We start from the raw sequence: 56,248 nt of genomic DNA on the forward strand, positions 1-56,248 counted from the left end.
GCGCGTCCTGGGTGTTGCGCAAGGCCGTCGCGGCATGGCGCATCTCGGAGGCGAACATCCGGGCGGAGCCGCCGCCCTCCTGCTTGGCCCGGTACAGCGCGAAATCGGCGCTGGCCAGCAGCTCCTCGCCGTCGCGGCCGTGCTCGGGGGCGAGGGCGAAGCCGATGCTCGCGCCGGCCCGCAGCACGTGCGTCTCGACCACGACCGGGTCGGCCAGCGCGGCCAGGACCGCGGTGGCGCAGGCGCGCGCCGCCAGGGGGTCGCCGGTGCCGGGCAGCAGCACCACGAACTCGTCGCCGCCCAGGCGCGCCATCACGGCCCGGCGCGGCAGCACCGCCGGGATCCGCACCGCGAGCGCCTGCAGGAGCGCATCGCCGACCGCGTGGCCGAGGCTGTCGTTGATCGCCTTGAACCCGTCGAGATCGACCAGCAGCACCGCGGCCGGCTGGCCGCGCCGGTAGAGGTCGTTCAGCAGGGTTTCGAACCGGCGGCGGTTGGTCAGGCCGGTCAGGGCATCCTGGTGGGCGAGGCGGAGCAGGCCGGCCTCACGCCGGCGCCGCTCCGAGATGTCCCGGATGATGGCGCCGAGATTCGGCCCGCCCTCGTCGTGCCAGACCGACAGGGCGATCTCGGCCGGGCATTCCGCACCGTCCTTGCGCCGGACCATCACCTCGATGGTGCGGCCGGCGACCTTGGCCGCGTCGCCCGCGAAGATCCGTTTCAATCCGGCCGTGTGGGCCGCACGCATGCGCTCGGGCACGATCAGATCGAAGGGCTCCCCCAGCATCTCGTCGTGGGTGTAGCCGAACAGCGCGGCGGCGGCCTGGTTGGCGAACCGGATCCGGCCCTCGCGGCTGATCGCCAGCAGCGCCAGCTCGGTGGCGTTGGCGAAGCCCATCATGGACACCCGGGCCAGCTCGCTGCGCCGCAGGGTCATCTGCTGGACCACCAGGGCGGCGAGGTCGGCGAGCGCCCGGCGGTCCCGGGCCGGGAAGTGGCGGCGCGGCACCGTATCGGCCACGCACAGCGCCCCCAGCCGGAAGCCGTCCGCGGTGATCAGCGGGGCGCCGGCGTAGAAGCGGACGAAGGGCGGTCCCACGGCCAGGGGATTGTCGGAGAAGCGCGGATCGCGCCGCGTATCCGGGATGACCAGGAGATCGTCGGACCGGATCGTGTGGGTGCAGAACGAGGCGCCGCGGGCCGTCGGCGCGGGATCGAGACCGACCTGATCGAGGCCCACCTGATCGAGACCGACTTGCGCCTTGATCCATTGATGGTGCTGATCGATCAGCGAGACGTAGGCGATCGGCGCGCGGAACAGCCGTGCCGCCAGCTGGGCGATGGCGTCGAACCGCTCCTCGGGGGCGGTCCCGGCGATCTGGAACGTGCCCAGGGCGTGAAGGCGCAGGGTCTCCTGCTCGGCCAGGACGCAGTCCGACGTGGTCGCTGCCGACACCGATTTCGCTCCCGGCCCTTCAGCTCGACCCTCATGGGCGCTGCAGGACACGACTGTAAACAGCGAATCTTATCGTAGGTTTAAATCAGCGGTTGTCGATCTACGGTGATCACCAGCCCGGCCGTAGAAGCAGGGCCGCATGCTGGTATCCATGACATGGCTCCCGGCCGTCTCCGGTCGAGAGCCAGTATCCGGCCGGCCCGTGGCGCGGCGATCCAGTTTGTTTCCGGTCCGATTGCTGCTGGCCGGCTGCGCGAAAGCCTCCCTCTGCGCCGAGCGGCGCGGAGGGAGACCGGGGCTGGCGCTCAGGCGGCCTCGACGGACTTGCGACTGGTGCTGCGGCCCTTGGCGGGGGCGGACTCGGCCTTCTCGGCCTTGCGGCGGCCGCCGCGGGCCGGCGCGGGCGCCGCGGCAGACTCGACGTCCGGCTCCTTCTCGGATGGCTGGGTGCGGCCGGGCTGGCCGAGACCGAGGCTCTTGGCCAGCGCCGAGCGTTGCGCCGAGTAGTTCGCCGAGGTGGTCGGGTAATCCGCCGGCAGGCCGTACCGCTCGCGGTAGCCCTGCGGATCGAGGCCGTGCTTGGTCAGGTGGCGCTTCAGGGTCTTGTACGACTTGCCGTCGATGAAGCTGACGAGACCATCTGGGCGGATCGACTTGCGGACCTGCGCCGGGGTCGGCCGCTCGACAGTGTCTTCCGCCGCGGTGGAAGGCCCGGAGCCGATCGAATTCAGCGCCTCGTGGATGCTCGCGATCAGCGCGGGCAATTCGGTCGGGGGCAGGGAATTGTTGGCGACATAGGCCGCAACGACGTCCACGGTCCGTTCGATATAGTGCGCTTGGGATGCGGACGCTTCTTCGGACATTCTTGCTTTCCTTGAGTTGGATGTGTGTGGGAATGGCGGCTTACTGCGAGTTAAGACAGCCGCAGGAAAAAGCAAGGTGATCCATACAATTCCATGTGATCGATTGAAAGTTCAGGTCTACATCGGCCGGCCAAGGTTACAGGTTGAAGTTGCATTGGCGCCATTATCCAGGCACTTGCGCGGCGCTATATCCTGGCCTGCGCGACGAATGCTGGCACTGGCTGGAAGCGAGGTTTTCGTTGGTGGGAGAGACCGTTACGGCCAAGGTCAGCAGTTCCCGCGGGGGGTCTTGGCGCGACTTTCCCGGCCGTTGACCGGTCTTGCCGCCGCGCCGCAAAATATTTTTGCAGGATCGCCGATCGCCTGTGGGTTCCGGCACCGTTGAGGGCGGGATCCGGGCTCAGGCGAAGGACTTGCGGGGGTCGAACGCGTCGCGCACTGCTTCGCCGGCAAAGACCAGGAGGCTCAGCATCACGGCGATGACCAGGAATCCGGTGAGACCGAGCCACGGCGCGGTCAGGTTGTCCTTACCCTGTGCCAGCAGCTCCCCCAGGGAGGGCGAGCCCGGCGGCAGGCCGAAGCCCAGGAAGTCGAGGGAGGTCAGCGTGGTGATCGAGCCGTTCAGGATGAAGGGCAGGAAGGTCAGCGTCGCCACCATGGCGTTGGGCAGCAGGTGGACCGTCATGATGCGCAGGTTCGACAGGCCGAGCGCCCGCGCGGCCCGGACGTATTCGAAGTTCCGCGCCCGCAGGAACTCCGCGCGCACGACGCTGACCAGCGCCACCCACGAGAACAGCAGCATGATCCCGAGCAGGACGAAGAAGCCGGGGGCGATGAAGGCCGAGATGATGATGATCAGGTAGAGGGTCGGTATCCCGCCCCAGACCTCGATGAACCGCTGGAACGCGAGATCGACCCAGCCGCCGAAATAGCCCTGCACGGCCCCGGCCACGACCCCGATCGCCGAGGAGACCGCGGCCAGGATCAGCCCGAACAGCACCGAGATGCGGAACCCGTAGATCACCCGCGCCAGCACGTCCCGGGTGGTGTTGTCGGTGCCGAGCCAGTGCCACGGGATGTCGGCGCAGGTCGCCCCGCCGAGTTTTTCCGCCACCGGCTTGCACTGGGCGTCCGAGAGCATCCAGGTCGGCGGCGACGGCGAGGGTGTCGGCAAATCCTCGTTGATCGTGTCGTAGGAGAACCGGATCGGCGGCCAGAGCGCCCAGCCGTGCTCGGCGATCTCCTTGCGGATCTCGGGCGACCGGAAATCCGTGACCGCCAGGAAGCCGCCGAACGTCTCCTCGGGGTAGTCCACCAGCACCGGGACCAGCCACTCGCCCTTGTAGGACAGGACGATCGGGCGGTCGTTGGCGATGAACTCGGCGAACAGGCTGAGGACGAACAGCGCCGCGAAGATCAGGAACGACCAGGAACCGAGGCGGTTGCGGCGGAAGGTGTCGAGCCGGCGCCGGTTGAGCGGCGACAGCCAGCCGCGCCCGCCCGAAACAGGGGCCGGCGCGGGAACGGCCTCATCGGGCCGCAGGACGGTCGGCTGGGCGCCCGGCAACGGCACCGTGACGACCTCGCTCTCACCGGCGCGCGCGGTCTCGTTCATGGCCGCGGACCCTGTGGAACCAGAAGATTCTTGAGGACCGGAAGAGCCTTGCTGTGGCAGAGCAAGGTGCCGGATCCAGACGAGACCGGGCAAGGCGCCGGTCTCGTCCCCCGTGCGGGCGAGGGGGCACGGCGCAGCCGGAACGAGCCGACGCGGAAAAACCGCAGATCGGACAGCGAGACGGTCACGGAACGGGGGCTACGACCCTTCGACCCTCGTAAACCCCGGACACCACTCAGGCGTCGAGGCGGGTCGCGGTGCCCTCGATCTCGTTCGGGCGGACGCCGCCGGACCGCTCCATCCAGCGGCGCAGCAGGCGGACATTGCGGCGGTTGGCCTTGAAGGCGGCGTCGAACAGGTCGCCCGCCAGGGGGACGACGCCGAGCAGACCGTCGAAGGCGACGTTCAGCCCCATCCGGGCCACCAGCCAGCGGGGGGCGCCCAGGCGCTTGGCCTCGTAGACGATGAACGAGGAGATCACCATGCCGGCCACGTCGCCGATCACTGGCACGAGCCCGATCAACGCGTCGAACCCGACCCGCCGGTTGATCCCCGGGATCACGAAGGCCGTGTCCATGAAATGCGCCAGCGTCTCCAGCCGGGCGAGGCTGGCCTCGCGGTCGAGATCGGCCGACAGGAACGGCGGCAGGCGCGACGACGCGCTGCCGGGAAAGGTGCTGCCGGGAAAGGTCTTGGCGCCGGCGGAGGGGCCGGTCCGGGAAGCCTGGGAGAAATCCATCGTGGGGATCCGTCGGAGAGCCATCACCGTCAACGAGGTGGCCCCCCCGGGGGATCCCCGCAAGCAAAGCGCCTGCGACCATCATGCCGCACCCCCGGCCACGCCGCGCATCCGCGCGAGGGCGGTGTCCAGGGTGGCGTCGGCCTTGGCGAAGCACAGGCGCACGAGGCTGCGCACCGAGCCGTCCGGGTAGAACGCGCTCACCGGGATCGCGGCGACGCCGTGGCGGGTGACCAGAGCCTCGCAGAAGGCGACGTCGTCGGCGTAGCCGAGCCCGGTGATGTCGATGTTGAGGAACCATGTGGCCTGCGCCGGCAGGACCCGGAAGCCGAGGTCGCGCAAACCGGAGGCCAGCCGGTCGCGGGAGGCCGCGTAGCCGGCCCGCATGGCCTCGAACCACGGCTCGGGCTTGCCGAGGCCGTACGCCACCGCCTCCTGCAGGTTGGGGGGCGTGGTGAAGGTGAGGAACTGGTGCGCCTTGGCCAGGACCGGCATCAGCCGGGCATCGGCCATCACGAAGCCGACCTTCCAGCCGGTGAGCGAGAAGATCTTTCCCGCCGAGCCGATCTTGACCGTCCGCTCGCGCATCCCGGGCAGCGCCATCAGCGGCCGGTGGCGGGCGCCGTCGAAGACCACGTGCTCCCAGACCTCGTCGCAGAGCGCGGTGACGTCGAACCGCGTGCAGTACCGGGCGAGCAGCGCCAGGTCGTCCGGGTCGAACAGGGTCGCGCTGGGGTTCAGCGGATTATTGAGCACCACAACCTTCGTGCGCGGGCCGAACGCGGCGGCCAGCGCCGCCTCGTCGAGCCGGAAGGCCGGCGGCTGCAGGGCCACGATCCGCGGCACGCCGCCCGCCCGCTGCACCAGCGGCAGGTAGGCGTCGTACATCGGCGCGAACAGCACGACCTCGTCGCCGGGCTCGATCAGCGCCAGCAGGGCCCCGGCGAGCGCCTCGGTCGCCCCGGAGGTCACCATCACCTCGGTCTCGGGGTCGAGGGCGAGGTCCTGGTGCCGGGCGTAATGCGCGGCCACGGCCTCGCGCAGGGCCGGCACTCCCATCATCGGCGGATACTGGTTCCAGCCGTCGAGGAGCGCCCGGGCGCCGTGCTCGCGCACGTCCGCGGGGCCGGGATCGTCCGGGAAGCCCTGCCCGAGATTGACCGCGTCGTGGGCCCGGGCGAGCCGCGACATGGTCTCGAACACCGTGGTCGGCAGGGCGGCAAAGACCGGATTCATGCGGTGCGGGACGCCGCTTGGGGCGCAGCAGACAGGCTGGACATCGGCGGGATGTAGCATGGGGTCGGCAGCGTGCGGAATGTGCGCACCCGCACAGACCCATCCATCCGGGCGAACGGCGGGGCTGACGAATGTTGACATTCATCAGTCGTAAAGTAGGTTCGTCTCACGGCTGGAGCGGCGCTCTCGCCGGCGGGGCTTTGCCCCCTCGCTCCGTCAGCGAGACGCCGCTCCGGTCCTCTTCGAGGGCCATCGATCTCCGGATCGGTGGCCCTTTCGGCATGTGATCGGTCGCGCGATCTGGTAGCGTGCCGGGCCCACCGGATGCGACCATGCGGACGACGCACGCCCTACGCCTCGCCCTGCTGATCGCCGGCCTGGGCCTCGTCCTCCGGCTCGGCCTGCCGGTGGCGCCCGTGGACGCGCCGTTCCGCGCGGTGCTGAAGGCCTATGCGGCGCCGGACCCGTCCGCCGCGGCGCCCAGCAACACGGCTGAAACCTCCGCGCCCTAGTGACGGCACATTGGCCGGGCATCCGATAGGCCCCGGCGATGGAATATGCCGCAGCCGCCGGACACCGTCCGGCCTGGATAGCCGCGTAGGCCGATGCCACCGTCCGGGCCGCCGAAGCGTGGGCGGCCGGAACATGCGCCATGGGGGCGTGCACAGCGAGGGATAGGGTGCCGTCGGTCGCGCAGGCGTCCGGCATGTGCTCTAGTCAGGCATGAACGAGAGTTCACCGATCCGCACCGACACGGCGCGCGCCTACCAGCCGGGCGAGGCGCCGGCGCGCGACGTCCGCACGCGGCGCTTCCGGCCGATCCGCTGGCTCGTGATCCTGGCCCTGCTGGCGGGCGCGGGGGCGATCGGCCACCGCTGGTACGAGGCGCGCACCGAGAAGGCCGCCGAGCCGGCCACGGCCCACAAGGGCGGCGGCCGCGGCGGGCGGCATGGCGGCGGCGACATGGCGCAGGCGGTGGGCGTCGCCCCCGTGACGACCGGCGACATGCCGGTGGTGCTCCAGGGCCTCGGCACCGTGACGCCGCTCGCCACCGTGACGGTGAAGTCGCAGATCAGCGGCTACCTGATGGCGGTGAAGTTCCGCGAGGGCCAGACCGTCAAGGCCGGCGACGAGCTCGCCCTGGTCGATTCCCGGCCCTACGAGGCGCTGCTCGCCCAGTATCAGGGCCAGCTCGCCCGCGACCAGGCGCTGCTGCAGAACTCGAAGCTCGACCTGCAGCGCTACCAGACGCTGAACCGGCAGGATTCGATCTCGAAGCAGAACGTCGACACGCAAGCCGCCCTGGTCAAGCAGAACGAGGGCACCGTGGCGGCCGACCAGGCGCTGGTCGACCAGCAGAAGCTCAACATCGCCTACACCCACATCACCGCGCCGGTGGACGGGCGGGTCGGCCTGCGGCAGGTCGATCAGGGCAACTACATCTCGGCCGCCTCCACGGCGATCGTGGTGGTGACCCAGCTCCACCCGATCTCGGTGATCTTCACCCTGCCGGAGGACGACGTGGCCCGGGTGATGCGCCAGGTGCGGGCGGGAGCCAAGCTCGCGGTGCGCGCCTACGACCGAGGCGACGCCCACCAGATCGCGATCGGCACCCTCGACACCGTCGACAACCAGATCGACACGACCACCGGCACGGTGAAGCTGCGGGCGCAGTTCGACAACGCCGACGAGGAGCTGTTCCCGAACCAGTTCGTCAACGCCAAGCTCACCGTCGACACGGTGCGGGCCGCGACGCTGGTGCCGAATTCCGGCCTGCTGCAGGGCACGCCCGGCACCTACGTCTACCTGATGGATGGGGACAGCAAGGTCACGGTCCGGCCGATCAAGACCGGAGAGACCGACGGGACCAACACCGTCGTGGTCTCGGGCCTGAAGCCGGGCGACCGGATCGTCACCGACGGCACCGACCGGCTCAAGGACGGCGCCGAGGTCCGGATCACGGACGGCGCGCAGGCGGCGGGCGCGACCGGCGCGGTCACCGGGGCGGGCGACAAGCCCGGCGGAAAGCCGGCCGCCGGACCGGGCGGGGCGGCCGAGGCCGCCCCTCCGGCAGCGCCGGAGGGCGGCCGCCGGCACGGGCGCCGGTCGGCGCAGTGAGCCCGGCCAGGGCGCGCCTGCCATGAACCCGTCCCGCCTCTTCATCCTTCGTCCGGTCGCCACGACGCTGCTGATGCTGGCGATCCTGATCGTCGGCGGCGTCTCGTACCTGAACCTGCCGGTCTCGGCGCTGCCAGCCGTCGATTACCCGACGATCCAGGTCCAGACCTTCTATCCGGGCGCGAGCCCCGAGGTGATGACCTCCTCGGTCACGGCGCCGCTGGAGCGACAGTTCGGCCAGCTCGCCAACCTCAACCAGATGACCTCGCAATCCTCGGCGGGCGCCTCGGTCATCACGCTGCAGTTCAACCTCGACCTGCCCCTCGACATCGCCGAGCAGCAGGTCCAGGCGGCGATCAACGCCGCCGGCAACCTGCTCCCCTCGGACCTGCCGGCGCCGCCGATCTACGCCAAGGTCAACCCGGCCGACGCCCCGGTGCTGACCCTGGCCCTCACGTCGAAGACCCTGCCGCTGACCCAGGTGCGCGACCTCGCGGAATCGCGGCTCGCCCAAAAGATCAGCCAGGTGGCCGGCGTCGGCCTGGTCAGCATCTCGGGAGGCCAGCGTCCGGCGATCCGGGTGCGGTTCAACGCCCGGGCGCTCGCCGCCTACGGGCTGAACATCGACGACCTGCGCACCACCATCACCAACCTCAACGTCAACACCCCCAAGGGCTCGATCGACGGGCCGAAGCAATCCTACGCGATCAACGCCAACGACCAGATCCGCGACCCGAAGGCCTACAACGCGGCGATCATCGCGTATCGCAACGGCGCCCCGGTGATGCTCTCGGAGGTCGCCGACGTGGTCGAGGGGCCGGAGAACACCAAGCTCGGCGCCTGGGCCGACACCACGCCCGCGGTCATCCTGAACATCCAGCGCCAGCCGGGCGCCAACGTCATCGCCACGGTCGACAAGATCAAGGCGCTGCTGCCGCAGATGCAGGCGAGCCTGCCGACCTCCGTCGCGGTGGCGCCGCTCACCGACCGCACCACCACGATCCGGGCCTCCGTGGAGGACGTGCAGTTCGAGCTGGGGCTTGCGATCGCGCTGGTCGTGCTGGTGATCTTCCTGTTCCTGCGCAGCCTGTCGGCGACGCTGATCCCGAGCCTGTCGGTGCCCCTGTCGCTGATCGGCGCCCTGTCGGTGATGGACCTGTACGGCTTCTCCCTCGACAACCTGTCGCTGATGGCCCTGACCATCGCGACCGGCTTCGTGGTCGACGACGCCATCGTGGTGATCGAGAACATCGCCCGCCACGTGGAGGCCGGCGATTCGCCCCTGGAGGCGTCCCTGAAGGGGTCGCGCGAGATCGGTTTCACCATCATCTCGCTCACCGTCTCGCTGATCGCGGTGCTGATCCCGCTGCTGTTCATGGGCGACGTGGTCGGGCGCCTGTTCCACGAATTCGCCATCACGCTGGCCGCCACCATCGTAATCTCCGCGGTCGTGTCGCTGACCTTGGTGCCGATGCTGTGCGCGCGCCTGCTCAAGCACGCGCCCGAGGCCAAAATCCGCCGCCGCGAGGGCGTGTTCGCGCGCGCCGGGCGGCGCGCCACCGACGGTACGATCGCCGCCTACGGCCGGGCGCTCCGGGTGGTGCTGAACCATCAGGGCCTGACCCTGCTGGTGGCGCTCGGCACCCTGGTGCTGACCGTCTACCTGTTCGTGGTGATCCCCAAGGGCTTCTTCCCGGTCCAGGATACCGGGGTGATCCAGGGCATCACGCAGGCGGACCAGTCCGTCTCCTACGCGGCCATGGCCGAGCGCCAGCAGCGGATGGCCGCGCTGATCCTGAAGGACCCGGACGTCGCCAGCCTGTCCTCGTTCATCGGGGTCGACGGCCAGAACGTCACGCTCAATTCCGGCCGGATGCTGATCAACCTCAAGCCGCGCGACCAGCGGACGGACTCGGCCGGCGCGATCATCCGACGGATCACGGAGGCGGCCCGGGCCGAGCCCGGCATGCGCCTGTACATGCAGCCGGTCCAGGACCTGACCATCGACACCGCGGTCTCGGCGACCCAATACCAGCTCATCCTGGAGACCCCGAACCTCAACGATTTCGAGACCTGGGTTCCGCGCTTCACCGAAGCCCTGGCGAAATCCCCGGTGGTGGCCGACGTCGCGAGCGACCACCAGGCGCAGGGGCTCGCCGCCTACGTCACCATCGACCGTCCCACCGCCGGCCGCTACGGCATCACCCCGGCGACCATCGACAACGCCCTCTACGACGCCTTCGGCCAACGGATCATCTCGACCATCTTCACCCAGTCCAACCAGTACCGGGTGATCCTGGAGGCCGACCCGAACCTGCACACCACCCTGCGCAGCCTCGACACGATCTACCTGCCGTCCTCGACGGCCACCAACGGCCAGGTGCCGCTCTCCGCGGTGGCGCGGATCAGCGAGCGGCGGGCCCCCCTGCTGATCTCGCATCTCGGGCAGTTCCCGGCCACCACGGTGTCGTTCAACCTCGCCCCCGGCGCGGCCCTCGGGCAGGCCGTGGAGGCGATCGAGCAGGCCAAGGCCGCGATCGACCTGCCGCCCTCGTTCCGGGTGGTGCCTCAGGGCTCGGTCTTCGCGTTCCAGTCGGCGCTCAGCAACGAGCTGTTCCTGGTGCTCGCGGCGATCATCACCGTCTACATCGTGCTGGGCGTGCTCTACGAGAGCTTCATCCACCCGATCACGATTCTGTCGACCCTGCCGTCGGCCGGGATCGGGGCGCTGCTCGGCCTGATGCTGTTCGGCCTGTCCCTCGACATCATCGCGGTGATCGGCATCGTGCTCTTGATCGGCATCGTGAAGAAGAACGCGATCATGATGATCGACTTCGCGCTGCAGGCCGAGCGCGAGGACGGGCTCGATCCCCGGGAGGCGATCTTCCAGGCCTGCCTGCTGCGCTTCCGCCCGATCCTGATGACGACGCTGGCCGCCCTGTTCGCGGCGGTGCCGCTGATCCTCGGCACCGGCGTCGGCTCGGAGCTGCGCCAGCCGCTCGGCATCTGTATCGCCGGCGGCCTGATCGTCAGCCAGGTGCTGACCCTGTTCACGACCCCGGTGATCTATCTGGCCTTCGATCGGCTGGAGCGCCGGATCGCCGGGCGGCGGGGGCCCGCCCTCGAAAGCGGCGAGGCGGTACCATGAGGGGCCGGGACGATTCCGCGCCTCTCCCTCCCCCCTCTGCGGGGGAGAGTGGCCCCCGAAGGGGGTCGGGAGAGGGGAGCGACGGTGCAGGATGTGGCTCACTCCGTGCCGACGGGCGCCGCTTCGAAGCGATCTCGCCCCGCCTGCGCACCTTCGCGAAAGGCCAGCGCCGCGAGCGGACCCGTGCGGAGGATCTCTTCTGGCAGCAGGTGCGTGCCGGGCGCTTTCACGGACCCAAGTTCAGACGGCAAGTTCCGATCCCGCCCTATATCGCCGATTTCCTCTGTGCTTCCGCACGATTGATCGTCGAGCTGGACGGTGAACCGCACGAGACCGACGCGCGTCGTCGCCGTGACGCGCAGCGCGATGCGTGGCTGAAAAGCCAGGGCTTCGAGGTCCCGCGCTTCCCGAACGATCTCGTGCTGAGCAATCTCGGTCTGGTCCTCGACAGGGTCGGCGAGGCCGTCGAGGCGCGCGCCCTATCCCTCCCCCCTCTGCGGGGGAGGGTGGCCCCCGAAGGCGGTCGGGAGAGGGGAGCAACGGTGCAGGATCCGGCTATGGCCTTCATAAAGGCTGCGACCCATCCTGAAGCCGCGTCCCCTCTCCCGACCCCTGCTGACGCAGGGGCCACCCTCCCCCGCAGCGGGGGGAGGGAGATGCGCGGAGCCGGTTGCGCCTCTTCCGACAAGCACGCAGCGCTCCGCCAGGACCACCACGGGAGGCACCGCCCGTGAACATCTCCGAGCCGTTCATCCGCCGGCCGGTCGCGACCACGCTGCTCACGATCGGCGTGCTGCTCGCCGGCCTGTTCGCGTTCCTGAAGCTGCCGGTGGCGCCGCTGCCGCAGATCGACTTCCCGGTCATCCTGGTCCAGGCCCAGATGCCGGGCGGCTCGCCCGAGACCATGGCGACCACCGTGGCGGCTCCCCTGGAGCGGCGGCTCGGCGCCATCGCGGACGTCAACGAGATGACGTCCACGAACTCGCTCGGCTCCACCCGGATCGTGCTGCTGTTCGGCCTGAACCGGGACATCGACGGCGCGGCGCGCGACGTCCAGGCGGCGATCAACGCGGCGCGCGCCGACCTGCCGGCCTCGCTCCGGCAGAACCCGACCTACCGGAAGTTCAACCCCGCCGACACGCCGATCATCATTCTCGGCATGACCTCCGACACGCTGACCCGCGGCCAGGTCTACGATTCGGCCGCCACCGTAGTGCAGCAGAAGCTGTCGCAGCTGCCCGGCGTCGGCAACGTCGATATCGGCGGCTCGTCCCTGCCGGCGGTACGGGTGGAGCTCGATCCCACCGCCCTGTTCAACTACGGCATCGGCCTGGAGGGCATCCGGGCGGCGCTCGCGTCGGCCAACGCCAACTCGCCCAAGGGCGAGATCGATGCCGGCGGCCGGCGCTACCAGCTCTACGCCAACGACCAGGGCCGCAAGGCCGAGGATTACCGCGACATCATCGTGGCCTACCGCAACGGCGCCGCGGTGAAGCTCACGGATGTGGGCGAAGTGCTCGACGGCGTCGAGGACAAGCGCAACCTCGGCATCGTCAACGGCAAGGCCGGGGTGCTGCTGTTCGTCTACAAGCAGCCCGGCGCCAACGTGGTCGAGACCATCGACGCGGTGAAGAAGGCGCTGCCGCAGCTCACCGCGGCGCTGCCCGGCGGCATCGACATCAAGCTCACCGGCGACCGCAGCGCCACGATCCGGGCATCGCTCGCGGCCACCGAGGAGACCCTGCTGGTTGCGGTCGGCCTCGTGATCCTGGTGGTGTTCGCCTTCCTGCGCTCCGGCCGGGCGACCCTGATCCCCGCGGTGGCGGTGCCGATCTCGATCATCGGCACCTTCTCGGCGATGTACCTGCTCGGCTACTCGCTCAACATCCTGTCGCTCACGGCCCTGATCATCGGCACCGGCTTCGTGGTCGACGACGCCATCGTGGTGCTGGAGAACGTCCAGCGCCACATCGAGGACGGCAAGCCCCGGTTGCAGGCGGCCCTGATCGGCGCCCGGGAGGTCGGCTTCACGGTGATCTCGATGAGCCTGTCGCTCATCGCGGTGTTCCTGCCGATCCTGCTGATGGGCGGCCTGATCGGACGGATCTTCCAGGAATTCTCCGTCACCCTGTCGCTGTCGATCCTGATTTCCTTGGTCCTTTCACTGACCACGACGCCGATGATGTGCGCCCGCCTTTTGCGGGCCGAGGGGCACGGGCGCGCGGCGGGACGCCGGCCGAACATCCTGATCCGCGGCTTGGAGGGCGGCTTCTCCTGGCTGCTCGACGCCTATGCCCGGACTCTGTCGGTGGCGCTCGCCCATCCGCGGCTGGTGCTGCTGAGCCTGCTCGCCACCGTGGGGCTCAACGTCTACCTCTACATCATCGTGCCGAAGGGGTTCTTCCCCGAGCAGGATACCGGCCAGATGATGGGCGGCGTCCAAGCCGACCAGCGCATCTCGTTCCAGTCCATGGAGACCAAGCTCCGGCAGGCCACCACCATCGTGGGCGCGGATCCGGCGGTGGAGAGCGTTGTCGGATTCACGGGCGGCCGCGGCACCAACTCGGCCAACGTGTTCATCGGGCTCAAGCCCATCGGCGAGCGGGCGCCGATCTCGGCCGTCATGGCGCGGCTCCGGCCGAAGCTCGCCCAGGTCGCGGGCGCGCGCCTCTACGTCTTCCCGCGCCAGGACCTGCAGATGGGCGGCCGCCAGAGCTTCGCCCAGTACCAGTACACCCTCCAGGGCGACACCGCCGAGGAGCTGTTCGCCGCCGCCCCGAAGCTGGTCGCCGCCCTCCAGAAGGACCCGACCTTCGCGGACGTCACCTCCGACCAGCAGGAGGGCGGGCTGGAGACCCGGGTGGTGATCGACCGCGCCACCGCGTTCCGGTACGGCATCACCCCGAATAAGATCGACAACACCCTGTACGACGCCTTCGGCCAACGCCAGGTCTCGACCATCTACAACCCCCTGAACCAGTACCACGTCGTGATGGAGATCGCCCCGCGCTACCTGGAATCCCCCGAGACGCTGAAGCAGATCTTCGTCTCGACCTCCGGGGGCAACGCGCCGGGCGCGGCCATCACCAACGCGGTGGCCGGCACCGTCGCGGCAGCGGGCGGCGTCAACACCAACGCGGCCACCGGCACCAGCAGCCCGGGCAGCGGCGCCGCGCCCTCCACGGGGGCCACGACCGCCACGGGGGCGGTCGGCGGCGCGTCCACCGGAGCCGCCGCGGCGGCCGCCACCAGCACGGCCGATGCCGCTTCGAACGCCGCGGCGATCGCCTCCGACTCCGCCCGCAACGCCTCCTCCAACGCCATCGCGGCGAGCAAGGGCGGCGCCTCCTCGAGCGCGCCGGTCTCGGCCGCCAAGGAGACCATGGTGCCGCTCTCGGCCTTCGCCCGGATCGAGCCGGGCAGCGCCCCCGTCCAGGTGAGCCACCAGGGCCTGTTCGTCGCCACGACGATCTCGTTCAACCTCGCACCGGGCAAGAGCCTGTCGGACGCCACCGCGGCGATCGACCGGGCGATGGCGTCCCTGCGGCTGCCGGCGACGATCCACGGCGAGTATGCCGGCGCGGCCAAGAACTACGTGGCCTCGGCCTCGCGCCAGCCGCTGCTGATCCTGGCCGCGATCCTGGCGGTCTACGCGGTGCTGGGTATCCTGTACGAGAGCTTCGTGCACCCGCTGACGATCCTCTCGACCCTGCCGTCGGCCGGCGTCGGCGCGGTGCTGGCCCTGCTGGTGACCGGCACCGAATTCACCATCATCGCGCTGATCGCGGTGTTCCTGCTCATCGGCATCGTGAAGAAGAACGCGATCATGATGATCGACGTGGCGCTGGACGCCGAGCGGACCCGGGGGGCGAATCCCGTGGATGCGATCCGCGAGGCCTGTCTCGTGCGCTTCCGGCCGATCATGATGACCACGCTCGCCGCCATGCTGGGGGCCGTGCCGCTGATCCTGGCCACCGGCGAGGGGGCCGAGCTGCGCCGGCCCCTGGGCATCGCCATCGTGGGCGGATTGATCGTGAGCCAGATCCTGACCCTGTACACCACCCCCGTCGTCTACCTGACCCTCGACCGCCTCCGGCACCGGGTGCTCGCCCGCCGCCGCGGCGCCGGGCCCGGCGGCGCAGCGGCATTGCCGGCCGGAGAGTGATGCGTTCGTTTTCACGTGAAACACCGGCGGCCCCGACGCGCGCGCCTCGCTCTCTCGGCGCCGAGCACGCATCATCGATCGATGGGAGCGACGCTGCGCGCGCATTCCCTCCCCCCTCTGCGGGGGAGGGTGGGCCCCGGAGGGAGTCGGGAGAGGGGCAGCGCGACGGTTCACGATGTGTCGCCCGTCGCGACCTCTCCGGCACCGTCGCTCCCCTCTCCCGACCCGGCCTGACGGCCGTGCCACCCTCCCCCGCGAAGGGGGGAGGGAGACGCGCTCGCGGCCTCGGGCTGCGCCATATTCTCTATCTCCCCCTCATCCCCGCACTGGCCGGCTGCGTGGTCGGCCCCGACTATGCCCGGCCCTCGGTCGAGACCCCGCTCGCCTACCGGGAGGGCGGCAAGCGGGAGGACAGCGCGGCTGTCGTGGCGGCGCGCAAGAAGGGCTGGCGCGAGGCCCGGCCCAACGACGCGGCGGAGCGCGGCGACTGGTGGCGGGTGTTCAAGGACCCGACCCTCGACCGCCTGATCCGCCTCGTGGATGTCGACAACCAGTCCCTCCGGCAGGCGGTGGCGAATTACCGGCAAGCCCGGGCCCTGGTCGCCTCGGCCCAGGCCGCCCTGTACCCGACCGTTGTCGGCGCCCCGAGCATCACCCGGACCGGCAGCGGCAACACCGCGCGCACCAGCGCCGCGCTGCTCGGACAGGCGAGCTGGGAACTCGACCTGTTCGGCGGCACCCGCCGGAATATCGAGAGCGAGGCGGCGCTGGCCCAAGCCGACGCCGCCACGATCGCCGCGACCCGGCTGACCATCCAGGCCGAGGTCGCGGCCGACTACCTGACCGTGCGCTACGCCGACGCCCTCCAGAGGGTGCTCGACGAGAACGTCGCGAACTTCAAGAAGACGCTCGGCATCACCGAGAACCAGTACGCGGCCGGGGTCGCGGCCCGCTCGGACGTGATCACGGCGCAGACCCAGGTCCAGACCATCGAGGCCCAGGCCATCGCGATCCGGCTGACCCGGGTACAGTACGTCAACGCCATCGCGACCCTGATCGGGCGACCGCCCTCGGAGGTGACGATCCCGGTGGCCGGCATCGGCCGCAACCCGCCCACCGTGCCGGTCGGGATCCCGTCCGACCTGCTCGAGCGGCGGCCGGATGTCGCCCAGGCCGAGCGCCTGGTTCAGGGCCAGAGCGAGCGGATCGGCGTCGCGGTCGCCGCTTTCTACCCCACGGTGACGATCTCGGCCCAGGGCGGCATCTCGGGTCTGACCCGCAACGGCCTGTTCTCGGCCGCCAACCAGGTCTGGTCGGCGACCGCCGCGGGGACCGAGGTCCTGTTCGACGGCGGCGCCCGCACGGCGGCGGTGCGCTCGGCCGAAGCCGGCTACGACGCGGCGGTGGCCAATTACCGGCAGGTGGTGCTCGCCGCCCTGGCGGAGGTCGAGAACCAGATGGCGGCCCTGCGCATCCTCGGCCTGCAGCAGAGTGCCCAGGACGCGGCGGTCGAATCGTCCCGCAGGGCCGTGGAGATCACCCTCAACGAGTACCGGGCCGGCACGCAGAACTTCACCACGGTGGTGACCGCGCAGGGCCTGCTCGTGAGCAACGAGATCAACGCCCTCCAGGTCCGGCTCAACCGCTTCACCGCGGCGGTCACGCTGATCCGGGCGCTGGGCGGCGGCTGGGACGTCCGCGCCCTGCCGAGCGATGCCGAACTGAAGGGTCCGACCCTGCCGATCGACCGGGGCGGCCAGGCCGTCCGCCCGGACGAGTGAGGCGCACGATCCCGGACCCTGATGTCGGGCTTTGCCCAGGTATCTGGGGCTCCGCGCCCGTGCACCGCCGAAGGGCTGAGCCCTTCGGGATCCCGGATCAGCCGTGTTCCGCGTGTCCCGGGCAGGGCTGCACCTCCACCGTGACGTGGCTCAAACCGCGCACCCCGGCGAGCCGGGCCTTGTAGTGCGCGGGCGGCTGCGGGTTGTCGCTGACGAGCGCGATCACCGCGGCGCGGTGGCCCGGACCGACCTGCCAGAGGTGCAGGTCGCTCACCCGGTCGCCCTCCGTCTCCAGGCGGGCGCGGATGTCGGCCGTTGCGGCCGGGGACGGCCGGGCATCGAGCAGCACGAGGCCCGCCGTGCGCAGGAGGGTCCAGGACCAGGCCAGGATCACCACCGTGCCGACCAGGCCCATGGCCGGATCGAGCCAGGCGAGGCCGAGATAGCGCCCGCCCAGCAGGGCGGCGATCGCCAGGACCGAGGTCAGCGCATCGGCCATCACGTGGATGTAGGCGGCACGGAAGTTGGTGTCGTGGCCGCAATGACCATGACCACCATGACCATGACCGCCATGGCTGTGGCCGCCCTGGCTGTGGCCGCCCTGGGCGTGGCCGTGATCCCCGTGATCGTCGTGGTCGTCGTGGTCGTCGTGCAGGAGCCAGACGCTGGCGAGGTTCACCACGAGGCCGAGGACGGCGATCGGGATGGCCGACCCGAAGCCGATCGGCGCCGGGTGGAGCAGCCGGACGAGGCTCTCGGCGCCGATCAGCAGGGCGATCAGGCCCAGGATGACCGCGCTGGCGAAGGCCGCCAGATCCCCGAACTTGCCGGTGCCGAAGCTGAATCGCGGATCCTCCGCGTGGCGCCGGGCGAAGCGGTAGGCCAGGGCCGCGATGCCGAGCGCCGCCGCATGGGTCGACATGTGCCAGCCGTCGGCGACCAGCGCCATCGAGCCGTACCAGGTGCCGCCGACGATCTCGACCACCATCGTGGCCGCGGTCAGCGCCACCACCGACCAGGTCCGGCGCGCGTGCCGGTCATGACGGTCTCCCAGGAACACGTGGCCATGGCTCCAGGGTTCGAGGGAGTGGGTATGCATGCGCGATTCTCCACCGCTGTCCGATCGCAGCAGCATAGAGAGACGCTGCCGGAACGGGCATTGCTACCGGTGGGTTGTCACGCCGATTTGCTGCAGTGCAGCCCGAAAGGAGCCAGGCATGGCCGAGCAGACGATAGCCCTCAAGGACGATGCGGCCAGCGGCACCAAGCCGGCGCCGCCCTGCACGCTGGTGATCTTCGGGGCCGGCGGCGACCTGACCAAGCGCCTCCTGATGCCCTCGCTCTACAACCTCGCCGGGGCCGGGCTCCTGCCGGAAGGTTTCTCCATCCTGGGCGTCGATCATTCCGACGGCACCGACGAGTCCCTGCGGGACAATCTCACCCAGACCCTGGAGGCGTTCAGCAAGGATCCGACCTCGGAGTTCCACGCCGACCACATCGACCCCAAGAGCTGGGGCTTCATCCGCGACCGGCTGCACTACCTGAAGGGCGATTTCGAGAAGCCCGAGACCTTCGCGGCGGTCAAAGACAAGGTGAAGGGCAGCGCGGTGTTCTACTGCGCGGTGGCGGCCCGGTTCTTCGGCACGATCGTGGACGGCCTCGGCCAGGCCGGCCTGCTCAAGCAGGAGGACGGCGACTTCCGCCGGGTGGTGATCGAGAAGCCGTTCGGCTCGGATCTCGCCTCGGCCCGGGAACTCAACGCCCGGATCCTGAAGCAGGCCGACGAGAGCCAGTTCTACCGCATCGACCACTTCCTGGGTAAGGAGACGGTCCAGTCGATCATGGCGTTCCGCTTCGCCAACGGCCTGCTCGAGCCGGTCTGGCGGCGGGAATACATCGACAGCATCCAGATCACCGCGGCCGAGACCGTGGGCGTCGAGGAGCGCGGCGGCTTCTACGAGCCGACCGGGGCGCTCCGGGACATGGTGCCCAACCACATGTTCCAGCTGCTTTGCATGGTCGCCATGGAGCCGCCGAACTCGTTCGGCGCCGAGGCGGTGCGCTCGGAGAAGGCCAAGCTCGCCCAGGCCGTCCAGCCGATCCCCCCGGAGGACGCGGTGCGCGGCCAGTACACGGCGGGCACCTCCGAGGGGCGCGACGTGCCGGGCTACCGCGACGAGCCGCACGTCGCCAAGGACTCGGTCACCGAGACCTACATCGCCCTCAAGCTCAACATCGAGAACTGGCGCTGGGCCGGCGTGCCGTTCTACGTCCGCACCGGAAAGCGCATGACCGGGCGGCGCACCGAGATCGCCGTGTTGTTCAAGCCGGCCCCGTTCAAGATGTTCGAGGACACCCCGAACGCCGACCTCGGACCCACGGTGATGCGGATCATGATCGACCCGGACCATGGGGTCGGCACCGAGTTCAACGTGAAGGTCCCGGGCCCGGAGATGAAGATCGGCCGGGTGAGCGCCGCGTTCCGCTACAAGGACTTCTTCGCCGACCAGCCGAATGTCGGCTACGAGACCCTGCTGTACGATTGCATGATCGGCGACGCGACCCTGTTCCAGCGGGCCGACAACATCGAGGCCGGCTGGTCGGCGGTGGATCCGCTGCTCAAGGGCTGGCCGCAGGCGGACGTGAAGCCCTATCCGGCCGGCAGCACCGGGCCCAAGGAGGCGGACGACCTCCTGGCCCGGGACGGCCGCCACTGGCTGGGTCTCGACGGCAAGACGGATTGAGGACCGCACAGCCATGCCGGATCCGACGGCCACGTCATCGGATCCGGTCGTTTTCGAGTTGGCCGCGACGTGTCGCCCTCCGACCGTCATGGAGATGTTCCGTCGAACAAAGGGGCGGCGACTTCGGGCGCGGCGACATTCCCCTTTCCGGTCGATAAACCCTGACGAATGAATTCTCCCAGGTCGCACAGATCGCGACCGTAATGGCGCGAAGCTCCTGCGTGACGTCATGCAGGCATACGTCAGGCCGCAGCGGGACGAGATCGAGCATGACGCTTGGTTGCGCCGGCAGGTTCAGATCGGACTGGATTCTGCCAATAGGGGCCGTGTGATCCCCGCCGAGGGCGTGGAAGCGCGGTTCGCTGCCGGGCGGGCAGCCACACGGCAACGGCTCGATTCCAAGACCAGCGGCTGCCATCGCGCCCGATGAGCGGTTCGCCGAGACGACCGCCCGCTTGGTGGATCGTCCCGCTCTCGGGCGTCCGGGCCGTGTCGCCGGCACACGCGATCTGATCGTCATCGCCGGTACATCATCGTCTACGACGTCGAAGATGTTTCCGTTCGAATGCTCCGGGTCTTGCACGCCGCTCTGCAAGGGCCGCCTCGGTCGCGTTGAGCGTCCGAGACCGAAGCCGATATCCGAAGCGATCTCAGCGTCGCTTGAACGGCAGCATCGCGGCCACGGCGAGCGCGTCGACCCGGTTGTTCAGCGGGTCGCTGGCGTGGCCCTTGACCCAATGCCACGCCACCTCGTGACGGGCGTTGGCCGTGTCGATCCGGCGCCAGAGATCCTCGTTCTTCACCGGCTTCTTGTCGGCGGTGCGCCAGCCCCGGGCCTTCCAGTTGTGGATCCAGCTGGTGATGCCCTGGCGCAGGTACTGCGAGTCCGTGAACAGGTCGACCCGGCAGGGGCGCTTGAGCGCCTCCAGGGACTCGATCGCCGCCAGGATCTCCATGCGGTTGTTGGTGGTGTGCGCCTCGCCGCCCGAGAGCTCCTTCTGGGTATCGCCGAAGATCAGGATCGCGCCCCAGCCGCCCGGGCCTGGATTCCCCGAGCAGGCGCCGTCCGTGTAGATCTTCACCCGCATGGGCTCGGTTGCGGTCTCGGTCGTCTCGGTGCTCATCCGTCCCTCAGGCCTGCCGCCCGTAATCCCGCGCGTCCCGCGCCTGGCGATGGAAGGTGAGCCGACGATCGAACTCCCGCGGGTCCTTGGGCTTCACCAGGGCGCCGGGCGGCACGTTCAGCCAATCGACCAGACGGGTCAGCATGAAGCGGAGCGCGGCGCCCCGGCACAGGATCGGCAGCGCCGCGACCTCGGCGGATTCCAGCGGCCGCACCGCTTCGTAGCCGGCAATCAACGCCGCGGCCATGTCCCGGTGGAAGGTACCGTCGGCCTCGAAGCACCAGGCGTTGAGGCAGACCGCGAGGTCGTACGCGAACGCGTCCGTGCAGGCGAAGTAGAAGTCGATCAGCCCGGAGAGGCTGTCGCCGATGAAGAATACGTTGTCGGTGAACAGATCCGCGTGGATCACCCCGCCCGGCAGGTTCTGGGGCCAGGCGGCTTCCAGCCGTGCGAGGTCGGCGCGGGTGCGCTCCGCCAGGCCCGGCGCCACCGAATCGGCCTGGGCCTCGGCCTGCGCGAAGAGCGGACGCCAGGACGCCACCGACAGGCTGTTCTCGCGCACCATCGCGAAATCGGCGCCGGCCGCGTGCAGCTCGGCGAGGGCCCGGCCGAGTTCCCGGCAATGCCCGACGCCGGGTGTCTTGACCGAGACACCCTCGAGGAAGCTGACGATGGCGGCCGGCCGACCGCAGAGCTCCCCGAGCGCCGTGCCGGCTCGGTCCCGCACAGGCTGCGGACAGGCGAGGCCGCGCGCGGAGAGGTGCTCCATCAGCCCGATGAAGAACGGCAGGTCCCCCGCCCGCACCCGCTTCTCGTAGAGGGTCAGGATGTAGCAGCCCTGGGTGGTCTGCAGGAAGAAATTGGAATTCTCGACACCCTCGGCGATGCCCTTGAAGGAGAGCAGGCTGCCGATGGAATAGGCGGACAGGAACTCGGAGAGCGCCGCGTCGGATACCTCGGTGTAGACGGCCACGTGTTCGCGCTCGGGTTTCTTCTTGGGCGTTTCAGGATCGTCGAAGGATCGCACAGCGACCCGACGGACCCGGTTTTCCGACCCGCTGCCTCATCCTGAGGTGCTGCGGAGCGGCTTCGAAGGAGCGCTCCAGACGGCCGCACGATCCCTGGAGGTCTCCTTCGCGCCCTCCGGTACACCCCATCACCTCGGGATGAAGGGGTTGGACGGGATAGGCCCCCTCCTGGGTCGGGGGCGGGATTCTGGCGCGGCCTACTCGGCCGCTTCGCTGCGCAGCTCGCGCGGCAGCGGGAAGACCATGTCCTCGACCACGGTCGAGACGGTGTCGACGATCACGTCGTAGCGCGCGGCGAAGGCCTCGATGATCTCCTCGACCAGCACCTCGGGGGCCGAGGCGCCGGCGGTGAGGCCGAGCTTGCGGATGCCCTCGAAGGCCGGCCAGTCGATCTCCTCGGCGCGCAGCACGAGGCGGGTGATCGGGCAGCCGACGCGCTCGGCGACCTCGCGCAGGCGCTGGGAGTTCGAGGAGTTCGAGGAGCCGACCACGATCAGGGCGTCCACCAGCGGGGCCACCTGCTTCACCGCCTCCTGGCGGTTGGTGGTGGCGTAGCAGATGTCGTCCTTGTGCGGCCCGGTGATGTTCGGGAACTTCTTCTTGAGCGCTTCGACGATGTGGCGGGTGTCGTCGACCGACAGGGTCGTCTGGGTGACCCAGGCGAGGTTGTTGGGATTCTCGGGCGTCAGGGCTTGGATCTGGTCCAGATCCTCCACCAGGGTGATCGAGCCCTTGGGCAGCTGGCCCATGGTGCCCACCACCTCGGGATGGCCGGAATGGCCGACCAGCAGCACGTGGCGGCCGCGCTTGTGGTGGATCTCGGCCTCGCGGTGGACCTTGGTGACCAGCGGACAGGTGGCGTCGATGGTCGTGAGGCCGCGGGAATCGGCGTTGGCCGGCACGGTCTTGGCCACGCCGTGGGCGGAGAAGATCACCGGGGCGCCGCTGTCGGGCACCTCGTCGAGTTCGCGGACGAACACCGCGCCCTTCCGCTTCAGGCTCTCGACCACGTACTTGTTGTGGACGATCTCGTGGCGGACGTAGACGGGCGGTCCGTAGAGGGCGAGAGCCCGCTCGACCACGTCGATGGCCCGCACCACGCCGGCGCAGAAGCCGCGTGGGGCACAGAGCAGGATCTCCAGCGGCGGCTTGCCGGTGGTGCCCTGAGCGGGCGCGAGGGACGCGAGGTCTGCGGTCATGGTGTCGATGTGGCGAGGGCGGGGCTGTCCTGTCAACGGTCCTGGACTGCGAACCGGGCAGGAAGACGACCGCGGAGCGTCCCTGTAGCACGTTTGCCGCGCGTTTTGGACCCGGGGTGCCCGGATCCTCGACCTAGAGCCGGCGGATCCCGGTCACCGCCCCGAAACTGTTCTCCCGGATCCGGGCCACCGCGCCGGCCAGCGGCTCCGCCGCCACCGCCATGTGGTGGCCGTTGGCGTGGATCAGCGTCTCGGAGTCGCGCATCAGCCCGACATGGCCGCGCCAGAACACGAAGTCGCCCCGGCGCAATCCGTCGAGGGCGAGCGGCAGCGCCCGGCCCAGGCCCCGCTCCTGCATGTCGGCGTCGCGCGGGCAGGGGAGGCCGGCGGCGTCGAGGCAGAGCTGCACGAGACCCGAGCAATCGAGCCCCAGGCTGGTACGGCCGCCCCAGAGATAGGGAATCCCTGCGAGCCGCTCGGCCGTGGCCGCGTAGTCGGGCTCGTGCTGCGCCAGCGGGGCGCAGTGGCGCGCGAAGACGTAGCCGCCGGGGGTCTCGAAATAGGCCCCGGCCTCGCCGGTGACGACGAGGCGCGCGCCGAGGCTGAAATGGGCGCGCACCGGGCGCTTCAGGTCGGGCTCGGGATACAGGAAGGTGCGCACCGCCGTGACCCTGTGGGTCGGCTCGGGTGCGGCGGGGCCGAGGCAATCGGCCGGCAGGTAGCCGACATAGCCGTCCCGGACGAGTTGCACGAAGGCGAACCCATCCTGTTCGGCGTAGAGGTCCACGGCGTCGCCGAGCAGCGCCTCGGTGTCGAGCCCGGCCTCCGCCGACGGCGCCCGGCGCAACGGCGCCGCCGGCGCCACGACCCGGCGCGGGGCGGCGGCGACGAAGCGCTCCGCCGTGACCCGGCCGCGCAACCGGATGTCGGCGATGTCCGGACGGGCCGGGGTGAGGCGGGGATCGAGTGATTCGGCCATGGCGCGCGAGCCTAGCGCATCGTCCGGGGGACCGGATCCCGGCCGATGCGCGCGGCCTCGGGTTTCCGCTCATCCCGGAGGTTCGGCCCACCCGTCGGCACGAGGCTCCGGACGGTCTCCGCCCGGTCCGGGACGGGGATCGCGATCCCCGCTTGGCACCCCGCGCGGGCCCGCGTTATTATGCCGCAGCGCAGCGCCGACCGGCGCGCGGATGATGTTCGCCCTGTGGAGCGGGGGTAACGGCGTGCCGTATGCGGTATTCCAGCCCAAGACATGTTCCCCGGACGGGCAGCCGCCGATTATGATGCACTGCACAACCGGCGCGGAAGGCGCTATGTCTGTTCGATGATGACCGCGAGTCGCCCCGTGAAGAAGACGCAGAAGAGCTTCGCCGACCTGCCGCCGATCCGCGTGCGCCGCGAGCCGCCCACGGTGAACGAGGCGGTCGCCGCCGCCCAGGACCTGGCCGACGATGTCGAGCAGCAGGTCGAGATCGCCGCGGGCCTGATCGGGCTTCCGGTCGACGAGGTCCGCCCGCACGTCCTGGCGGCCAAGAAGGCCAAGCCGGAGCGGATGCCGGAGCGGATCCTGACCCATGCCAGCCCCAGCCGGGCGCCCCGCACCGTGGTGGTCGAGCGTCGCACCCGCCCGACCGTGGTGATCGAGCGCCGCACCCGTCCGCTTGCCCCGCCGCGCTGACAGGGCCGGGGCCACCCCACCGTGCGGGCGTCGGCGCGGCGGCTTCAGCCCCGCGCGACGCAAAGTCCCCGACCATCAATCGGCGGTCTGGACCGACCAGGTGGCGTGGCGGATGCCCGGCGCCTTGGCGAGATCGGCCGTGACCGCATCCAGCTCGCTCGCCTTGACGGCGCTGGCCGTCAGCGTCGCGACCACGTCGACCGCGCCCCCGCCGCGCTCCTCGACCTCGACGTTGCTGACCGGATAGTTCGCCGCCTCCAGGCGCTCGACCAGCAGGTCCTGGGCGGGACCGGCCTCGCCGGGCGCGGTGGTCACCTGGACCTCGTAGGTCGCCTCGGTGGAGGATTCGCGGATCGGGGCGCGGTTGATGGCGTTCACCAGGGGCCGGAGCGCCGTGTTGCAGGTCAGCACCGTGACGGTGACGAACACCGCCTCCAGCGGCAGGTCGGCGCCGCAGAACGCCCCCACGGCGGCGGAGCACCACAGGGTGGCGGCCGTGTTGAGGCCGCGCACGTTCATCCCCTCCTTCATGATCACGCCGGCGCCCAGGAAGCCGATGCCGGAGATCACGTAGGCCACCGTGCGGACCCCGCCGTCCGGGCCGGTCAGCCGCATGCCGAGATCGACGAAGGCCGAGGCGCCGATCGCCACCAGCACCGCGGTGCGCAGGCCGGCGGTGCGCTGCCGGTACTGCCGCTCGGCCCCGATCGCCGTGCCGAGCACGAAGGCGACGATCAGGCCGATGGCGGATTTGAATTCCTCGGGGATGGCGGCGTAGCTGGTCATGGCGGTCTCTTGCGAGGCGAGAGGTGACGAAACCGTGACATCATGGCCGGCTCGGCGCGCCGTCCGGGATAGCGGAACCGGGACGGCGCACCAGGCCCTTGGTTTTGCATCACCTTTTCCCGGAATCCGGTAACCGGCCCCCGGGATGACGCTCGGCACGGACCGGGGGCGGAACCGGCCGGGATTGACGGCCCCACCGGGCAGCGGGCACACCGGCCTCAACCTGAGGATCCCTCATGAATACGGGACCCGGGCCGAGGAGACGTGCAGGATGCAGGACACGGCCCCCGTGGCGGGTGTATTTCTCCGCGCCCGAGCGTTCTTCGCATGAGTGACGCCCTCGCCGAACGCCGTCCCGGGGCCGAACCGGACGCGGCCCTGCACGGGCGGGTCCTGGCCCTGCGCGACGGGTTGGAACGCGGCCTGATCGGCAGCGCCGGCCTGGTCGAGCGCCTGCTGATCGGTCTGCTCACCGGCGGCCACCTCCTGATCGAGGGCGCGCCGGGCCTCGCCAAGACCCGCGCGGTCAAGCGGCTGGCCGACGGGCTCGACGGCTCGTTCGCACGCATCCAGTGCACCCCGGACCTGATGCCGGCCGACCTCACCGGCACCACCGTCTGGCGCCAGGACAGCGGCAGCTTCGAGTTCCTGCAGGGACCCCTGTTCCACGCCCTCGTGCTGGTGGACGAGGTCAACCGGGCGCCGCCCAAGGTGCAGTCGGCCCTGCTCGAGGCGATGGCCGAGGGGCAGATCACGGTCTCCGGGCAGACCCACCCGCTCGCCGACCCGTTCATGGTCGTGGCGACCCAGAACCCGATCGAGCATGCCGGCACCTTCCCGCTTCCGGAGGCGCAGCTCGACCGCTTCCTGCTGCACGTCGTGGTCGAGATGCCCGACGAGGCCACCGAGCGGGCGATCCTCGACCTCGTGGAGGGCGAGATGACCCACCATGTCGAGGCCATGCCGGTGCGCCTGGCGCTGGCCGACGTGCGCGCCGCCCGGGAGGCGGCTCTGGCCACCTACGTGTCGCCGGCGCTCAAGGATTACCTGGTCCGCCTGGTGGCGGCGACCCGCACCGATGCGGCGGCGCCGGACCTGCGGGCGATGATCGAGCACCCGGCCTCGCCGCGCGGCACGCTCGCGCTGATGATGGCGGGCAAGGCCCGGGCCTGGCTGCGCGGCCGGGACCACGTCACCCCGGAGGACGTCACCGAACTCGCCCGGGACGCGCTCTCCCACCGCATCGGCCTGACCTGGCGCGCGGCCGCCGAAGGCAAGACCGCCCGCGGCCTGGTCGGCGAGCTGGTGCAGCGGGTCCGGGCGCTCTGAGGGTGTTCGGGTTTCTGAACGCGCGGCGCCCGAGCCCGTCCCCCGCAAACGGGGACGGGACAGGTGTGGGTTCCGTCCGCATGGCCGAGTCCCGAGAAAATGGCGTCCATCTCTCGGGTGAGGCCCTGATGGGCCTGCGCCACTTGGCCCGGCGGGGCGCGGCGCCGGCGACCCGGACGCTCGCCGGCCTGCCCGGCGGCATCGTCACCAAGCGGCGCGGGCGCGGTTCCGAGCCGGAGGACGTGCGGCTCTGGTCCGAGGGCGACGACCGCCGGTTCATCGACCGCAACGCCACCGCGCGCACCGGGCAGCTGCACGTGCGCACCCATCACGACGAGCGCGACCGCGCCGTGGTGCTGCTCGCCGATTTCCGGCCCTCGATGCTGTTCGGCACCCGCCGGGCCCTGCGCTCGGTGGCCGCCGCCGAGGCCCTGGCGCTGCTCGGCTGGCGGGTGGCGGCCGATGGCGGCCGGGTCGGCCTCGCGGTGGCGGCCTCGGGGGGGCAGACGGTGCTGCGCCCGGCCGGCGGCGAGCGCGCCATGATCGCGGTGACCGGCGCCCTGGCCCAGGCGCATGCGGACGCCCTCGCGGCGGCCGGCGCCGCCGGGTCCGACGCACCCCTGGAGCCGACCCTCGGGCTCGCCCGCAGCCTGCTGCCCGCCGGCGGACACCTGGTCGTCGCCAGCGCCCTCGACGCCCCCGGCCCGGGCTTCGACGAGACGCTGACCCTGCTGGCCGAGCGGGTCGCGATCCGGCTGATCCTGGTGAGCGACGCCTTCGAGCGCGCCCGCCCGCCGGGCTTCTATCCCTTCGCGTTGGCGGATGGCCGGCGCGGCACCGCGCTCCCGACGGCGCTGCCGGGTGAGACCGCCGAGGCGCGGCTGGCCGATTATGCCCGCCGGGGCATCGCGGGGGTGCGCCTCGACGTCGAGGCCGGCCCGGAGGCCTACGCGCCGCTGATGGAGCGCCTCGATGCGGTGCTGTGAGGCTCGGGGCTCTTCCCGGCAGATGGGTGCCGGCTTGCGGACCGAGACGAGGCGCAGACGAAACCCTGCCGCGTCGCCGCGTCTCCCACATCCGGGCCCGGCGCTATGAACCCCGTCGAGATCGCCCCGAGCCTCGACCAGCTCCGCGGCCTGCACCTGCCGGGGGGCGCCGCCGGGGCGGTGCAGGGGGAGGTCGTCGCGGCGGCGGCCTTGGGCTTCCTCGCCGCCCTGCTGGTCGGGCTCGTCCGCTACCTGCGCGGACGGGCCCGGGCGAGCCTGCGCCGGGCGGCGCTCGCCGAGCTCGCCGGCACCCGCGGCCTCGATCCGGCTTCCCGTCTCGTGGCGCAGGCGCGCCTGCTGCGCCGCCTCGCCCGGACGCTCGCGGGGGACGCCGCCGCCCGGGAGACTGGCGCGGCCTGGGCCGCCCGCCTCGACACGCTCCTGGCCACCGACTTCTTCACGCGCGGATCCGGCCGGGTCCTGGCCGACGGGCTGTACCGGCGCCAGGAACCCGACCTCGACGGGCTCGACGCCGAGCTGGTACACCTGATCGGACGGTTGCGGACATGAGCGGCCTCCTCCCCGCCTGGCTCACGGCGCAGCTCTCGGCCTTCGACCTCGCGGTGCCCTGGATCCTGCTCGCCTTGCCGCTACCGTTGCTGGCCGCCCGCCTGCTCCCGGCCGAGACGGAGGGCGGCAGCGGCGCCCTGCTGGTGCCCGGGACCCTGGTCGGCACCGCCCGCTCCGGCGCCGACCTCGCCGCCCGCGGCCGCCGCCGGGCCGCCCTGGTCTGGACCCTCTGGGCCGCCCTGGTGGTGGCGCTCTCCGGGCCCCGCCTGGTGATGCCGGCCGCGGCCCTGCCGGCTTCCGGCCGTGAGATCATGATCGCCATGGACCTGTCCGGCTCGATGGAGCGCCGCGATTTCACGCTGGACGGCGAGACCGTGAACCGGCTCACCGCGGTCAAGCGCGTCGGCACCGACTTCATCCGGCGCCGGGCCGGGGACCGGATCGGCCTCGTGATCTTCGCCGACCAGGCCTACGTCGCCGCCGCCCCGAGCTTCGACACCGCGGCGGTCGCCCGCGCCCTCGACGAGGCGACCATCGGCATCAGCGGCCGTTCCACCGGCATCGGCGACGGCCTCGGACTGGCCCTGCGCCGGCTCGACCCGAAGGACCCCGGGCCGCGTGCCGACGGCCTGGCGGCGCCCTCCGCGGCGCCCTCCGCGAAGGCCGTGATCCTGCTCTCGGACGGCGCCAACAATGCCGGCCAGACCGCCCCCAAGGACGTGGCCGCCCTGGCCAAGGAGCTCGGCATCCGGGTCTACACGATCGCGCTCGGCCCCCGGGACATGGCCGATGCCGACGGCGAGCAGGACGTGGTCGACACCGAGACCCTGCGCGACATGGCCCAGGCCAGCGGCGGCGAAGCGTTCCGGGTCCGCACCACCGAGGATCTCGTCCGGGTCGCCGACGCGATCGACCGGCTGGAGGGCGGCCGCGCCCTCGCGCCCCCCCTGCCGCTGCGCCGGGATTTTTGGCCCTGGCCGGCGGCCCTGGCGCTCGCCGCCGCCGCGGCCCTGCTGGCGACCCGGAGGGGGGTATGATGCGTCCGAATACGGCCTCCCCAACCCACACCCTCTGCCTGAGGTGCCGCGTCGGCGGCCTCGAAGGAGGGCTCCAGCCAGCCGCACGATCCCTGGAAACCTCCTTCGAGGCCTCCGCTGCGCTTCGGCACCTCAGGATGAGGATGTGGGCGGCAGGACAGCCCGCATGAGCGCCCTCGACGCCTTCGCGTTCCTGCGCCCCTGGTGGTTCCTGGCGATCCCGGTCGTGGCGCTGCTGGCGCTCCGCGCCGCCTGGCGGGCGGCGCCGCTCGGCGATTGGGGGCGGGCGGTCGATCCGGCCCTCATGGCCCATCTCGCCCGCGCCGGAGCCGTGCTCGGCGGACGGCGGCAGGCGAACCGGGCCGCCGCCCTGGCCGCCGGGGCGATCGCGCTGGCGCTGACCGGCCCCGCGGTGGAGCGCGCCGATACGGCGACCTTCCGCAATCTCGACGCGACCGTGATCGTCCTGGACCTCTCCCGCTCGGTCACCGAGGGTGGGAACCTCCAGGGCGTCCGCCAGGCCGCCGCCGCGATCGCCGAGGCCGCCGGCACCCGGGCCGTGTCGCTCGTCGTCTATGCCGGCGACGCCTATCTCGCCGCCTCGCCGACCACCGATCGGGACAGCTTCGGCACGACCCTGTTCGCCCTCGATGCCGACACCGTGCCGGACCGGGGCAGCCATCCCGAGCGCGGGCTGGCGCTGGCCCGCCGGACGCTGGCGGAGGCCGACGTCGTCGCGGCCGACGTGGTGCTGATCAGCGACGGCGACGGCATCGGCGAGGCCGCCAACCGGGAAGCCCGCGCTCTGGCCGATCGCGGCTGGCGCCTCCAGGCCCTGTTCGTCCCCGCCGACAAGCCGCTGCCGCCGGGTGCCCCGAAGCCCGACCGGGCCGCCCTCGACGCACTGGTCCGGGCCGGCGGCGGGCGCGTCGCCGACATCACCGAGCCCGGCCCGGTGCTCGACGCGGTCGGGGCGGGGACCGCCCAGCACCTCGCGGCCGGTGGCTACGGCGTGCTCGCCTACGCGGATCTCGGCCGCTGGCTGCTGCTGCTCGCAGCCCTGCCGGCCCTGGTCCTGTTCCGCAGGAGCGCGTGATGGAGCGGTTCTTGTCCAGGACCGGTCTCGCAGTCCCGATCCGCGCCGGCCTTCCCCCGGGCTGGCGGCGGTTCGCCCGGATGGCCGGGCTGGCGCTGGCCGGCCTCGGGCTCGTGGCTCTGCTCGCCGTCTCGCAGCCCCGCACCGGGTTCGGGCGGCTGCTGATGGCGCTCGGCCTGCCCGGGCTCGCCGCCGACCTGATCGTCGATCCGGCCTGGCGCGCCGCCGCCCTGTACCAGGCCGGCCGCTACGGCGAGGCGATCGCGCTGTTCCGCAACGGCGGAAAACGGGCCCGCTACAACCTCGGCAACGCCCTGGCGCGAGCGGGCGATTTCGAGGGCGCGCTCGCCGCCTACGACGAGGCCCTGCGCTTCGACCCGCGCGACGCCGACGCGCAGGCCAACCGCTCCCTGGTCGCCCGGATGGTCGCCGAGGTGATCGACCGCGGCCCCGGCGGCGGCATCGCCAACGGCACCGCGCAATACGGCGCCCGCTACAACAACACCGCCAACCAGGACCAGAACAACGACATCAACGCCGCCTCCAGCGGCGAGGGCCTGGCCGGCAACAAGGAATCCAACGCCAGCGCGTCCCTGCCCGGCAACAGCAAGGTCGCCCGCCGCGGCAAGGCCGAGCAGCAATCGATCGACGCCGGCAAGGGCCAGGCCCGGGGCTCGGCCGGCGACGCGGCCGGGCGCGGCCGCACCGGCGGCGGTGCGGCCATGGTCGCGGAGGCGCCCGAGCGCGAGGTCCGCCGGGTGACCAAGAGCTTCGAGGCCCACGAGATCCGCCCCGACCGGCTCTGGCTCCAGACCCTGCCGGACGATCCCGGCCGCTTCCTCAAGCTGCGCCTGCGCGCCGAGCAGACCCGCCGGGTCGAAGCCGGCACCGCCATCCCGGCCGGGAGCAACCCGTGGTAGTGTTTTGGGACTTTTTCCGCCCGCGTCTGGCTCCCCTGGCGGGCTGCCGGATGGCCACGTTACCGGATGCGGAGCGGGTCCCCCCTCCCGTACGGAAGAGGGAGCTCGTCGTGGCCTGCGCAACGCGATGCGAGCGTGCAGCAGCCGGCAGCCGGAAGCGACAGAGCCGCCTCCTGCTCCTGGCGCTCGCGCTCCTCGCCCCCGTCTCGGCGCAGGCCGAGATCGAGCCCGGCGACCTGACCCTCACGGTCACCGCGGAGTTCAACGGCAACAGCCCGCCCTTCGCCCGCGAGATGGTGCTGTTGAAGATCCATGGGGTCTACAAGCAGCCGATCCTGCTGGAGGAGGTCGTCCAGCCCACCCTCGCCAACTTCTCCTGGACGCAGCTCGGCCGCGACCATTGGAGCAAGACAAAGCTTCCGGACGGCCAGAGCGCCATCGCGTTCGACCGCACCGTGGCGGTGTTCCCGCACCACGCGGGCGACTTCATCCTCGAGCCCTTCACCCATAAGCTGACGGTCAACGACTTCGGAGAGCGGCGGATCGTCGAGGTGCGCTCGAAGCCGATCCCGTTCCCGGTGGCGGCCTGGACCGCCGCCGGAGGCGGCCCGGACGTCAAGGAACCCTGGTGGCTGCCCGCCCGCGACGTGGCGGTCACCGATTCCTGGAGCCCGGACCCCGAGACCGTGAAGCTCGGCGAGACCACCCGGCGGATCGTCACCTTGGAGGTCCAGGGCATGGTCGCCGAGGGCCTGCCGCCCCGGCCGGTGATGCGCACCCGGGGCATCCTCACCTTCGCCGGCCCGGTCACCCGCGAGACCCTGCTGACGCCCTCCGGGCCGGTGGCCCGGGCGACCTACCAGTGGGACGTGCGGCCCGGCGTGCCCGAGGTGATCCCCCTCGACGCCATCGCGATCCCGTGGTTCGACACCAACACCCGCACCATGCGCGAGGCCGAGATCCCGGCCCGGCAGATCGGCGGCGGCCTGCCCGACCGGGAGGGCGACCGGGCGCCGCCCCCGGTGCCGTCCCCGCTGGTCGCGGCCGCCGCGGCGCTCGCGGCCTTCGGCCTGGGGCTGGCCCTGATCGGGTACGGCGCGGGCCGGCCGCGCCTGCGCCTGTCCGGTACCGCCCGCCGGGCCCTGAACCGGGCCGCCCGCGCGGGCAATCCGACCGGGTTCCGCGCAGCCCTGGAGGCCGCCCGCCGGGAGTCGCCGGAACTCGCCCGGACCTGGCAGGCCCGGCCCGATCTCGCGGCGCGGCTCGCCGCCCTCGACCGGGCGGTGTTCGGCACCGCGGGCGCCCCCGTCCCGGACCTGCCGGCCCTGGCCCGGGCGCTGTCGCGGCCCGAATTCTCGGCGGGCGCGCCCGGTCCGGACCGGTTGGCCCCGCTCGACGGGCCGGCGGCCTGATCCGGGCTTCGGCGGCCCCTGCATAGCGTCCAGGCAGGTACGCTTCTTGTGCAACGGCTCAAGTTCTGAGCACGCATCAATGTTTTGCACCGTCTTGCGGGACCTGATTTCGCTTCGTAGTCTTTGCTATCCCAACAACAAAGACTTGATTCGAAACAACAGGGAGGACGCCATGACACGCGCCAACGACGTCAAGGACCGGTTCCGCGCCCGGCTGCAGGATGCCGACGCCCGCAGCAACGACTTCCGCCGGAAGCTGCTGGAGGAGGGCAATCGCGCCCTCGAGCCGGTGGTCGGCGTCCTGAGCCTGATGGCCGAAGTGCTCAACGAGGAGGACAACGTCCACGGCAGCATCACCGGCCTCGAGGCCAAGATCGACCAGGACAACTTCATCAGCCTGTGCGCCAAGCTGCGCGGGACCGACACCGAGCAGAAGATCAAGATCAAGTACGGCCCCGAGCTCGGCGGCAGCAACACCATCTCGGTCTCGGGCCTCAATCAGCGCTACAACGAGCGCCTGGTCCCGGGCGCGACCGGCGCCGCCCTCGGCCGCAGCGTCGGAAGCGACATCCACCTGGACGAGCACCGCGGGACCGACCTGGCCGAGGTGGTCCGCGAGGTCGTCGAGGATTTCTACGCGGCCCAGATCGAGCAGCGCAGCCACTTCGCCGCCGTGCAGTAACGCGACCGCTGATCGTGCGGCGGGGAGCCGGATTCCCCTCGGCCCCGTCCTCGGCTAATCCTGCCCGGGATGGGGATGGGGCTCCCCGATAACCGCCCGGCCGTCGCCAGGCCGGGCTGATGGCTCCTACCGCACGGGCGGCTCCGGACGTCCGCGGTGGGGCCGTGCGCCCGACGCCGCGAAGCGGACGTGACGGCACCGCCCGACCGAAGAGGAAGGGCCGGCATGATCAACACCCTCATCGTCATCCTCGGGGCCGGGCTCGGCGGCGGGGCCCGCCACGGGGTCAACGTCGCGGTCGCCCGGCTGCTGCCGGGCTTCGGGTTTCCCCTCGCCACGATCGTCATCAACGTGCTCGGCTCGTTCCTGATGGGCGTGCTGGCCGAGAGCTTCGCCCTGCGCGGGGCGGCCGGACACCCGGCGCGGCTGTTCCTGACCACCGGGGTGCTGGGCGGCTTCACCACCTTCTCGACCTTCTCGCTGGACGCGATCAGCCTATACGAGCGCGGCCATCTGGCCGCCGCGGCCCTCTACGTGACGGTCTCGGTGGCGGCCGGTCTGCTCGGCCTGCTGGCCGGCATCGCCCTGATGCGGACGGTTCTCAGCGGTGGCTGAAAATGGTCATGGTTTCGAAAGGTCTACGACCTTTTTCCGGGTCCAGGGCAGAGCTCTGGTATCCCGGGGCTGCGCCCCAATCCCCGCCAAAGGGCTGAGCCCTTCGGAACCGCGGACTTGCCTCAGTCGGCGATGAACTTCAGGCGGTGGTCGCGGTAGAGGTCGACGATCGCCGCGGCGGTCTCCTCGATCGAGCGACGGGTCACGTCGATGGTCGGCCAGCGGTTCTTGGTGAACAGCCGGCGCGACATGGTGATCTCGTCGGCCACCGCCGAGCGGTCGACATACATCGAGGATTCGTCGGCGTTGAGGCTCGACAGTCGGTTCTGGCGAATCTGCACGATCCGCTCGGGCGAGGCGAACAGGCCGACCACCAGGGGCTTGCGCGCCCGCTCGATCGCCGGCGGCAGCGGCATGCCGGGCACCAGCGGCAGGTTCGTGGTCTTGAGCCCGCGGTTGGCGAGGTAGATCGAGGTCGGTGTCTTCGAGGTCCGGCTGACCCCAAGCAGGATCACGTCGGCATCCTCCAGGTCCTCCGGCAGGTTGCCGTCGTCGTGGGCCAGCGTGAAGTTCATCGCGTCGATGCGCTTGAAATACTCCGCGTTGAGCATGTGCTGGGCGCCCGGCCGGGCCGTGGTCTCGGCCCCGAGATAGGCGCGCAGCAGGTCGTGGACCGGCCGCAGCACCGACAGGCAGGGGGAGCTGGTCTCGCGGGCGACCTCTTCGAGCCGCTCGCCCAGGTCGCCGCCCACCAGGGTGTAGAGCACCAGGCCCGGCGCCGCCCGGATCTCCGAGATCACCCGGTCGAGCTGCGCCGCCGAGCGCACCAGCGGATAGACGTGCTCGATCGCCGAGACGCCCTCGTACTGCGCGGCCGCCGCCCGGCCGACGTTGATCAGCGTCTCACCGGTGGAGTCGGACACGAGGTGAAGGTGGAAGTAGCTCCGGCCCATCGGGTCGCCTTCGTCTCGCCGGGGGCGTTATCCACTGCCGGCCGCCAGGGAGTCGATGAGTGTGGATAGGATGCGGCTTCGGGCAGGTCCAGGGCGAAGGGGCCGCGCCTTATCGACTCCGCCGTTCACAGGTACGCCGTCGAGGCGCGCGGAATCCGGGCGCCTGGGAGAATCCGGGACGCAACAGGGGCGCGTACCGGACTCGGCGTTCGCAAGCCGCTGTTGGACTTGGCCGTTCTCGCAACATGGAGCGAATCCTTTAAAGCCTCGTTAACGGCGCGGCGGCGGGGACGGCCTGTGGATCCGATTGCACCATCGTGTTGAGGCCCCCCAATAGAAAAAACAGAGTCCTAGAATCTCTCTTTTCTTTTCGAGAGGGGCCTGTGTGGGGATCCGGCGCGCCTCGACTCGACAGGACGGCCGCTGACGGGCATGCGGAATGACGGGGACGGAATGGGAGCGACGATGACGGGGACGGAGCGCGGGTCCGGAGGCAAGTCCGAGCGGGCGGTGCTGCGCGTCCTCGAGGGCGAGGCGATCGGGCCGCCCCCCGCCTGGATGATGCGCCAGGCCGGCCGCTACCTGCCGGAATACCGGGCGAGCCGGGCCGAGGCCGGGTCCTTCCTCGACCTCTGCTACAGCCCGGACTTCGCCGTCGAGGTGACCCTGCAGCCGATCCGCCGGTTCGGCTTCGACGCGGCGATCCTGTTCTCGGACATCCTGGTCGTCCCCCACGCGCTGGGCCAGGACGTGCGCTTCGTCGAGGGCGAGGGCCCGCGCCTCGATCCCCTGGACGGCCGCGACGCCTTCGGGCGGCTGCGCGAGGCCGGCGATCCGGCGATTTTTTCGCACCTAGCCCCGGTCTTCGAGACGGTGAGGCGGCTGCGTGCCGAACTGCCCGGCGAGACCACCCTGCTCGGCTTCTGCGGCGCGCCCTGGACGGTGGCGAGCTACATGATCGGCGGGCGCGGCACCCCGGACCTCGCCCCCGCCCGGGCGCTGGCCGAGGGCGACACCGCCTTGGTCGACACCCTGATCGACCGCCTCGTGACGGTGCAGACCGAGTATCTCGTCCGCCAGCTCGAGGCCGGCGCCGACGCGGTGCAGATCTTCGAATCCCATGCCGGCACCCTGCCGCGCGCCGTGCCGGCCTCCGAGAATATCGTCGAGCCGGTCGGCGACGTGACCGAGAGCGCCCTGCCGGACGACGCGGCCGTGGACGCCCTGACCCGCTGGTCGCTCCGTCCGATCGCCCGGATGATCGCGGGCGTCCGTGCACGGGTCCCGCACGCCAAGATCATCGTGTTCGCCCGCGGCTCGGGCCTCGATGGCCATGCCCGGGTGGTGCCGGAGACCGGCGCCGACGCCGTGGGCGTGGATTGGGCGGTGGACCTGAAGGCCCTGCGCCGGCACGTGCCGGCCACGATGGTGACCCAGGGCAACCTGCATCCCGATACGCTGATCGCCGGCGGCGACGCCCTCGATGCCGGGGTCGACGCGGTGCTGGAGGCCACCGCCGGCCTGCCGCACATCTTCAACCTCGGCCACGGCATCACCCCGCAGACGCCGGTCGCCCATGTCGAGCGCATGCTCGCGCGGCTGCGCCGGTAGAGCCCGTGCTGTACGACTGGATCAAGGCCGGGCACGTCATCAGCCTGATCGCCTGGATGGCGGGCATGCTCTACCTGCCCCGGCTGTTCGTCTACCACGCGAGCCTGCCGCCGGGCTCGGAGGCGCAATCCGCGACCTTCAAGGTGATGGAGCGGCGCCTGCTCAAGGCGATCATGAACCCGGCCCTGATCGCCACCTGGGCGTTCGGGCTGGTGCTGGCCTGGATGAGCGGCTTCTACGCGAGCCCCTGGCTTCAGGCGAAGTTTGTGCTGGTGCTGGCGATGTCGGGCATCCACGGCTGGCTCGGCCGGATGGTCAAGGATTTCGCCGCCGACCGGAACACCCGCGGGCACAGGTTCTACCGGGTGCTCAACGAGGTGCCGACCCTCCTGCTGATCGGCATCGTCATCCTGGCGGTGGTCAAGCCGGGCTTCTGATCCCGGGATCCTGTGATCCGGGGTCCGTTGCGCCGTCGGGGCCGGAGCCTTTCACCGGCCGGGCCGTTGGGGGCCATGACCAAGCTTTTCGCCCTCCTGCTGCCGATGGCGCTCCTCGCCGCCGCCCCCGCCCGGGCCGCGAGCTTCGCCTGCGACAAGGCCGAGACCCCCGACGAGAGGGCGATCTGCGGGCATCTCCCGCTCAACGACATGGATGTCGAGATGGCGACCCGGTTCGCCATCCTGAAGGACGTCCTGCCGATGGGCGGCCAGACCAAGCTGCGCGACGACCAGGAAGACTGGCTCAAGGAGCGCCACGCCTGCGGCGCCGACCTCGCCTGCCTGCGCGGCCTCTACGAGACCCGGTTGAAGGTGCTGCGCGGAGTGCTGGCGGAATTCGCCAAGCAGGGACCGCAATAGAAGCAGGGGCCGCAGCAGACGTTGTGTCGCCGGTTTGACGATCCTCGCACCGCAGGGCCGATCGATCCCGGCGTTCATGCGCGTGCGTGAACTCATCGCCGCCCGACCCAGGGTCTCGTCCGCGGGCGGGAAAATCCTCTCCGGCGTCGGGGTGGAGGGTCGGTTTTGCGGTCGCTCGGCGGGGTGATCCGCCGCCGAGCGGGAGACACGGCCGGTGCAGGCGAGAGTCAGGACGTCCGCGAGCCGGTCGGCACCATGGAGGGCGTTCTAGAGCCGGGCCAGCAGCCGCTCCGCCAGCGGGTTCTCGGCCGCGAAGGCGTAGTCGACCCGCCGGACCGTCACGGCCCGGGCGCCGGCCTCGACCAGGGCGCCCGCGAGCGCGAACACCGCGCCCTCGGGGCAGCGCATCACGATCTCGCCGTCGCCTCCGCGCGGGGCACCGTAGGGCAATTCGGCCTCGTGCAGGCCCGCGATCGTGGCGAGGTCGATCGCGCCGCTCTCCGGCAGGGCCGCCCGGACCTCCCGGGTGGTGCGGGCGCGCTCCTCGGCGGCGATGCGGCCGAGCACGGTGCGCAAAGCCGTCCGCTGGTCCTCGCCCCAGGGCGCCTTCAGCGAGGCGACCAGGTTGGCCTCGGAGCGCAGGATGATGCCGTCGTCCAGCACCTTCAGGGCGTTGGCGCTGAGCGTCGCGCCCGTGGTGGTGATGTCGACCACGATCTCGGCGGAGCCGGCGGCCGGCGCACCCTCGGTGGCCCCCAGGCTCTCGACGATCCGGTAATCGGCCACGCCCTTCTCGGCGAAGAACCGGCGGGTCAGGTTCACGTACTTGGTCGCAACCCGCAGGCGGCGGCCGTGGCGGGTGCGCATCAGCGCCGCGACCTCGTCGAGGTCGGACATCGCCCGCACGTCGATCCAGGCCTGGGGCACCGCCACCACCACGGTGGCGTTGCCGAAGCCGAGCGGGGTCAGGAGTTCGACCTGGCCGCGCACGTCCGGCAGGGTCTCGCGGATCAGGTCTTCGCCGGTCACCCCGAGATGGGCGGCGCCTGATGCGAGCTGCGCCGCGATCTCCGAGGCCGAGAGGTAGCGGACCTCGACCCCCGGCACGCCGACGAGCTTGCCGCGGTAGTCGCGGGCGCCGGCACCCTGGGCGAGCCGCAGGCCGGCGCGGCCGAAGAACGCGCTGGCGTTCTCCTGGAGGCGTCCCTTGGACGGGACGGCGAGGATCAGCGGCATGGCGCCCGGTTCCGAGGGGGTCATCGGCCGGCTCCCGCCACGCGCTCGACCCAGAAGGTGCAGCCCACCGCGGGCAGGGGCGCCGGGCTGCCGAGATGCCCGAGCAGGCCGTCGTAGCGGCCGCCGCCGACCAGCATCGGGCCGTCGCCCTCGTTCACCTCGAAGATGAAGCCGGTGTAGTAGTCGAGGTTGCGGGCGAAGCCGCCCTGGAAGCGGAACCGCTCGATCGGCAGGCCGCGCGCCGCGATGAAGCCGGTACGCTCCTCGAACAGGTCGAGGGCGGCCGAGAGCGCGTCGTGGCGCAGGCCCGCATCGGCGACCAGCGCCCGCAGGTCGCGGGCGGCGGCGTCCGGATGGCCGGCGATGGCCCGGTAGCGGTCGAGCACGGCGCGGTTCTCGGGGTTGAGCCCGGCCCCGCCATTGGCCTGCGCGGCCGCCTTGCCGAGGAAACGCTCGGCGATCTCGCCGGCGCTGCGCCCACCCACCGCCGAGATGCCCGCGATGGCGAGCACGTCCTCCACGAAGGCGCGCACGCCCCGCGGGTCCTGGCCCTGGATCGCGGCGAGCAGGCCGGCATGGGGATCCTCGGGCCGGGCGCCCTCGCCGCCATTGGTGACGTCGTCGAGGGATCGCCCGGCGGCGAGCGCCCGCAGGGTCCGGCGCTTGGCCGCCGGCGGCACCGCCAGCCCGTCGAGCAGAGCCACGGTCAGACCCATATCGCCGAGCCGCACCGCGGGGTCGGTCCGGCCGAACAGCGCGAGGCCTTCGAGCGCCAGCCCCAGCACCTCGGCATCGGCGGCCGGGGTGTCGGTGCGGCCAATCGATTCGATGCCGGCCTGGAAGAACTCGTCCGGCTCGTCGGCGGCCAACCGGAAGACCGGGCCGCAATAGCTGTAATCGGCCGCCCGGCCATCGGCCTGGGCCCGGTGCAGGCGGCAGACGGGGATCGTGAATTCCGGCCGCAGGCACAGCTCGGTCCCGGCCGCGTCCTGGGTGACGAAGATGCGCCGGCGGATGTCCTCGCCGGACAGTTCCAGGAACGGCTCCACCGGCTGCAGAACCGGCGGCGTCACCGGGTGGTAGCCGGCCGCACTCAGATGCGCGAGCAGGCGCGTCCGCGCCGCGTCGCCCGCCCCCGTCTCACCGGCCTCCGGTCGTGTCATGGTGTCCATCCTCGCGGGCGCTCTGTAGCAACCGCAATCGCGCTTGGCGACACGCACGCGCACCCGACCGGCGCGACGGTGTACGCAGGCCTGCCCGGACGGGGCGGGGTGCGTTTCCTCAGAGCGGCCGGGCGCTGCCGAGCCGGGCGCCCCGCGGGCGTCGTCCGGACTTGCGGCGGGTCAGCGTGGCCATGGCGGGGGCACCCGCGATCCCGGCGCTGAGCACCGGAGCGCTGCCGGTCCCCGGGGTGGCGACCGCGGTGGCGCTCGGCAGCCGGTCGGGCACCGAGCGGCCCGCCCAGGCCGAGGCCGGCGCGGCGAGCATCAGCGCGGCCGACAGGATCAGGGTCTTGGCCAGCATCCCCGGGTCTCCCAGCCGGTCCCGTCGCGGGTCCGACCGGGGACAACGCGGCCCGACCCGCCGCGTTCGATGCCGCGAGCGGACCAGCCTCAGCGCGCGCCGTCGACGCGCATACCGGTTCGGCGCAAGTGGGCGCGCTGAACCGGGGAACGGCCCTAAACGGCCGGAAAGTGCCGGGCCAGCACGGCGCGGACCTGCGCCACCATGTCGGCCTCGGGGCAGGAGACCTGCGCCGGGCGCGCGGCCTTCCACTCGGCGTTGCTGCCGATGCTCTCGGCCGCCCGCGCACCCTCGATCAGATCCTTGATCTGGACCTCGCCGGCCAGGCGCTCGTTCGAGCCCTGGATGATCGCCGCCGGGGCGCGGCGCCGGTCGGCATACTTCATCTGCGCCTTCATGCCGGCGGAGCCGAGATAGAGCTCGGCCCGGATGCCGTCGGCCCGCAGCAGCGCGACCAGCCGCTGGTAATCGGCCATGTTCTCGCGGTCGAGGACCAGCACCACCACCGGGCCGGGGGTCTCGGTGCCGGCGAGCAGCGGGCTCTTCACCAGCTGCAACGCCGAGAACAGCCGCGAGACGCCGATGGAGAAGCCGGTGGCCGGCACCGGCTCGGCCCGGAACCGCCCGACCAGGCCGTCGTAGCGGCCGCCGCCGGCCACCGAGCCGAAGCGCACGGTCTGGCCGTCCTCGTTGGTGACCGGGAAGGTCAGCTCGGCCTCGTAGACGGGGCCGGTGTAGTATTCGAGCCCGCGCACCACGCTCGGATCGGCGCGGATCACGTCGTGGCCGTAACCGGCGGCGGCGCAGAGCCGCATGATCGCGTGCAATTCGGCGATGCCCTCGCGGCCGGTCTCGGACCCGCCCACCGCCTCGTGCCAGCCGGCGAAGAACTTCTCCCAGAAGGCCATCCGGTCGGCGCCGTCGCCGGCATCGGCCTGGAACGACACGTAGGCCAGGATCCGGGACACCGCATCGGCGTCGAGGCCCGCGCCCTTGGTGAAGTCGCCGCTCTCGTCCTTGCGGCCCGCGCCCAGGAGGTCGCGCACGCCGTCGACGCCGAGCCGGTCGAGCTTGTCGATCGCCCGCAGGACGGTCAGGCGCTGGCCAGCCTTGTCGGGGCCGGCGAGCCCGATCGCCTCCATGACGCCGTCGAGCACCTTGCGGTTGTTGACCTTGACCACGTACTGGCCGCCGAGCCCGAGCCGGTCCAGCGTGTCGGCCATCAGCATGCAGGTCTCGGCATCGGCCGCGACGCTGCCGGCGCCGACGATGTCGGCGTCGAACTGCATGAACTGGCGGAAGCGGCCGGGGCCCGGCTTCTCGTTGCGGAACACGAAGCCGGCGCGGTAGCTGCGGTAGGGTTTCGGCAGCGCGTCGTAGTTCTCGGCCACGAACCGGGCCAGCGGCGCGGTCAGGTCGTAGCGCAGGCTGAGCCAGGCCTCGTCGTCGTCCTGGAACGAGAACACGCCGGCATTCGGCCGGTCGAGGTCGGGCAGGAATTTGCCCAGCGCCTCGGTGTACTCGACGAACGGCGTTTCCAGGGCCTCGAAGCCGTAGAGCTCGAAGCTCTTGCGGATCGTCTCCAGCATCCGCCCCTGCGCGGCGATCTCGTCGGCGCGGCGGTCGACGAAGCCGCGGGGCAGGCGGGGTTTCAGGATTTCGGCCCGGCTCTCGGCCTTCGCGGTTTCGGGCTTGGACATGTGAACGCGTTCGCTTCCCGCGGACCCGGAGCCCGGGTCCGGTGTGAGTCGTCCCCGGCGCGGCGGGGATCCTGGGGCCGGGCTCTAGAGCATGACGGGCGAAAGGGGAATTCGGTTTCCGGCCGGCTCGCTCGGCCGCTCGTGCCGCGCCGCCCTGGAGCATCGTTCCGAAAGATGGCCGCCGGCTCCCGCCTTCGAGGGCGCTCCTGCGCGTCGCCACGCCCGGGTGAGGGGGCGGGTGGGAACGCCCGTCAAACCGTTGAAGAATTCAGTACGGCGCCGTCAGCTTGATCCAGAGCAGGACCGCCAGGCTGATGACGGCGATCGGCATCTGCAGGGGGCGCAGGCGGGCATGGGCGAGCGGCACCTGCCCGGCGCGCGCCGCGATCGGATCCAGGATCCCGATCGCGGCGTAGCCCAGGATCAGCATGGCCAGCGCCGGCACCGCCTTGCCCATCACGGCCGAGAACAGGCTGAACAGGCCGAGCCCGTACAGGATCAGCATCGTCACGATCTGCGCGAGATGCGGGCCGCCCTCGGTGCGGAAGCTGACGCCCCGGTGGACGCCGGCCAGGAACAGCAGGATCGAGGCGGCGTACAGCAGGGTGAACAGGGCCACGAGGTAATCGAGGGGTTGGCCGTTCAGCCACCAGGTCGCGGCGGCGCCGACCGCGATCGGCACCATCGGGCCGAAGCCGAAGACGAGGTCGAGCCACGGGATCCGGCGCGGCTCGTGCGCGGTGATGGTGCGTCCGGTAGCGTCGTCGCGCATGTCTGTGGGGCCGGGCTCTCGGGTTGACGGTTTGCTGCGCTGCGGCGCCGGGACGGGGAACGGCCCCACGGGAACGCGGTTCCGTGCAGAGCGCATTAGCGCCGCCGTGCCGGTTTCGCGAGGTCCGGCGTGCGGAGGCGGTGTTCAACTGATCGTGGCGGGTGGGTTCGGGCCATCGGTATCCGGCCTCCCGAACGACGACGGTCCAGCGCATCGTGCCGGGTACCGGAACCGGCGCGATGCGCTCTAACCTCGAGCAAGAGTGTCTTTTTCCCAAAGCCGGAGGCCACCGGTCGGAACGACGCTCCGGGCTTCAGCGCCGCGCCGCATCCGGGGCGACGTGAATCCGGTGGTTCCTGCGGGGGAGAGCGGCGCGGGTGCAGCAGCCCCGTCCCGCGGCGAGGCGGGCCCGTCGTCACCGATCTCGCGCGCCCCGGACCAACCCCGATCCATCAGCCCCTTGAGTGCAGTGGAAAAACGCGTTACTTTTGCTCTGCCCTCATCACAAGGTCAGCGCCGCAGCGCGCCCGTGAGCCGCGAGGGTCCTGCCGTACACGGTCCAGCCAAGACGATCTTCGGGCCCCTCGCTGTTCCAGCGCGGCCCGCTCTCCGGCGCCCGTCCCCCGGGTTGCTTGGCGCAGAACCGGCCCTCCCACCTTCTTCGTCGGTTGCAAGACACCCCATGACGCCACATCCCGACGCCTTCGCCGACCCCCTGGCCGATCCCGAGACCGCGGATGCGGCCGACGCGCCCGCCACCCCGGGGACCGTCGCCGCCCTCGAGGGCGTGCGCGAGGTCAAGCTGTTCGATCTCAAGGCCAAGACGCCGACCGACCTGATTGCGTTCGCCGAGGAGGTCGAGGTCGAGAACGCCTCGACCATGCGCAAGCAGGAGCTGATGTTCGCCATCCTGAAGCAGCTCGCTGCCAAGGAGGTCGAGATCATCGGCGCCGGCACCGTCGAGGTGCTGCAGGACGGCTTCGGCTTCCTGCGCTCGAACGACTCGAACTACCTGCCGGGCCCGGACGACATCTACATCTCGCCGACCCAGATCCGGCGCTTCGGCCTGCGCACCGGCGACACCGTCGAGGGCCCGATCCGCGGCCCCAAGGACGGCGAGCGCTACTTCGCGCTCCTGAAGGTCAACACGATCAACTTCGAGAACCCGGAGAAGATCAAGCACAAGGTCCACTTCGACAACCTGACGCCGCTGTTCCCGACCAAGCGGTTCAAGCTGGAGCTCGAGAATCCGACCAAGAAGGATTTCTCGCCCCGGATCATCGACATCGTCGCGCCGATCGGAAAGGGCCAGCGCGCCCTGATCGTGGCGCCGCCGCGCACCGGCAAGACCGTGCTGATGCAGAACATCGCGCAGTCGATCACCCTCAACCACCCGGAATGCTACCTCATCGTGCTGCTCATCGACGAGCGCCCCGAGGAGGTCACCGACATGATCCGCTCGGTGAAGGGCGAGGTCATCGCCTCGACCTTCGACGAGCCGGCCACCCGCCACGTGCAGGTCGCCGAGATGGTGATCGAGAAGGCCAAGCGCCTGGTGGAGCACGGCCGCGACGTCGTCATCCTGCTCGACTCGATCACCCGGCTCGGCCGCGCCTACAACACCGTGGTGCCGTCCTCCGGCAAGGTGCTGACCGGCGGCGTCGACGCCAACGCCCTGCAGCGGCCCAAGCGCTTCTTCGGTGCCGCCCGCAACATCGAGGAGGGCGGCTCGCTCTCGATCATCGCCACCGCGCTGATCGACACCGGCTCGCGCATGGACGAGGTGATCTTCGAGGAGTTCAAGGGCACCGGCAACTCGGAGATCATCCTGGACCGCAAGGTCTCGGACAAGCGCATCTTCCCGGCGATCGACATCACCCGCTCCGGCACCCGCAAGGAGGAGCTGCTGGTCCCGCCGGACGCCCTCAAGAAGACCTACGTGCTGCGCCGCATCCTGAACCCGATGGGCGTCACCGACGCGATCGAGTTCCTCATGGACAAGCTGCGCCAGACCAAGAGCAACGGCGACTTCTTCGACTCGATGAACACCTGATCGGGTCCCGGACCCTGTCTCGAGGGCTCCGGCCCTGAATCCCACCAAAGGGCTCGGCCCTTTGGAAACGAAAGGTCGGCGTTGACCTTCTCCTAACCGGCCGCTGCCATGGTCGGCCCTGGGAGCCAGGTTGCGTATCGGCTCCGCGACAGCCCCGCCGGCCGGTTCATCCCGGCGGCGGGGCTCGTCGCAGCCTTGCTTCGCAAGCGCGATCCGTGACACTGGCGCGATGCCCCGCTCGCCCTGGCTCCGTCCGGACCCGCTCCTCCTCGCCTCCACCAGCCCGACCCGACGCCTCCTGCTGGAGAGCGCGGCCCTGCCGGTCGAGACCGCCGCCCCCGATGTCGACGAGCGCGCGGTCGAGGCGTCGAGCCAGGACCTGTCGCCGCCCGACCTCGCGCTGCGCCTCGCCCGCGCCAAGGCCGACGCGGTGGCCGCCCGCCATCCCGGTCGGGTCGTCCTCGGCGCCGACCAGGTGCTCGAGCTCGACGGCACGGTCTTCCACAAGCCCGGGGATGCCGACGAGGCCCGGGCCCAGCTCGCCCGCCTGGCCGGCCGCACCCACGCCCTGCATTCCGCGGTGGCGCTGGCCGGCGCCCTCGACGACGGCTTCGTGGAGACCGCCCGGCTGACGATCCGCCCCCTCGATGCCCGGGCGATCGCGGCCTATGTGGCGTGTGCCGGCGAGGACAGGGTCCGCGCCAGCGTCGGCGGCTACCAGCTCGAAGGACCGGGCATCCACCTGTTCGAATCGGTCGTCGGCGACCACAGCACCGTGTTGGGCCTGCCGCTGCTGCCGCTGCTCACGCGCTTGCGTGAAGCCGGTTACCTGGATTTCTAGAGCATCGTTCCGAAAGGCGGCCGCCTTTCGGAAAAAGTCGATGCGCCGGGCCAGGCTGGGTTTCCAAAGGGCTCAGGCCTTTGGCAGGGTTCCGGGGCGGAGCCCGGAGGCTTGCGGGGCACCGCCCCGGAACCCGCAAAAGGCCCCGGACCTTTTGAAACCATGATCCAACGGAGCACCGTCTTGGCCGGGCACGATCATTCCCACGGATCCCATTCCCACGGCGGCCACGGGGGCCATGGCGGGCACGCTCACGCGCCGAAGAATTTCGGGCCGGCCTTCGCGATCGGGATCGTGCTCAACACCGGTTTCGTGGTGGTCGAGGCGGCCTACGGCTATCTCAGCAACTCGATGTCCCTGATGGCCGATGCGGGCCACAACCTCTCGGACGTGCTGGGCCTGGGCGCCGCCTGGATCGCCGCCATTCTGGTGCGCCGCCGGGCCAGCGCCCGCTTCACCTACGGCTATCGCGGCTCGTCGATCCTGGCGGCCCTGTTCAACGCGGTGTTCCTGCTGATCGCCATGGGGGCGGTGATCTGGGAGGCCCTGGTCCGGCTGGTCCATCCGGAGCCGGTGGCCGGGACCATCGTGATGGTGGTGGCCGCCATCGGGATCCTGATCAACGGCGTCACCGCCTGGCTGTTCGCCAGCGGCGCCAAGGGCGACATCAACATCCGCGGCGCCTTCCTGCACATGGCGGCCGACGCCGCGATCTCGGCCGGGGTCGTGGTCGCCGGCCTGGTGATCCAGCTCACCGGGCTCAGTTGGCTCGATCCCGCGGTCAGCCTCGCCATCGCGGGCCTCGTGGTCTGGGCGACCTGGGGGCTCCTGCGCGACAGCGTGGCGATGTCGCTGGACGCGGTGCCGCCGGAGATCTCCCCGGAGGCGGTGACCGGCTTCCTGCGCGAGCGCCCCGGCGTGGTCGACCTCCACGACCTGCACATCTGGCCGATGAGCACCACCAGCGTCGCCCTGACGGTCCACCTGGTGATCGCCGAGGATCACCCGGCGCACCGGATGCCCGGCAACGGCTTCCTGGCGGAGACCACCGAGGGCCTGCGGACGCGCTTCGGCATCGGCCACGTCACGATGCAGATCGAGGCGGCCGGCGGCCCGGCCTGCCGGCTCGCCGAGGCGTGCGCCGCGTGAGCGCGGCCCCGATCCCCCGGGCCTTCGTGGTCGGCCACCCGATCGCGCATTCGCGCTCGCCGCTGATCCACGGCTACTGGCTCGGCCAGCACGGCATCCCGGGCTCCTACGAGCGCCTGGACGTCGCCCCGGCGGCGTTCCCGGACTTCCTCCGGGCGCTGCCGGATTCCGGTTTCCGGGGCGGCAACGTCACGATCCCCCACAAGGAGGCGGCCTTCGCGCTGGCCGACACCCTGACGCCGCGGGCGAAAACGATCGGCGCGGTGAACACCTTGGTGGTCGAGCCCGACGGTCGGATCCGCGGCGACAACACCGATGCGCCGGGCTTCTGCGCCCATCTCGACCACAGCCTCGGAGCCGGATGGCCGGAGCGGGCCGGCGGCACGGCCGTGGTGCTGGGCGCCGGCGGCGCGGCCCGGGCGATCGTGGTCGGCCTGGCCGAGAACGGTGTCCGCCGGATCCTGATCGCCAACCGCACCCGCACCCGCGCCGAGACCCTGGCGGCCCTGGCACCAGGGGTCGGCGCGGCGCTCGACTGGAACGACCTGCCCGACGCGCTGGCCGGGGCGGGGCTCGTGGTCAACACCACCTCGCTCGGCATGAAGGGGCAGCCACCCCTCGACCTCGACCTCACCCCGCTGCCGGCAACCGCCGCGGTGGCCGACATCGTCTATGCCCCGCTGGAGACGGACCTGCTCGCGGCGGCGCGGCGGCGCGGGCTCGCCGCGGTCGACGGTCTCGGCATGCTGCTGCACCAGGCGGTGCCGGGCTTCGAGGCCTGGTTCGGCCTGCGCCCGGCCGTCACCCCGGGCCTGCGCGACCGGATCGTGGCGGATCTCGCCGGATGACGCAGGGGCGCCCCGCCAGCCGTCCCGTCATCCTCGGCCTGACCGGCTCGATCGGCATGGGCAAGTCGGCCACCGCCACGATGTTTTCGGCGCTCGGCGTGCCGGTCCACGATGCCGACGCCGCCGTCCATGCCCTCTACGGCCCGGGCGGCGAGGCCGCCGCGGCGATCGGGGCCGCCTTTCCCGGCGTGCTCGACTCGCAGGGCGGCGTCGACCGTGCCCGCCTGCGCGACGCGGTGCTCGGCAACGCCGACCGGATGGCGGCGCTCGAACGCCTCGTCCATCCGCTGGTCCGGGCGGCCAGCACGGCGTTCCTGGCCCGGCACGCGGCCGCGCCGCTGGTCGTCCTCGACATCCCGCTGCTCTACGAGACCGGGGGCGAGGGCCGCTGCGACGCGGTCGCGGTGGTCAGCGCCCCCCCCGAGGTGCAGCGCGCCCGGGTGCTGGCCCGTCCCGGCATGACCGCCGACGCCTTCGAGGCGATCCGCGCCAAGCAGATGCCCGACGCCGAGAAGCGGGCCCGGGCCGATTTCGTCATCGACACCAGCCGGGGCTTTCCCGCCGCCGAGGCCGAGGTGGCCCGGATCGTGGCCGCGCTGACGGAGCGCGGTGCGTCGGGACACCCGGCCCACCGGTGACACGGCCCCGCGACGGCATATCTCCCGGTCGATGATCCGGACGCGGGATGGACGACGATGCGGTGTCTCGAACAGATCGGTGAGGCCGCAGGAGCCCGCGCCCTCGCGTCCAGGATCCTCGTCGCGGCGCTGATCCTGCCGCTGCTCGCGGCCGGTCCGGCCCAGGCGTACTATGGCGGGGCCTGCCCGCCGCCGAAGAAACTCGCGGCCGGCGCCTGCGTCACCGCCTGCCCGGGCGGGTACGAGGATCGCGGGCGCGACTGCGTGTACCGCAACCAGTCCCGCTGACCATTCTGTCCTACCCATCGCCCATGAGGCTGATGCCTCCTGGGCCCCGGGCGTCGGCGACCGAGGGCCGTGACGAGTCGAGGCTTCCGGCCGTCGGTCTCACACCCACCCGATCCGCGCGAAAAACCCCGCGATCTCGGCCGCGGCCCGGTCGGGATCCTCCCGGTGGGGGAAGTGGCCGACATCCGGGAACGGCGCCAAATCGAGGTTCGAGAACGTCTCGCCGAGGTGATCGGTCCAGGCATAGGGGAAGATCGGGTCGTGCTCCGCCCAGCGCACGCAGGTCGGCACGGCGATCGGCGGCAGGGGCGGGGCCTCGCCCTTCAGCATCGCGATCCGACCGGCATGGGCCGCCCGGTAATGCGCGAAGCCGCCCGCGAGGTTTCCGGGCTTCCAGAACGTGTCCGTGAAGGCGTCCAGCACGGGATCGAACGCGTCCTTGCGGTGCGACCAGTGCCGCAGGAAGTGGCCGATATAGGCAGCGCAGCTCTCGCGGCTCGCGCCGACCAGCGCCAAGGCCAGGTCCATCTGGTTGAAGGACTGGTACCAGATCTCGCTGAGCCGGTCCGGCTCCCCGAGGCGGGGCCCGATCCCGGGATAGACGAAGTCGAACAGGAACAGGCCGGCGCATCGTTCCGGGTGGGCGCGGGCGAGCGCCTGGATCACGGCCCCGCCGACATCGTGGCCGACGATGCCGGCGCGTTCGAGGCCGAGCGCGTCCAGCAGCGCCGCCATGTCGGCGGCCTGCTCGGGTGGTCCGAAGGCGCCCCCGGGCTTGTCGCTGTCGCCGAAGCCGCGCAGGTCCGGGGCGATCAGGGTGTGGCGCGCCCTGAGCCGCGCCATCACGGGCTCCCAGGTCAGCCAGAATTCCGGCCAGCCGTGGAGCAGAAGCAGCGGCGTGCCCGTGCCGCAGCGCGCGACATGCAGGTCCGCGCCGTTTACCCGGATCGTCAGGTGCTCGATGCCGTCCATCGTCCCTCCATCACGGCCCGGCGCGCCAGCATCTTCGCCTGCAGGCGGCTGCGCCGGGCGGCGATCACCGTGCCGTTGATCTCGCCGCCGAACAGGAACATCGCGGCCAGCCAGTACAGGAACACCAGGAACACCATCGCGGTGGCCAGGCCCCCGTAGGTCGACGCGTAGGCGTTCGAGAAGCGGTCGAGATAATAGCCGAAGCCGAGGCCGGCGAAGAACCACAGGACCAGCGTCACCGCGATCCCCGGCAGCACCGACAGGATCGAGCGCCGGCCGGCGGCCACGAACTTGTGGGCGATGATCAGCACCACCGCGAGCAGCAGTGCCGTGACGGCGATCCGCCCGATCGCCACCGTGAGGCTCAAGGGCTCCAGCCCGGGCGCGACCAGCACGACGTTGCGCCAGATCAGCGGACCCAGCACCACCAGCAGCGCGAAGGCCAGCATCGCAAAGGCGCCGCAGATCACGTAGCCGATCGATTCGAGCCGGGTCAGCCACCACGGCCGGCTCTCCCGCAACCCGTAGGCGCGGTTGAGGCCGACCCGCAGGCTCTCGACACCGGAGGACGAGAAGTACAGGGCGAACAGGGCGCCCAGCGTCAGCACGCCGCTGCGCTGCTCGGTGAGCACCCGGTGGACCTCGCCGACGATCGGCTTGGCGATCTCCCGGGGCCAGGCGTCGAAGATCAGGACGCCGGCCTCGTCGGCGAGCGACTGCGTGCCGAACAGGCCGGCCAGCGCCGCGAGCAGGATCAGGAACGGGAACAGGGAGGTCAGGGTCGAGAGCGCGATGTGGCTGGCGATCGCCCACCCGTCATGGGAGACGAAGCGCTGTGCCGCGAGGCCCGAGACCTGAAATCCGTTGCGGAGTGCGTTCACGGGTGTCCAACGATCCTCGTGGCCGGGCCGCCGATGAAGGACGCCCGGGCCGGCCCGTCAACGCCGCCCAACCGGTCCCGTTCGCAGTCCCACTGCCGGCCCCATCCCTGGGCCCGTTCCAGACCCCGTTCCAGACCCCTTGCGCGGTCCCTTGCGCGGCCCGGACATGCGGGTCTCGGGGCCACCCGTGCGGGCCGATCGGATCGCGGGAGCCGGCGGGCCCGATTTCTGTTGCGACTCGCTTACCCGATGCGCCTTGATACAGCCATGCTTACGTCCGCTCCACGTCCGGCGCTCGCCGCCGGAGCCCTGCCGGTCCTGTTCGTTCCGATCTGGGCGACCGGCTTTATCTCCGCCCGGGCGGTGATCCCGCACGCCGATCCGCTGGGCTTCACGGCGGTCCGGTTCACCGGGGTCGCCCTGGTGCTGGCGCTGATCGCCGTGGCGTCCCGGGCGCGCTGGCCCGGGACCCGGGCGGGCTGGCGCGATCCGATGGTGGCCGGCTTCCTGATGCAGGGGATCTACCTGTCGGGGGTGTTCTGGGCGGTGAGCCGGGGGCTGCCGGCCGGGATCGCCGCCCTGGTCGGCAGCCTGCAGCCGCTGCTGACCGCGCTGCTGGCGGGTCCGCTGCTCGGCGAGCGGGTCGGCGGCCGGCGGGCGCTCGGGATCCTGCTGGGCTTTGCCGGTGCCGGCCTGGTGCTCGCGCCGAAGCTCGGCGCCGCCGACCCGTCCGGGATCCCGCCGGTGGCCCTGGCGGTCAGCCTCGTGGCGGTCCTGGCCCTGACTCTGGGCACCCTCTGGCAGAAGCGCACCGGCGGCGGCGGCGACCTCCTGGCCAACGCGACGCTGCAATTCGTGGGCGGGATGGCCTGCGCGATCCCGCTGGCGCTCGCCTTCGGCCATGCGACGATCGACCCCGTGGCGCCGCTCTGGCTCGGGCTCGCCTGGGCGATCCTGGTCAACTCGGTGGCCGGGATCCTGCTGCTGCTGGCGCTGATCCGGCAGGGCGCGGTGGCGGGCGTCGCGGCCCTGTTCTTCCTGGTACCGCCGGTGGCGGCTGTGCTGGGCTACCTGCTGTTCGGCGAGGTGCTCACCGCCGTGCAGGGCGCCGGGATGGCGGTGGCGGCGGTGGGCGTCGCGGTGGCGAGCCGGGCCTGAATCGTCCGACCTGCGACCGAAGGCCCGGAAACCCTTCACGGCCTCGCGGCTTGATGCGCGGGCCGTTCCGGCCCCGCACCGTGCGAGGCGAGAATGAACCAGGACAAGCCCCGCGAGATCCGCCTCGCCCTCGATGCGATCCCCCTCGGCGGCAAGGCCGAGGGCAAGGCGGGTGAGGACGCGGTGCTGTTCGTGCGCGACGCGGATGGCGTGCGCGCCTTCCAGGCCAAGTGCCCGCATCTCGGAGCCCCGCTTGCCAAGGGCGAGATCTGCGGCAGCCGACTCTACTGCCCGTGGCACAAGGCGGCCTTCGCGATCGCCGACGGCAGCCTCGAGGAACCGCCGGCCCTCGAATCGCTCACCCGCTACCCCGTCCGGATCGAGGGCGGCGAGGCGGTGGCGACGCTGACCCCCGAGCCCGCCCCGGCCAAGCGCGCCGGGACGACCGTCGGGGCTGTCCTGATCGTCGGGACCGGTGCGGCGGCGGTCGCCTGCGTCACCACGCTCCGGCGCGTGGGCTTTTCCGGCACGATCACCATGATCGGCCGCGAGGTCCAGGAGCCCTACGACCGGACCAAGCTCTCCAAGCAGTTCCTGGCGAAGCCGACGCCCCCCGAGGCGATGCTGCTGGAGCCGGATTTCGCCGCCGCACATCGGGTCGAGCGGATCGCGGCCGAGGCAACCCGGATCGACCCGGCGACCCGGAGCGTCACCCTGGCGGATGGTCGGGTTCTCACCGGCGACGCGCTGTTGATCGCTACGGGCAGCCGCGCGGTGAGGCCGGATTTCGAGGGGGTTGACCGCGACGGGGTCATGACGCTCCGCAGCCTCGACGACGCGGTGCGGCTCAGCGACGCGGCGGAGCAGGCCAGGCGCGTGGTGGTGATCGGGGCGGGCTTCATCGGCCTGGAGGCGGCGGCCTTCCTGACCAAGCGCGGCCTGTCCGTCACCGTCCTGTCGCGTGAGGAGATCCCCTTCGCCAAGCACTTCGGCGAGGCGGTGGGGACAGCGCTGAAACGCTACCATGCCGGCAACGGCGTGACCTTCGTGACGGGACGCGTCGCGCGGATCGTCGGCGATGAATCCGTCGCGGCGGTCGAGATCGAGGACGGCACACGGCTGCCCGCCGATCTCGTGGTGATCGGCGCCGGCGCTGCGCCGGAGACCGCGATCGTCGCCGGAGCGGAGCCGGACGCGCAGGGGGGCCTCGCCGTCGGCACCGACCTCAAGCTCGCCGACGGGGTCTGGGTCGCGGGCGACATCGCGGCCTTCCCGGAGCATGGCAGCCGGCTCACCGCCCGCATCGAGCACTGGCGGCTCGCGCAGCAGCACGGCATCCACGTGGCGAGGGCGATCCTCGGAGCGACGGATGCGTTCTCCGGCACGCCGTTCTTCTGGAGCAATCAAGGGGACAAGCGCCTGGATTACGGCGGCTACGCGCCGGATTTCGACCGGGTCATCCTGCAGGGCGATCCGGCGGCGCTGGACTTCATCGCCTACTATGTCCGCGAGAACCGGGCGGTGGCAGCCTGCAGCATCGGGCGCAACCCGGCCTTCACGGCGTTCCTGCACCTGCTCGGCGAGGACCGCGTGCCGAGCCCGGAAGCGATCGAGGCCGGCGCGGATCTCCCCGCCCTGGCGTGATGCTTGTTTCGCCGCGGGCCCTCGGGGGACGCGCGTCGAAGAGACCCAGGACGGGCGAGGCCGCTTGGCGTAGCGATACCAGATCGGGTCGCCGTCACGCGGACGGAACCAGTTCCGGCGGCTCCATCTTTCGGTAGAACGCCGCCCGCCGTCCGAGAAGCTGGGCCATCCTGGGAGGCATCATGAATTCCATCGTCGTCGTGGCCCTGATCTGTGCCGCCTCCGTCCAGACTCCGGATTGTTCGCGCGAGACCGCCTTGGACGTGATCACCGGCCCGGCCCACACGCTTCAAGAATGCCTGATCCAGGGACCCGTGCTGGCGGCCAATGCCGGTTTCAAGGGCGAGGACGGCGCCTATGTGAAGACCCGCTGCGAACAGAAGCACTGAACCGGACGCGTTCCCGACGGACAGGCCCGCGGATGATCAGTCTCCAGCGCGGGGCCCCGTCTCGGGCCGGGCCGGCTTGAACTGCGAAGGGCTGCGCGTCGAGCGGTCCACCGCCGTCTTCAACTTGAGTTCAAGACGCGGCAAATGAAATCTGCTTCGGCCCCGGCGCCGGACGGGTTAGAAGTCATGATCCAATAAAACGCCACGCGAGCCAAAACCATGTCCGCATCCCCCGTTATCCAGACCGAGCCGCAGGACGTCGTCAGCCTCGTCAAGGCAGCCGGCGAGAGCGCGAAGGCCCTCCTGTCGGAAGCCACGCGCCGGGTCCGCACGCGCATCCTCGGGACGGACGGGCGGATCGATGCCGGCAAGCTCGAGGCGCAGCAGCATGCCGCCCACGGGCTCGCGTGGCTCGCGACCTACGCGGAGGCGGTGGCCGAACTCGGCGGCTATGCCGAGCGTCTCCAGGCCGAGGGCCGGTTCGGCGAGACCGAGACGCTGCTCGTGCGGATCGGCGCGGGCGAGTACCTCGACCAGCTGTTCTCCGGCATCCCGATGAGCCAGGGCGAGATGGTCCGCCCGGTCGGCTCGCTGGGCCTGTCGGCCAAGGAAGTCGCGCAGTACCGCACCGACGCGGTCGAGACCCTGATCGCTGAGGGCAACACCCTGGAGCACCGCGCCGCCCTGGTGGCGCTGATGCGTGAGGGCGGCGGCTCCGCCACGGTGGGTGCCTCGGGCCTCGACGAGGACATGGAGGCGATCCGCTCCGAGATGCGCCGCTTCGGCAAGGCCGAGGTGGTCGAGCAGGCGCATGAGTGGCACCTGAAGAACGAATACATCCCCATGGAGGTCGTCACCAAGATGGCCGAGCTGGGCGTGTTCGGCCTGACCATCCCGGAGGAATACGGCGGCATGGGCCTGCCCAAGACCGCGATGTGCGTGGTCTCGGAGGAGCTGTCCCGGGCCTATATCGGCGTCGGCTCGCTCGGCACCCGCTCGGAGATCGCCGCCGAACTGATCCTGTGCGGCGGCACCGAGGAGCAGAAGCACCGCTTCCTGCCCAAGATCGCGTCAGGCGATATTTTGCCGACCGCCGTGTTCACCGAGCCGAATACCGGCTCGGACCTTGCCTCGCTTCGCACCAAGGCGGTGAAGGAGGGCGAGGTCTGGAAGATAACCGGCAACAAGACCTGGATCACCCACCCGGTCCGAGCCGACATCATGACCGTGCTGGTGCGGACCAAGCCCGAGGAGAAGGGCCATCGCGGCCTCTCGATGCTGATCGCCGAGAAGCCCCGGGGCACGGACGAAGAGCCGTTCCCGCTCCAGGGCCTGTCCGGCGGCGAGATCGAGGTGCTCGGCTACCGCGGGATGAAGGAGTACGAGCTGGCCTTCGAGGAACTGGAGGTTCCGGCCGCGAACCTGCTCGGCGAGGTCGAGGGCAAGGGCTTCGCCCAGCTGATGCAGACCTTCGAGTCGGCCCGGATCCAGACCGCGGCCCGGGCCATCGGCGTTGCCCAGTCGGCCCTCGACGTGGCCCTGCGCTACGCCGAGGACCGGGTCCAGTTCGGCAAGGCGCTGGTCAGCTTCCCGCGGGTCGCCGACAAGCTCGCCATGATGGCGGTGGAGATCAACATCGCCCGCCAGCTCACCTACTTCTCGGCGCGCGAGAAGGATGCCGGCAAGCGCTGCGACCTGGAGGCCGGGATGGCCAAGCTGCTGGGCGCCCGGGTCGCCTGGGCGGCCGCCGACAACGCGCTCCAGATCCACGGCGGCAACGGCTTCGCGCTGGAATACCCGGTCAGCCGGATCCTGTGCGACGCCCGCATCCTGTCGATCTTCGAGGGCGCGGCCGAGATCCAGGCCCAGGTCATCGCCCGGCGGCTGCTCGAGGCCGCGTAAAGATTGCTGCCCCCGCACACGGTCCGGGACCGTGTGCGGGGGCGGGCACAGCCCGAGTGCATCGGGGGTCTGCCCCGATAGCCCCGCCCCGAGGGCTGAAACCCTCGGGAACCCGCTACTTGGTGATCTTCACCGAGACCGGGTCGCTCGACGGGAACGTCTCCTCGAGGGCGTCGTCGAGGCGCTCGTCCAGCTTCTCCTGCTTGTTCTCGGGATTGGCCTTGTCGCCCGGCTTGGCGCTGCCCTGCTGGAAGCCCGGCTTGGTCTCGTTCTTCAGCGTCTGGTCGTCGGCCATGTCTGTCGCTCGTCGGTGAGGAGTGCACGCTGGGTGCCTGTGCGCATCAACGCGACGGGCCCCCGGTGTTTCCGATCTTTCCCCCGGCGGCGGCCGCATTCGACCCGGGCGTCCCCGGATCAGGCGGTGGCGACCGCGCGGCCCGGCTGCCGGCGCGCGATCCGGCCCGGCGCGACGGCCTCCCGCATCACCGTTTCGTAGACGCTGGTC

Annotated in this window: 51 protein-coding genes and 1 riboswitch (2 of these 52 cut by a window edge); of the genes, 30 read left to right on the plus strand and 21 right to left on the minus strand. The window is 71.2% G+C overall.

Annotated features, from left to right (window positions below; all coding sequences use genetic code 11):
• From AC0IY0_RS18440 to AC0IY0_RS18460, 5 genes are all read right to left on the minus strand, one after another.
• Positions 1-1,456: the 5' portion of a putative bifunctional diguanylate cyclase/phosphodiesterase gene (locus AC0IY0_RS18440; RefSeq protein ID WP_147909986.1), read on the minus strand. The gene continues 794 nt to the left of window position 1, outside the view; the window shows 1,456 of its 2,250 coding nt (coding positions 1-1,456); its start codon is at positions 1,454-1,456; its stop codon lies beyond the left edge, outside the window.
• A 305-nt stretch (positions 1,457-1,761) separates the two neighbouring features.
• Positions 1,762-2,319, minus strand: coding sequence for a Ros/MucR family transcriptional regulator (locus AC0IY0_RS18445; RefSeq protein WP_147909985.1), 558 nt, complete (start codon positions 2,317-2,319; stop codon positions 1,762-1,764).
• Positions 2,320-2,719: 400 nt separating this feature from the next.
• Positions 2,720-3,934 (minus strand): ABC transporter permease, encoded by a 1,215-nt coding sequence (locus AC0IY0_RS18450; RefSeq protein ID WP_419828707.1) that lies wholly within the window; start codon positions 3,932-3,934, stop codon positions 2,720-2,722.
• 235 nt (positions 3,935-4,169) lie between these two features.
• Entirely contained in the window at positions 4,170-4,673 is a 504-nt protein-coding gene (locus AC0IY0_RS18455; protein WP_147909983.1) for a DUF4112 domain-containing protein, read from the minus strand.
• Positions 4,674-4,754: 81 nt separating this feature from the next.
• The gene (locus tag AC0IY0_RS18460; protein ID WP_147909982.1) at positions 4,755-5,909 is read right to left on the minus strand and encodes an aminotransferase; all 1,155 of its coding nucleotides are present in this window, start codon (positions 5,907-5,909) and stop codon (positions 4,755-4,757) included.
• 332 nt (positions 5,910-6,241) lie between these two features.
• Here AC0IY0_RS18460 and AC0IY0_RS18465 point away from each other — a divergent pair, with 332 nt between their 5' ends.
• The 6 genes from AC0IY0_RS18465 to AC0IY0_RS18490 all read left to right on the plus strand — a co-directional run bounded on the left by AC0IY0_RS18465 (position 6,242) and on the right by AC0IY0_RS18490 (position 17,121).
• Complete coding sequence (locus tag AC0IY0_RS18465; protein WP_147909981.1) at positions 6,242-6,421, plus strand: hypothetical protein; 180 nt, start codon at positions 6,242-6,244, stop codon at positions 6,419-6,421.
• Between the two features lie 211 nt (positions 6,422-6,632).
• Positions 6,633-8,027, plus strand: a complete 1,395-nt coding sequence (locus tag AC0IY0_RS18470) for an MdtA/MuxA family multidrug efflux RND transporter periplasmic adaptor subunit (protein ID WP_419828704.1) — start codon at positions 6,633-6,635, stop codon at positions 8,025-8,027.
• Positions 8,028-8,049: 22 nt separating this feature from the next.
• A complete protein-coding gene (locus tag AC0IY0_RS18475; protein ID WP_419828703.1) occupies positions 8,050-11,175 on the plus strand; it encodes an MdtB/MuxB family multidrug efflux RND transporter permease subunit in 3,126 nt (1,041 codons plus the stop codon).
• Positions 11,172-11,909, plus strand: coding sequence for an endonuclease domain-containing protein (locus AC0IY0_RS18480; protein WP_471764929.1), 738 nt, complete (start codon positions 11,172-11,174; stop codon positions 11,907-11,909). The genes AC0IY0_RS18475 and AC0IY0_RS18480 overlap by 4 nt, the downstream gene beginning before the upstream one ends.
• Positions 11,906-15,340 (plus strand): efflux RND transporter permease subunit, encoded by a 3,435-nt coding sequence (locus tag AC0IY0_RS18485; RefSeq protein WP_147910043.1) that lies wholly within the window; start codon positions 11,906-11,908, stop codon positions 15,338-15,340. The genes AC0IY0_RS18480 and AC0IY0_RS18485 overlap by 4 nt, the downstream gene beginning before the upstream one ends.
• Before the next feature lie 290 nt (positions 15,341-15,630).
• The gene (locus AC0IY0_RS18490; RefSeq protein ID WP_147910052.1) at positions 15,631-17,121 is read left to right on the plus strand and encodes an efflux transporter outer membrane subunit; all 1,491 of its coding nucleotides are present in this window, start codon (positions 15,631-15,633) and stop codon (positions 17,119-17,121) included.
• Between the two features lie 97 nt (positions 17,122-17,218).
• On the opposite strand, the gene dmeF is transcribed toward AC0IY0_RS18490, so the two are convergent.
• Positions 17,219-18,220, minus strand: coding sequence for a CDF family Co(II)/Ni(II) efflux transporter DmeF (gene dmeF, locus AC0IY0_RS18495; RefSeq protein WP_471764931.1), 1,002 nt, complete (start codon positions 18,218-18,220; stop codon positions 17,219-17,221).
• 118 nt (positions 18,221-18,338) lie between these two features.
• Between dmeF and zwf the strand changes: the two genes are divergently transcribed.
• The gene (gene zwf, locus AC0IY0_RS18500; RefSeq protein ID WP_471764932.1) at positions 18,339-19,865 is read left to right on the plus strand and encodes a glucose-6-phosphate dehydrogenase; all 1,527 of its coding nucleotides are present in this window, start codon (positions 18,339-18,341) and stop codon (positions 19,863-19,865) included.
• A gap of 650 nt (positions 19,866-20,515) precedes the next feature.
• On the opposite strand, the gene rnhA is transcribed toward zwf, so the two are convergent.
• The 4 genes from rnhA to AC0IY0_RS18520 all read right to left on the minus strand — a co-directional run bounded on the left by rnhA (position 20,516) and on the right by AC0IY0_RS18520 (position 24,195).
• A complete protein-coding gene (gene rnhA, locus AC0IY0_RS18505; protein WP_147855113.1) occupies positions 20,516-20,989 on the minus strand; it encodes a ribonuclease HI in 474 nt (157 codons plus the stop codon).
• Positions 20,990-20,996: 7 nt separating this feature from the next.
• A complete protein-coding gene (gene thrB, locus AC0IY0_RS18510) occupies positions 20,997-21,962 on the minus strand; it encodes a homoserine kinase (RefSeq protein ID WP_147940986.1) in 966 nt (321 codons plus the stop codon).
• A 252-nt stretch (positions 21,963-22,214) separates the two neighbouring features.
• Complete coding sequence (gene ispH, locus AC0IY0_RS18515; RefSeq protein ID WP_147855115.1) at positions 22,215-23,216, minus strand: 4-hydroxy-3-methylbut-2-enyl diphosphate reductase; 1,002 nt, start codon at positions 23,214-23,216, stop codon at positions 22,215-22,217.
• Between the two features lie 133 nt (positions 23,217-23,349).
• Complete coding sequence (locus tag AC0IY0_RS18520; RefSeq protein WP_471764933.1) at positions 23,350-24,195, minus strand: C40 family peptidase; 846 nt, start codon at positions 24,193-24,195, stop codon at positions 23,350-23,352.
• Between the two features lie 366 nt (positions 24,196-24,561).
• Between AC0IY0_RS18520 and AC0IY0_RS18525 the strand changes: the two genes are divergently transcribed.
• On the plus strand, positions 24,562-24,894 hold the full coding sequence (locus AC0IY0_RS18525) for a hypothetical protein (RefSeq protein ID WP_246692098.1): 333 nt from the start codon (positions 24,562-24,564) through the stop codon (positions 24,892-24,894).
• 75 nt (positions 24,895-24,969) lie between these two features.
• On the opposite strand, the gene AC0IY0_RS18530 is transcribed toward AC0IY0_RS18525, so the two are convergent.
• A complete protein-coding gene (locus AC0IY0_RS18530) occupies positions 24,970-25,680 on the minus strand; it encodes an MgtC/SapB family protein (RefSeq protein ID WP_147857001.1) in 711 nt (236 codons plus the stop codon).
• Positions 25,681-26,007: 327 nt separating this feature from the next.
• Here AC0IY0_RS18530 and AC0IY0_RS18535 point away from each other — a divergent pair, with 327 nt between their 5' ends.
• The 9 genes from AC0IY0_RS18535 (at position 26,008) to crcB (ending at position 34,327) form a co-directional block, all read left to right on the plus strand.
• On the plus strand, positions 26,008-27,009 hold the full coding sequence (locus tag AC0IY0_RS18535; protein WP_419828700.1) for an AAA family ATPase: 1,002 nt from the start codon (positions 26,008-26,010) through the stop codon (positions 27,007-27,009).
• A 128-nt stretch (positions 27,010-27,137) separates the two neighbouring features.
• Positions 27,138-27,995 carry a DUF58 domain-containing protein gene (locus AC0IY0_RS18540; protein ID WP_419829972.1) on the plus strand — a complete coding sequence of 286 codons (858 nt, stop codon included), beginning with the start codon at positions 27,138-27,140 and terminating at the stop codon, positions 27,993-27,995.
• A 105-nt stretch (positions 27,996-28,100) separates the two neighbouring features.
• The gene (locus tag AC0IY0_RS18545; RefSeq protein WP_471764934.1) at positions 28,101-28,565 is read left to right on the plus strand and encodes a DUF4381 family protein; all 465 of its coding nucleotides are present in this window, start codon (positions 28,101-28,103) and stop codon (positions 28,563-28,565) included.
• Complete coding sequence (locus AC0IY0_RS18550) at positions 28,562-29,602, plus strand: VWA domain-containing protein (RefSeq protein WP_471764935.1); 1,041 nt, start codon at positions 28,562-28,564, stop codon at positions 29,600-29,602. The genes AC0IY0_RS18545 and AC0IY0_RS18550 overlap by 4 nt, the downstream gene beginning before the upstream one ends.
• A 166-nt stretch (positions 29,603-29,768) precedes the next feature.
• On the plus strand, positions 29,769-30,698 hold the full coding sequence (locus AC0IY0_RS18555) for a VWA domain-containing protein (protein ID WP_147939251.1): 930 nt from the start codon (positions 29,769-29,771) through the stop codon (positions 30,696-30,698).
• Positions 30,698-31,618: a tetratricopeptide repeat protein gene (locus tag AC0IY0_RS18560; protein ID WP_147909095.1), complete on the plus strand. Its 921-nt coding sequence runs from the start codon at positions 30,698-30,700 to the stop codon at positions 31,616-31,618. The genes AC0IY0_RS18555 and AC0IY0_RS18560 overlap by 1 nt, the downstream gene beginning before the upstream one ends.
• Positions 31,612-33,030: a hypothetical protein gene (locus AC0IY0_RS18565; RefSeq protein WP_471764936.1), complete on the plus strand. Its 1,419-nt coding sequence runs from the start codon at positions 31,612-31,614 to the stop codon at positions 33,028-33,030. The genes AC0IY0_RS18560 and AC0IY0_RS18565 overlap by 7 nt, the downstream gene beginning before the upstream one ends.
• Before the next feature lie 172 nt (positions 33,031-33,202).
• Positions 33,203-33,712: a hypothetical protein gene (locus tag AC0IY0_RS18570; RefSeq protein ID WP_147909093.1), complete on the plus strand. Its 510-nt coding sequence runs from the start codon at positions 33,203-33,205 to the stop codon at positions 33,710-33,712.
• Between the two features lie 62 nt (positions 33,713-33,774).
• Positions 33,775-33,848: riboswitch (Fluoride riboswitch) on the plus strand.
• An 89-nt stretch (positions 33,849-33,937) separates the two neighbouring features.
• The gene (gene crcB / locus AC0IY0_RS18575) at positions 33,938-34,327 is read left to right on the plus strand and encodes a fluoride efflux transporter CrcB (protein ID WP_147856154.1); all 390 of its coding nucleotides are present in this window, start codon (positions 33,938-33,940) and stop codon (positions 34,325-34,327) included.
• Positions 34,328-34,449: 122 nt separating this feature from the next.
• Here the strand turns inward: crcB and AC0IY0_RS18580 are convergent, their stop codons facing one another.
• Positions 34,450-35,280: a pyruvate, water dikinase regulatory protein gene (locus tag AC0IY0_RS18580; protein WP_147909091.1), complete on the minus strand. Its 831-nt coding sequence runs from the start codon at positions 35,278-35,280 to the stop codon at positions 34,450-34,452.
• Between the two features lie 453 nt (positions 35,281-35,733).
• Between AC0IY0_RS18580 and AC0IY0_RS18585 the strand changes: the two genes are divergently transcribed.
• The 3 genes from AC0IY0_RS18585 (at position 35,734) to AC0IY0_RS18595 (ending at position 37,748) form a co-directional block, all read left to right on the plus strand.
• The gene (locus tag AC0IY0_RS18585) at positions 35,734-36,891 is read left to right on the plus strand and encodes a uroporphyrinogen decarboxylase (RefSeq protein ID WP_147909090.1); all 1,158 of its coding nucleotides are present in this window, start codon (positions 35,734-35,736) and stop codon (positions 36,889-36,891) included.
• A gap of 5 nt (positions 36,892-36,896) precedes the next feature.
• A complete protein-coding gene (hemJ, locus tag AC0IY0_RS18590) occupies positions 36,897-37,328 on the plus strand; it encodes a protoporphyrinogen oxidase HemJ (protein WP_419828696.1) in 432 nt (143 codons plus the stop codon).
• A 75-nt stretch (positions 37,329-37,403) separates the two neighbouring features.
• The gene (locus AC0IY0_RS18595) at positions 37,404-37,748 is read left to right on the plus strand and encodes a lysozyme inhibitor LprI family protein (RefSeq protein WP_147909088.1); all 345 of its coding nucleotides are present in this window, start codon (positions 37,404-37,406) and stop codon (positions 37,746-37,748) included.
• A 267-nt stretch (positions 37,749-38,015) separates the two neighbouring features.
• Here AC0IY0_RS18595 and hisG read toward each other — a convergent pair whose 3' ends face one another.
• The 5 genes from hisG to AC0IY0_RS18620 all read right to left on the minus strand — a co-directional run bounded on the left by hisG (position 38,016) and on the right by AC0IY0_RS18620 (position 42,980).
• Positions 38,016-39,008 (minus strand): ATP phosphoribosyltransferase, encoded by a 993-nt coding sequence (gene hisG / locus AC0IY0_RS18600; RefSeq protein WP_147909087.1) that lies wholly within the window; start codon positions 39,006-39,008, stop codon positions 38,016-38,018.
• The gene (locus tag AC0IY0_RS18605; RefSeq protein WP_147898692.1) at positions 39,005-40,147 is read right to left on the minus strand and encodes an ATP phosphoribosyltransferase regulatory subunit; all 1,143 of its coding nucleotides are present in this window, start codon (positions 40,145-40,147) and stop codon (positions 39,005-39,007) included. The genes hisG and AC0IY0_RS18605 overlap by 4 nt, the downstream gene beginning before the upstream one ends.
• A 118-nt stretch (positions 40,148-40,265) precedes the next feature.
• Positions 40,266-40,508 (minus strand): hypothetical protein, encoded by a 243-nt coding sequence (locus AC0IY0_RS18610; RefSeq protein ID WP_471764939.1) that lies wholly within the window; start codon positions 40,506-40,508, stop codon positions 40,266-40,268.
• Positions 40,509-40,663: 155 nt separating this feature from the next.
• Entirely contained in the window at positions 40,664-42,208 is a 1,545-nt protein-coding gene (hisS, locus tag AC0IY0_RS18615) for a histidine--tRNA ligase (RefSeq protein WP_147939258.1), read from the minus strand.
• 268 nt (positions 42,209-42,476) lie between these two features.
• A complete protein-coding gene (locus AC0IY0_RS18620) occupies positions 42,477-42,980 on the minus strand; it encodes a DUF3429 domain-containing protein (RefSeq protein WP_147909084.1) in 504 nt (167 codons plus the stop codon).
• A 682-nt stretch (positions 42,981-43,662) separates the two neighbouring features.
• On the opposite strand from AC0IY0_RS18620, the gene rho reads away from it, so the two are divergent.
• The 6 genes from rho (at position 43,663) to AC0IY0_RS18650 (ending at position 48,797) form a co-directional block, all read left to right on the plus strand.
• On the plus strand, positions 43,663-45,033 hold the full coding sequence (gene rho, locus AC0IY0_RS18625) for a transcription termination factor Rho (protein ID WP_147909083.1): 1,371 nt from the start codon (positions 43,663-43,665) through the stop codon (positions 45,031-45,033).
• A 229-nt stretch (positions 45,034-45,262) separates the two neighbouring features.
• The gene (locus AC0IY0_RS18630; protein WP_471764941.1) at positions 45,263-45,874 is read left to right on the plus strand and encodes a Maf family protein; all 612 of its coding nucleotides are present in this window, start codon (positions 45,263-45,265) and stop codon (positions 45,872-45,874) included.
• Positions 45,875-46,036: 162 nt separating this feature from the next.
• The gene (locus tag AC0IY0_RS18635; protein ID WP_187193487.1) at positions 46,037-47,023 is read left to right on the plus strand and encodes a cation diffusion facilitator family transporter; all 987 of its coding nucleotides are present in this window, start codon (positions 46,037-46,039) and stop codon (positions 47,021-47,023) included.
• Positions 47,020-47,871 carry a shikimate dehydrogenase gene (locus AC0IY0_RS18640; protein ID WP_147939260.1) on the plus strand — a complete coding sequence of 284 codons (852 nt, stop codon included), beginning with the start codon at positions 47,020-47,022 and terminating at the stop codon, positions 47,869-47,871. Before AC0IY0_RS18635 ends, AC0IY0_RS18640 begins: the two co-directional genes overlap by 4 nt.
• Positions 47,868-48,509: a dephospho-CoA kinase gene (gene coaE, locus AC0IY0_RS18645; protein WP_471764942.1), complete on the plus strand. Its 642-nt coding sequence runs from the start codon at positions 47,868-47,870 to the stop codon at positions 48,507-48,509. The genes AC0IY0_RS18640 and coaE overlap by 4 nt, the downstream gene beginning before the upstream one ends.
• A gap of 57 nt (positions 48,510-48,566) precedes the next feature.
• On the plus strand, positions 48,567-48,797 hold the full coding sequence (locus AC0IY0_RS18650; protein WP_419828693.1) for a hypothetical protein: 231 nt from the start codon (positions 48,567-48,569) through the stop codon (positions 48,795-48,797).
• A 99-nt stretch (positions 48,798-48,896) separates the two neighbouring features.
• Here AC0IY0_RS18650 and AC0IY0_RS18655 read toward each other — a convergent pair whose 3' ends face one another.
• Together AC0IY0_RS18655 and AC0IY0_RS18660 are read right to left on the minus strand one after the other, a co-directional pair.
• Positions 48,897-49,769 carry an alpha/beta fold hydrolase gene (locus tag AC0IY0_RS18655; protein ID WP_187193486.1) on the minus strand — a complete coding sequence of 291 codons (873 nt, stop codon included), beginning with the start codon at positions 49,767-49,769 and terminating at the stop codon, positions 48,897-48,899.
• Positions 49,748-50,650 (minus strand): YihY/virulence factor BrkB family protein, encoded by a 903-nt coding sequence (locus AC0IY0_RS18660; protein WP_147909078.1) that lies wholly within the window; start codon positions 50,648-50,650, stop codon positions 49,748-49,750. Before AC0IY0_RS18660 ends, AC0IY0_RS18655 begins: the two co-directional genes overlap by 22 nt.
• Before the next feature lie 267 nt (positions 50,651-50,917).
• On the opposite strand from AC0IY0_RS18660, the gene AC0IY0_RS18665 reads away from it, so the two are divergent.
• The 4 genes from AC0IY0_RS18665 (at position 50,918) to AC0IY0_RS18680 (ending at position 55,743) form a co-directional block, all read left to right on the plus strand.
• Entirely contained in the window at positions 50,918-51,808 is an 891-nt protein-coding gene (locus AC0IY0_RS18665; protein ID WP_461230253.1) for a DMT family transporter, read from the plus strand.
• 93 nt (positions 51,809-51,901) lie between these two features.
• Positions 51,902-53,452 carry an FAD-dependent oxidoreductase gene (locus AC0IY0_RS18670; RefSeq protein WP_471764944.1) on the plus strand — a complete coding sequence of 517 codons (1,551 nt, stop codon included), beginning with the start codon at positions 51,902-51,904 and terminating at the stop codon, positions 53,450-53,452.
• Positions 53,453-53,634: 182 nt separating this feature from the next.
• The gene (locus AC0IY0_RS18675) at positions 53,635-53,841 is read left to right on the plus strand and encodes a hypothetical protein (RefSeq protein ID WP_147909075.1); all 207 of its coding nucleotides are present in this window, start codon (positions 53,635-53,637) and stop codon (positions 53,839-53,841) included.
• A 219-nt stretch (positions 53,842-54,060) separates the two neighbouring features.
• Entirely contained in the window at positions 54,061-55,743 is a 1,683-nt protein-coding gene (locus AC0IY0_RS18680) for an acyl-CoA dehydrogenase family protein (protein ID WP_147909074.1), read from the plus strand.
• A gap of 115 nt (positions 55,744-55,858) precedes the next feature.
• On the opposite strand, the gene AC0IY0_RS18685 is transcribed toward AC0IY0_RS18680, so the two are convergent.
• Entirely contained in the window at positions 55,859-56,038 is a 180-nt protein-coding gene (locus AC0IY0_RS18685; protein WP_147909073.1) for a hypothetical protein, read from the minus strand.
• 119 nt (positions 56,039-56,157) lie between these two features.
• Positions 56,158-56,248: the 3' end of a glycosyltransferase family 4 protein gene (locus tag AC0IY0_RS18690; RefSeq protein ID WP_147939264.1), read on the minus strand. The gene runs 1,178 nt beyond the window's last position; the window shows 91 of its 1,269 coding nt (coding positions 1,179-1,269); its start codon lies off the right edge, out of view — the gene reads right to left on this strand; it ends in the stop codon at positions 56,158-56,160.

Source organism: Methylobacterium sp. AC315 (genome assembly GCF_979253755.1).

Excerpts from the sequence above, each read along its gene's own strand:
- AC0IY0_RS18530 (WP_147857001.1), bottom strand. The coding sequence starts at position 25,680 with ATGACCAGCTACGCCGCCATCCCCGAGGAATTCAAATCCGCCATCGGC.
- hisG (WP_147909087.1), bottom strand. The coding sequence starts at position 39,008 with ATGACCCCCTCGGAACCGGGCGCCATGCCGCTGATCCTCGCCGTCCCG.
- hisS (WP_147939258.1), bottom strand. The coding sequence starts at position 42,208 with ATGTCCAAGCCCGAAACCGCGAAGGCCGAGAGCCGGGCCGAAATCCTG.
- AC0IY0_RS18540 (WP_419829972.1), top strand. The coding sequence starts at position 27,138 with ATGGGCCTGCGCCACTTGGCCCGGCGGGGCGCGGCGCCGGCGACCCGG.
- AC0IY0_RS18595 (WP_147909088.1), top strand. The coding sequence starts at position 37,404 with ATGACCAAGCTTTTCGCCCTCCTGCTGCCGATGGCGCTCCTCGCCGCC.
- AC0IY0_RS18555 (WP_147939251.1), top strand. The coding sequence starts at position 29,769 with ATGAGCGCCCTCGACGCCTTCGCGTTCCTGCGCCCCTGGTGGTTCCTG.
- AC0IY0_RS18570 (WP_147909093.1), top strand. The coding sequence starts at position 33,203 with ATGACACGCGCCAACGACGTCAAGGACCGGTTCCGCGCCCGGCTGCAG.
- coaE (WP_471764942.1), top strand. The coding sequence starts at position 47,868 with ATGACGCAGGGGCGCCCCGCCAGCCGTCCCGTCATCCTCGGCCTGACC.
- AC0IY0_RS18685 (WP_147909073.1), bottom strand. The coding sequence starts at position 56,038 with ATGGCCGACGACCAGACGCTGAAGAACGAGACCAAGCCGGGCTTCCAG.
- crcB (WP_147856154.1), top strand. The coding sequence starts at position 33,938 with ATGATCAACACCCTCATCGTCATCCTCGGGGCCGGGCTCGGCGGCGGG.
- AC0IY0_RS18560 (WP_147909095.1), top strand. The coding sequence starts at position 30,698 with ATGGAGCGGTTCTTGTCCAGGACCGGTCTCGCAGTCCCGATCCGCGCC.
- ispH (WP_147855115.1), bottom strand. The coding sequence starts at position 23,216 with ATGACCGCAGACCTCGCGTCCCTCGCGCCCGCTCAGGGCACCACCGGC.
- AC0IY0_RS18480 (WP_471764929.1), top strand. The coding sequence starts at position 11,172 with ATGAGGGGCCGGGACGATTCCGCGCCTCTCCCTCCCCCCTCTGCGGGG.
- AC0IY0_RS18535 (WP_419828700.1), top strand. The coding sequence starts at position 26,008 with ATGAGTGACGCCCTCGCCGAACGCCGTCCCGGGGCCGAACCGGACGCG.
- dmeF (WP_471764931.1), bottom strand. The coding sequence starts at position 18,220 with ATGCATACCCACTCCCTCGAACCCTGGAGCCATGGCCACGTGTTCCTG.
- AC0IY0_RS18635 (WP_187193487.1), top strand. The coding sequence starts at position 46,037 with ATGATCCAACGGAGCACCGTCTTGGCCGGGCACGATCATTCCCACGGA.
- AC0IY0_RS18650 (WP_419828693.1), top strand. The coding sequence starts at position 48,567 with ATGCGGTGTCTCGAACAGATCGGTGAGGCCGCAGGAGCCCGCGCCCTC.
- AC0IY0_RS18655 (WP_187193486.1), bottom strand. The coding sequence starts at position 49,769 with ATGGACGGCATCGAGCACCTGACGATCCGGGTAAACGGCGCGGACCTG.
- AC0IY0_RS18450 (WP_419828707.1), bottom strand. The coding sequence starts at position 3,934 with ATGAACGAGACCGCGCGCGCCGGTGAGAGCGAGGTCGTCACGGTGCCG.
- AC0IY0_RS18475 (WP_419828703.1), top strand. The coding sequence starts at position 8,050 with ATGAACCCGTCCCGCCTCTTCATCCTTCGTCCGGTCGCCACGACGCTG.
- AC0IY0_RS18550 (WP_471764935.1), top strand. The coding sequence starts at position 28,562 with ATGAGCGGCCTCCTCCCCGCCTGGCTCACGGCGCAGCTCTCGGCCTTC.
- AC0IY0_RS18680 (WP_147909074.1), top strand. The coding sequence starts at position 54,061 with ATGTCCGCATCCCCCGTTATCCAGACCGAGCCGCAGGACGTCGTCAGC.
- AC0IY0_RS18610 (WP_471764939.1), bottom strand. The coding sequence starts at position 40,508 with ATGCTGGCCAAGACCCTGATCCTGTCGGCCGCGCTGATGCTCGCCGCG.
- rnhA (WP_147855113.1), bottom strand. The coding sequence starts at position 20,989 with ATGAGCACCGAGACGACCGAGACCGCAACCGAGCCCATGCGGGTGAAG.
- zwf (WP_471764932.1), top strand. The coding sequence starts at position 18,339 with ATGGCCGAGCAGACGATAGCCCTCAAGGACGATGCGGCCAGCGGCACC.
- AC0IY0_RS18630 (WP_471764941.1), top strand. The coding sequence starts at position 45,263 with ATGCCCCGCTCGCCCTGGCTCCGTCCGGACCCGCTCCTCCTCGCCTCC.
- AC0IY0_RS18675 (WP_147909075.1), top strand. The coding sequence starts at position 53,635 with ATGAATTCCATCGTCGTCGTGGCCCTGATCTGTGCCGCCTCCGTCCAG.
- AC0IY0_RS18520 (WP_471764933.1), bottom strand. The coding sequence starts at position 24,195 with ATGGCCGAATCACTCGATCCCCGCCTCACCCCGGCCCGTCCGGACATC.
- AC0IY0_RS18580 (WP_147909091.1), bottom strand. The coding sequence starts at position 35,280 with ATGGGCCGGAGCTACTTCCACCTTCACCTCGTGTCCGACTCCACCGGT.
- AC0IY0_RS18470 (WP_419828704.1), top strand. The coding sequence starts at position 6,633 with ATGAACGAGAGTTCACCGATCCGCACCGACACGGCGCGCGCCTACCAG.
- AC0IY0_RS18445 (WP_147909985.1), bottom strand. The coding sequence starts at position 2,319 with ATGTCCGAAGAAGCGTCCGCATCCCAAGCGCACTATATCGAACGGACC.
- AC0IY0_RS18465 (WP_147909981.1), top strand. The coding sequence starts at position 6,242 with ATGCGGACGACGCACGCCCTACGCCTCGCCCTGCTGATCGCCGGCCTG.
- AC0IY0_RS18545 (WP_471764934.1), top strand. The coding sequence starts at position 28,101 with ATGAACCCCGTCGAGATCGCCCCGAGCCTCGACCAGCTCCGCGGCCTG.
- AC0IY0_RS18605 (WP_147898692.1), bottom strand. The coding sequence starts at position 40,147 with ATGACACGACCGGAGGCCGGTGAGACGGGGGCGGGCGACGCGGCGCGG.
- AC0IY0_RS18620 (WP_147909084.1), bottom strand. The coding sequence starts at position 42,980 with ATGCGCGACGACGCTACCGGACGCACCATCACCGCGCACGAGCCGCGC.
- AC0IY0_RS18670 (WP_471764944.1), top strand. The coding sequence starts at position 51,902 with ATGAACCAGGACAAGCCCCGCGAGATCCGCCTCGCCCTCGATGCGATC.
- AC0IY0_RS18665 (WP_461230253.1), top strand. The coding sequence starts at position 50,918 with ATGCTTACGTCCGCTCCACGTCCGGCGCTCGCCGCCGGAGCCCTGCCG.
- AC0IY0_RS18460 (WP_147909982.1), bottom strand. The coding sequence starts at position 5,909 with ATGAATCCGGTCTTTGCCGCCCTGCCGACCACGGTGTTCGAGACCATG.
- AC0IY0_RS18455 (WP_147909983.1), bottom strand. The coding sequence starts at position 4,673 with ATGGATTTCTCCCAGGCTTCCCGGACCGGCCCCTCCGCCGGCGCCAAG.
- AC0IY0_RS18585 (WP_147909090.1), top strand. The coding sequence starts at position 35,734 with ATGGGAGCGACGATGACGGGGACGGAGCGCGGGTCCGGAGGCAAGTCC.
- rho (WP_147909083.1), top strand. The coding sequence starts at position 43,663 with ATGACGCCACATCCCGACGCCTTCGCCGACCCCCTGGCCGATCCCGAG.